General features: G+C 64.4%; 40 protein-coding genes and 1 riboswitch (1 of these 41 running past the window's edge). Of the genes, 9 read left to right on the top strand and 31 right to left on the bottom strand.

Annotation, left to right across the window (positions count from 1 at the left end; genetic code table 11):
- Positions 1 to 706: 706 nt before the first annotated feature.
- The 8 genes from thiH to J9893_RS08685 all read right to left on the bottom strand — a co-directional run bounded on the left by thiH (position 707) and on the right by J9893_RS08685 (position 8,824).
- A complete protein-coding gene (gene thiH, locus J9893_RS08720; RefSeq protein ID WP_210600127.1) occupies positions 707 to 1,978 on the bottom strand; it encodes a 2-iminoacetate synthase ThiH in 1,272 nt (423 codons plus the stop codon).
- Entirely contained in the window at positions 1,975 to 2,742 is a 768-nt protein-coding gene (locus J9893_RS08715) for a thiazole synthase (RefSeq protein WP_113978250.1), read from the bottom strand. Before J9893_RS08715 ends, thiH begins: the two co-directional genes overlap by 4 nt.
- 85 nt (positions 2,743 to 2,827) lie before the next feature.
- Positions 2,828 to 3,028 carry a sulfur carrier protein ThiS gene (gene thiS / locus J9893_RS08710; RefSeq protein WP_039040452.1) on the bottom strand — a complete coding sequence of 67 codons (201 nt, stop codon included), beginning with the start codon at positions 3,026 to 3,028 and terminating at the stop codon, positions 2,828 to 2,830.
- 2 nt (positions 3,029 to 3,030) lie between these two features.
- Positions 3,031 to 3,810 (bottom strand): HesA/MoeB/ThiF family protein, encoded by a 780-nt coding sequence (locus tag J9893_RS08705; protein WP_113978248.1) that lies wholly within the window; start codon positions 3,808 to 3,810, stop codon positions 3,031 to 3,033.
- On the bottom strand, positions 3,800 to 5,407 hold the full coding sequence (thiE, locus tag J9893_RS08700; RefSeq protein ID WP_143238161.1) for a thiamine phosphate synthase: 1,608 nt from the start codon (positions 5,405 to 5,407) through the stop codon (positions 3,800 to 3,802). The genes J9893_RS08705 and thiE overlap by 11 nt, the downstream gene beginning before the upstream one ends.
- Positions 5,404 to 7,395 (bottom strand): phosphomethylpyrimidine synthase ThiC, encoded by a 1,992-nt coding sequence (gene thiC, locus J9893_RS08695; RefSeq protein WP_279604289.1) that lies wholly within the window; start codon positions 7,393 to 7,395, stop codon positions 5,404 to 5,406. Before thiC ends, thiE begins: the two co-directional genes overlap by 4 nt.
- A 257-nt stretch (positions 7,396 to 7,652) precedes the next feature.
- Positions 7,653 to 7,766, bottom strand: a riboswitch (TPP riboswitch).
- 62 nt (positions 7,767 to 7,828) lie between these two features.
- Complete coding sequence (locus J9893_RS08690; RefSeq protein ID WP_103858552.1) at positions 7,829 to 8,317, bottom strand: hypothetical protein; 489 nt, start codon at positions 8,315 to 8,317, stop codon at positions 7,829 to 7,831.
- 78 nt (positions 8,318 to 8,395) lie between these two features.
- Positions 8,396 to 8,824, bottom strand: coding sequence for a hypothetical protein (locus tag J9893_RS08685; RefSeq protein ID WP_103858553.1), 429 nt, complete (start codon positions 8,822 to 8,824; stop codon positions 8,396 to 8,398).
- A gap of 90 nt (positions 8,825 to 8,914) precedes the next feature.
- Between J9893_RS08685 and J9893_RS08680 the strand changes: the two genes are divergently transcribed.
- Positions 8,915 to 9,583 carry a response regulator transcription factor gene (locus J9893_RS08680; protein WP_010672659.1) on the top strand — a complete coding sequence of 223 codons (669 nt, stop codon included), beginning with the start codon at positions 8,915 to 8,917 and terminating at the stop codon, positions 9,581 to 9,583.
- Positions 9,580 to 10,836, top strand: a complete 1,257-nt coding sequence (locus tag J9893_RS08675; protein WP_103858554.1) for a HAMP domain-containing sensor histidine kinase — start codon at positions 9,580 to 9,582, stop codon at positions 10,834 to 10,836. Before J9893_RS08680 ends, J9893_RS08675 begins: the two co-directional genes overlap by 4 nt.
- 151 nt (positions 10,837 to 10,987) lie before the next feature.
- Here the strand turns inward: J9893_RS08675 and rimK are convergent, their stop codons facing one another.
- From rimK to metH, 3 genes are all read right to left on the bottom strand, one after another.
- The gene (rimK, locus tag J9893_RS08670; RefSeq protein WP_010672657.1) at positions 10,988 to 11,884 is read right to left on the bottom strand and encodes a 30S ribosomal protein S6--L-glutamate ligase; all 897 of its coding nucleotides are present in this window, start codon (positions 11,882 to 11,884) and stop codon (positions 10,988 to 10,990) included.
- Between the two features lie 192 nt (positions 11,885 to 12,076).
- Positions 12,077 to 13,144, bottom strand: coding sequence for a Gfo/Idh/MocA family oxidoreductase (locus J9893_RS08665; RefSeq protein ID WP_103858555.1), 1,068 nt, complete (start codon positions 13,142 to 13,144; stop codon positions 12,077 to 12,079).
- A 67-nt stretch (positions 13,145 to 13,211) separates the two neighbouring features.
- Positions 13,212 to 16,907, bottom strand: coding sequence for a methionine synthase (metH, locus tag J9893_RS08660; RefSeq protein WP_103858556.1), 3,696 nt, complete (start codon positions 16,905 to 16,907; stop codon positions 13,212 to 13,214).
- Positions 16,908 to 17,111: 204 nt separating this feature from the next.
- On the opposite strand from metH, the gene J9893_RS08655 reads away from it, so the two are divergent.
- Both J9893_RS08655 and J9893_RS08650 read left to right on the top strand, forming a co-directional pair.
- On the top strand, positions 17,112 to 18,389 hold the full coding sequence (locus tag J9893_RS08655) for a sodium:proton antiporter (RefSeq protein ID WP_103858557.1): 1,278 nt from the start codon (positions 17,112 to 17,114) through the stop codon (positions 18,387 to 18,389).
- 471 nt (positions 18,390 to 18,860) lie between these two features.
- Positions 18,861 to 19,037, top strand: a complete 177-nt coding sequence (locus J9893_RS08650) for a hypothetical protein (RefSeq protein WP_010672653.1) — start codon at positions 18,861 to 18,863, stop codon at positions 19,035 to 19,037.
- Between the two features lie 103 nt (positions 19,038 to 19,140).
- Here the strand turns inward: J9893_RS08650 and J9893_RS08645 are convergent, their stop codons facing one another.
- Positions 19,141 to 19,662, bottom strand: a complete 522-nt coding sequence (locus J9893_RS08645) for a GNAT family N-acetyltransferase (protein WP_049637292.1) — start codon at positions 19,660 to 19,662, stop codon at positions 19,141 to 19,143.
- Positions 19,663 to 19,802: 140 nt separating this feature from the next.
- Between J9893_RS08645 and J9893_RS08640 the strand changes: the two genes are divergently transcribed.
- Both J9893_RS08640 and J9893_RS08635 read left to right on the top strand, forming a co-directional pair.
- Entirely contained in the window at positions 19,803 to 20,066 is a 264-nt protein-coding gene (locus J9893_RS08640; RefSeq protein ID WP_103858558.1) for a hypothetical protein, read from the top strand.
- 60 nt (positions 20,067 to 20,126) lie between these two features.
- Positions 20,127 to 20,981, top strand: coding sequence for a neutral zinc metallopeptidase (locus J9893_RS08635; RefSeq protein WP_103858559.1), 855 nt, complete (start codon positions 20,127 to 20,129; stop codon positions 20,979 to 20,981).
- 73 nt (positions 20,982 to 21,054) lie between these two features.
- Here J9893_RS08635 and J9893_RS08630 read toward each other — a convergent pair whose 3' ends face one another.
- Complete coding sequence (locus J9893_RS08630) at positions 21,055 to 21,732, bottom strand: ATP-binding protein (RefSeq protein WP_103858560.1); 678 nt, start codon at positions 21,730 to 21,732, stop codon at positions 21,055 to 21,057.
- Positions 21,733 to 21,886: 154 nt separating this feature from the next.
- On the opposite strand from J9893_RS08630, the gene J9893_RS08625 reads away from it, so the two are divergent.
- The 3 genes from J9893_RS08625 (at position 21,887) to J9893_RS08615 (ending at position 24,409) form a co-directional block, all read left to right on the top strand.
- The gene (locus tag J9893_RS08625) at positions 21,887 to 23,203 is read left to right on the top strand and encodes an MFS transporter (RefSeq protein WP_103858561.1); all 1,317 of its coding nucleotides are present in this window, start codon (positions 21,887 to 21,889) and stop codon (positions 23,201 to 23,203) included.
- A 120-nt stretch (positions 23,204 to 23,323) separates the two neighbouring features.
- Complete coding sequence (locus tag J9893_RS08620) at positions 23,324 to 24,046, top strand: MarC family NAAT transporter (protein WP_043154359.1); 723 nt, start codon at positions 23,324 to 23,326, stop codon at positions 24,044 to 24,046.
- 159 nt (positions 24,047 to 24,205) lie between these two features.
- The gene (locus J9893_RS08615) at positions 24,206 to 24,409 is read left to right on the top strand and encodes a hypothetical protein (protein WP_041212219.1); all 204 of its coding nucleotides are present in this window, start codon (positions 24,206 to 24,208) and stop codon (positions 24,407 to 24,409) included.
- A gap of 103 nt (positions 24,410 to 24,512) precedes the next feature.
- Here J9893_RS08615 and tldD read toward each other — a convergent pair whose 3' ends face one another.
- The 18 genes from tldD to mshE all read right to left on the bottom strand — a co-directional run.
- The gene (tldD, locus tag J9893_RS08610) at positions 24,513 to 25,961 is read right to left on the bottom strand and encodes a metalloprotease TldD (protein ID WP_069785497.1); all 1,449 of its coding nucleotides are present in this window, start codon (positions 25,959 to 25,961) and stop codon (positions 24,513 to 24,515) included.
- Between the two features lie 57 nt (positions 25,962 to 26,018).
- Positions 26,019 to 26,825, bottom strand: coding sequence for a carbon-nitrogen hydrolase family protein (locus tag J9893_RS08605; protein WP_010672639.1), 807 nt, complete (start codon positions 26,823 to 26,825; stop codon positions 26,019 to 26,021).
- Positions 26,826 to 27,076: 251 nt separating this feature from the next.
- Positions 27,077 to 30,976 carry a YhdP family protein gene (locus J9893_RS08600; RefSeq protein WP_210600128.1) on the bottom strand — a complete coding sequence of 1,300 codons (3,900 nt, stop codon included), beginning with the start codon at positions 30,974 to 30,976 and terminating at the stop codon, positions 27,077 to 27,079.
- Positions 30,977 to 32,446, bottom strand: coding sequence for a ribonuclease G (gene rng, locus J9893_RS08595; protein ID WP_039040432.1), 1,470 nt, complete (start codon positions 32,444 to 32,446; stop codon positions 30,977 to 30,979).
- Positions 32,447 to 32,525: 79 nt separating this feature from the next.
- Positions 32,526 to 33,113: a Maf family protein gene (locus J9893_RS08590; protein ID WP_010672636.1), complete on the bottom strand. Its 588-nt coding sequence runs from the start codon at positions 33,111 to 33,113 to the stop codon at positions 32,526 to 32,528.
- 52 nt (positions 33,114 to 33,165) lie between these two features.
- Positions 33,166 to 33,651 (bottom strand): rod shape-determining protein MreD, encoded by a 486-nt coding sequence (gene mreD / locus J9893_RS08585; RefSeq protein ID WP_010672635.1) that lies wholly within the window; start codon positions 33,649 to 33,651, stop codon positions 33,166 to 33,168.
- Positions 33,651 to 34,559 carry a rod shape-determining protein MreC gene (mreC, locus tag J9893_RS08580; protein WP_029313545.1) on the bottom strand — a complete coding sequence of 303 codons (909 nt, stop codon included), beginning with the start codon at positions 34,557 to 34,559 and terminating at the stop codon, positions 33,651 to 33,653. Before mreC ends, mreD begins: the two co-directional genes overlap by 1 nt.
- A 41-nt stretch (positions 34,560 to 34,600) precedes the next feature.
- Entirely contained in the window at positions 34,601 to 35,641 is a 1,041-nt protein-coding gene (locus tag J9893_RS08575) for a rod shape-determining protein (RefSeq protein WP_005308111.1), read from the bottom strand.
- Between the two features lie 216 nt (positions 35,642 to 35,857).
- The gene (locus tag J9893_RS08570) at positions 35,858 to 39,409 is read right to left on the bottom strand and encodes a DUF6701 domain-containing protein (RefSeq protein WP_210600129.1); all 3,552 of its coding nucleotides are present in this window, start codon (positions 39,407 to 39,409) and stop codon (positions 35,858 to 35,860) included.
- Positions 39,410 to 39,434: 25 nt separating this feature from the next.
- Positions 39,435 to 39,896 (bottom strand): MSHA biogenesis protein MshP, encoded by a 462-nt coding sequence (locus J9893_RS08565; RefSeq protein WP_234888187.1) that lies wholly within the window; start codon positions 39,894 to 39,896, stop codon positions 39,435 to 39,437.
- Complete coding sequence (locus tag J9893_RS08560; protein WP_124812795.1) at positions 39,886 to 40,794, bottom strand: prepilin-type N-terminal cleavage/methylation domain-containing protein; 909 nt, start codon at positions 40,792 to 40,794, stop codon at positions 39,886 to 39,888. The genes J9893_RS08565 and J9893_RS08560 overlap by 11 nt, the downstream gene beginning before the upstream one ends.
- Positions 40,794 to 41,366 (bottom strand): prepilin-type N-terminal cleavage/methylation domain-containing protein, encoded by a 573-nt coding sequence (locus J9893_RS08555; protein WP_124812797.1) that lies wholly within the window; start codon positions 41,364 to 41,366, stop codon positions 40,794 to 40,796. Before J9893_RS08555 ends, J9893_RS08560 begins: the two co-directional genes overlap by 1 nt.
- Positions 41,353 to 41,832 (bottom strand): prepilin-type N-terminal cleavage/methylation domain-containing protein, encoded by a 480-nt coding sequence (locus tag J9893_RS08550; RefSeq protein WP_202041734.1) that lies wholly within the window; start codon positions 41,830 to 41,832, stop codon positions 41,353 to 41,355. Before J9893_RS08550 ends, J9893_RS08555 begins: the two co-directional genes overlap by 14 nt.
- A gap of 60 nt (positions 41,833 to 41,892) precedes the next feature.
- Complete coding sequence (locus J9893_RS08545; RefSeq protein ID WP_210558293.1) at positions 41,893 to 42,372, bottom strand: prepilin-type N-terminal cleavage/methylation domain-containing protein; 480 nt, start codon at positions 42,370 to 42,372, stop codon at positions 41,893 to 41,895.
- A gap of 19 nt (positions 42,373 to 42,391) precedes the next feature.
- Positions 42,392 to 43,051: a prepilin-type N-terminal cleavage/methylation domain-containing protein gene (locus J9893_RS08540; protein ID WP_041212210.1), complete on the bottom strand. Its 660-nt coding sequence runs from the start codon at positions 43,049 to 43,051 to the stop codon at positions 42,392 to 42,394.
- A gap of 76 nt (positions 43,052 to 43,127) precedes the next feature.
- Positions 43,128 to 43,586, bottom strand: a complete 459-nt coding sequence (locus J9893_RS08535) for a hypothetical protein (protein ID WP_202041736.1) — start codon at positions 43,584 to 43,586, stop codon at positions 43,128 to 43,130.
- 54 nt (positions 43,587 to 43,640) lie between these two features.
- On the bottom strand, positions 43,641 to 44,861 hold the full coding sequence (locus J9893_RS08530) for a type II secretion system F family protein (protein ID WP_043154386.1): 1,221 nt from the start codon (positions 44,859 to 44,861) through the stop codon (positions 43,641 to 43,643).
- Positions 44,862 to 44,908: 47 nt separating this feature from the next.
- A protein-coding gene (gene mshE, locus J9893_RS08525) for an MSHA fimbrial ATPase MshE (RefSeq protein WP_128271412.1) crosses the window boundary here: on the bottom strand, positions 44,909 to 46,253 show its 3' portion. The gene runs 368 nt beyond the window's last position; only the last 1,345 of its 1,713 coding nucleotides appear in the window; its start codon lies beyond the right edge, outside the window; the stop codon is at positions 44,909 to 44,911.

Raw genomic sequence — 46,253 nt, 5'->3', positions numbered from 1 at the left:
CTGAGTTTACGACGTGCTACTTTCTCGTTGGTGGTCATACGGTGACTCCAGATAACACGGTAGGGGTACCGTTTTGTTATCCGGTTTGAAGCCGTATGACCACTCCCTTTTGTGGGCAACTGTCAGGTGAATACCATCTCCATACACACAGGGTGTATTACCGTAGGGTGCAATAAGCGAAGCGAATTGCACCCTACGACCACTCCCTGAGGTTATGGCGGGCACGGTTTTGGTTCCCCCTCTTATTCGCTGAGGCGAGCACGCTTGTCCAGGCCGCGAGACAGGATGTCGAGCGAGCGGCGCCGGGCCATGGATGGCCCGTCGCCGCGTGCCGTCGGACAAGCGGGTGAGCCGAAGGAACCCGACTAAGTCGGGCGAATAAGCGGGGGAGAAGACCTTTGGTGACTTTGGGTCTTTCCAAAGTCACTCGCCCCGGCCCGAAGGGCGGGCGAAACACCTTCGAGGCCAGCGGCCTCGCGTCCTGCACGGCGAAGCCGTGCCAGCCATCACACACACCACAAAGCGGACGATTACGCCTGACGGCTAATCGACCCTACGATGGCAATGAAATATCGCATCAAGACCCCTCCCCAGCCCTCCCCTTCGCAGGGGAGGGAGCCAAAGCGTCGCCACCAGCAAGGTGTGTGGCCGAACGGCGCCCAATCGTTATACCGGACGCCGCCGGTAAAGGGGGGCGTGGCCGCCCCTATCGGCCCAAGAAGGGTTCCCAGTCCTTGAACACCGGCTGCAACCCTGCCTGCCGCACGGCGGCGGCCACTTCCCCCACCGGGCGGTCGTCGTGGATGGCGAACTGCTCCAGCTCCTCTTTATCCCCCTCGGCATAGCCACCCGGCTGGGTGCGCGACTCGGCCGACATCTGGGTGATGCCAAGGCGCACCGCGCCGTTGCGAAAGGTGGCCGACTCGCGGGTGGAGAGCGACAAATCCAGCGTGGGCGAGAAGAGGCGCCAGGCGCAGATAAGCTGGGCCAGCTGGCGATCCGACATGACCACTTCAGGTTCCAGCCCACCGGTGCAGGGGCGCAGGCGCGGGAAGGAGAGGGAGTAGCGGCTCTGCCAGTGGTGGCGCTCAAGCCAGGCGAGGTGCTCGGCGACAAAGTAGCTGTCGGCACGCCAGTCCGAGGAGAGACCGATGAGCGCCCCCAGCCCTATCTTGTCGATACCGGCGCGGCCGAGCCGATCCGGCGTGGCGAGGCGCCATGCGATGTCCCGCTTGTTGCCGCGCAGGTGATGGCGGGCGTAGGTGGGGGCGTGGTAGGTCTCCTGATAGACCATGACCGAATCGAGGCCGAGGGTCTTCAGCTCGGCATATTCATCCTGCAAGAGGGGCTGCACCTCCATCCCCACCGTGCTGAAGTGACGGCGGATGATGGGCAACACCTGCCGAAAATAGGCGAGCCCCACCTTGTGCTCGTGCTCGCCGGTCACCAGCAGCACGCTGTCAAAACCGCGCGCCTTGATGGCCAGACACTCGCGCTCAATCTCCTCGCTATTCAAGGTCTTGCGCTTCAAGCGGTTGCTCATGGAGAAGCCGCAGTAGGTGCAGTCGTTGGCACAGAGGTTCGACAGATAGAGCGGCACATAGAAGCCGATGGTGTTGCCAAAGCGCTGGCGGGTCAGCCGCTCGGCCTCGGCCGCCATCTGCGGCAGATACGCCTCGGCGGCCGGGGAGATCAGCGCCATAAAGTCCGCCAGGGTGCGGCGGGAGGTAGTCAGCGCCCGCTCTACATCTGCCGCTGTTTTGGCGCGGATCTGCATGCCGATATCGTCCCACCCCAGCTCGAGCCATCTATCGAGAAAACTCTCCGACTTTCTCTCAACCCCCTCCCGGCCTCCCCCTTCACAAGGGGGAGGTGTTAATCCGCCCCCCCGATCTCCTACTTCACAAGAGGGCGGAGTCGACACTCCCTCCCCTGGCAAGGGGAGGGTCGGGGTGGGGTCATTGGCATGCTGACTCATAACGCCCCCAGAAAATCGGTAAGCGGGCTGGAGGCTTGGGCCTGCAGGGCGCGGGCGCCGAGACCGGCTTCATAGGCACTGCGCCCGGCAGTGCAGGCCAGTGAAAAGGCGCGGCCCATGGCGACCGGGTCGCCACTGACGGCAATGGCGGTGTTGACCAGCACGGCATCGGCCCCCAGCTCAAAGGCGGCGGCGGCATGGCTCGGCGCACCGATCCCCGCATCCACCACCACGGGCACATTGGCCTGCTCGACGATGATGGAGAGAAACTCCCGGGTCACCAGCCCTTGATTGGAACCGATGGGGGCGCCCAGCGGCATCACGGCGGCGCAACCCACCTCTTCGAGCCGCTTGCACAGCACGGGGTCGGCGCCGCAGTAGGGCAGCACCACAAAGCCCTCTTTCACCAGCTGCTCGGCGGCTTTGAGCGTCTCGATGGGATCGGGCAAGAGGTAGCGTGGATCGGGGTGGATCTCGAGCTTGAGCCAGTTCGTCCCCAGCGCCTCGCGGGCGAGGTGGGCGGCAAATACCGCCTCGGCGGCGGTCTTGGCCCCCGAGGTGTTGGGCAGCAGCTTGACCCCGAGTTGCCGAAGGGGCGTGAGGATATCGTCGTGGGCCTTGCCCGGTTCGAGCCGCTTGATGGCCATGGTGACCAGCTGGGAGCCACTCGCCTCGATGGCGGCGGCCATCAGTTCCGGGCGGGCAAACTTGCCGGTGCCGGTAAAGAGGCGCGAAGAGAAGGTGTGATCGGCAATCTTGAGCATGTCAGCCTCCCGCCACTGCGATAAGAAGAGATGAGGCCCCGCCGCAAGGCAGGGCGCGCGAAGATGGGACTGCGAGCATCATGGGTCAGCCTCCGGCAATGGCGGTGAAGAGGTGGAGTTCGTCCCCGTCATTGAGACGGGTCTCGGCCCAGCGGCCACGGGGCAGCACGGCGCCGTTGAGGGCCACCGCTACCCCCTGAGGGGGAATCTCCTGCACCGCCAGCAGCTCAGTCAGGCGCTGGCCGGTGGGCAGCGTCAGCTCGATATCGTTCAATCGGATCTTCATGGTTAATTCTCCAGGGCCGGGTGGGTGCTGCCGCAAACCGGGCAATCGGGGTCGGGAGCCAGCGTGAGGGTCTGCCACTGATGGGTCAGGGCATCAAACCGGCGCAATGTGCCCGCCACCGGGCTCGGCATCCCGAGCAGCAGTTTCAGCGCCTCCAGCGCCTGCAAAGAGCCCATCACCCCGACCAGCGGGCCGGTGACGCCGCTGGTCTCGCAGCTTTCCCTGATCTCGGTATCCAGCGGATAGAGGCAGGCGTAGCAGGCGTGATCGCTGCTGGTGCGCACCATCAGTTGCCCCTGCCAGCCCACTGCGGCGGCACAGACCCAGGGCTTGCCCTGGGCCACGCAGGCGGCGTTGATGGCCTGGCGGGTGGCGAGGTTGTCGCAGCAGTCGATCACCAGATCCACCTCGGCCACAAACTCCGGCAGGCTGGCGGCATCGAGTCGCTGGTTGATGGCGATCAGCTCCACCATAGGGTTGTGGGCGGCCAAGCGCTCGCGGGCCAGCTCCGCCTTGGAGTGGTTGACCGCCTCGCTATCGAACAGGATCTGGCGCGGCAGATTGCTGGAATCCACCGTGTCGCCATCGGCCAGCCACAAGGTGCCGACCCCGGCCCCGGCCAGATAGAGGGCGAGCGGCGAGCCGAGCCCGCCCAAGCCCACGATCAGCACGGATTTATCCTTGAGCCGCGCCTGACCGGCTTCCCCCACTTCCGCCAGCATCAGCTGGCGGCCGTATCTCAGATACTCTTTGTCACTGAGAGACGCGGCATCAGAGCGCATGTTCTGCCTCCCGTATCACGCTGGCCGAGCGCGGCTCATCCCCCGCCCCCACGGCAGCGAGCAGCCGCTCGGTCGCGCCCTGCCAGTCATCGCTCGCCGTGATGGCCGAGACCAGCGCAATGCTGCCGACCCCGCTTGCCTTGACCGCAGCCACCCGCTCCTCGCCGATGCCACCGATGGCCACCGTGGGCCAGTCGCCCATCAGGGCGCGGTAGTGGTGCAGCCGCGCCAGCCCCTGGGGGCGCGAAGGCATCGCTTTGGTGTTGGTCGGGAAGATATGGCCCAGCGCGATATAGGAGGGGGCAAGCTCGCGGGCCCGCATCAGCTCGAAGTAGCCGTGGGTGGAGATGCCAAGGCGCAGCCCGGCCGCCTGAATGGCGGCGAGATCGGCGGTCTCCATATCCTCCTGCCCCAGATGCACGCCCCAGGCACCCGCCTCGATGGCTTGCTGCCAGTAGTCGTTGATAAAGAGCCGTGCCCCATGGCGGCGACCGAGCGCGACCGCATCACGAATGGCCGGCGCCACCTCTGTGGCGGGCAGATTCTTGATCCGCAGCTGGATGGTCTTCACCCCGGCCCCCAGCAGGCGTTTGAGCCACTTGACCGAGTCCACCACCGGATAGAGGCCGAGGTTGTGTTCGGTCGGCGCGAAGGGGCCATCCGGCAGACGGGCGCTGCTCGCTTCATAAAGTCCGAAGCGGCGATCGAGCGGTGAACCCGCCAGCACGGCACGGGGGAAGTGGTCAAGGTCAGCGGGCCAGCCGAGATGGGCGATGGGCCCCGGGCCTGCCCCCACCCCCTGCGCCGCCGCCAAGCCCTGTTGCAGGTAGGCCCGCGCCAGGGTGATGGCGTCCTCCACCGGATAGTCCTGCGCCACCACGGCGGCGATGGCGCTGGCGTAAGCGCAACCGGTGCCGTGACCGTGGCGGGTATCGAGGCGCGGCGCGGCGAGCCAGAATTCGCGGCTCTCGTCCTGGTAGTAGTCGAGGCAGAGATCCCCGCCCCATTCAAGGTGGCCCCCCTTGACCAGCACGGCACGGGCGCCGAGTTCGCACAGCCGCCGGGCGGCGAGGCGCACCAGCTCGGGACTGGTGGCGGGCAGGCCGGTCAGGGCCTCCAGCTCGGGACCGTTGGGGGTGATGAGCGACAGACGTGGCAGCAGGTGCTCGCGCACCGCCACCAGCATGCCGGGCTCCGCCATGGGGGTGCCGGTGCTGGCGATGGCCACCGGGTCGTAGACCACGAAGGGAGCCTCGACGGTCGACAGGCGACGGGCCAGCACCTCTACGTGCAGCCGGGTCGGCAGCAGCCCGATCTTGATGGCGGCGGGTGGCAGATCCAGCCCCAGGGCATCGATCTGGGCGGCGAAGGTCTGCATCAGCACGGGGTCGACCATCTTCACCGCCACCGAGTTCTGGGCCGTGATGGCGGAGATGACGGAGCAGCCGTGCACGCCGAGGTCGTGCAATGTGTGCAGATCGGCCTGAATGCCGGCACCGCCGCCGGAGTCTGAACCGGCAATGGTCCAGACAACTGGGCGGGAGTCGGTCACGGGCGACAGATCGGCGGGGCTGACAGCCCCGCTTGCGCTGCTCACGCCTCCTCCCCTGCGGCCTGTTTCAGCGCCGCCGCCTGATGGTAGATCTCGCCGCCGGCCTCCTTGAAAGTTTCAGCCATGCGGGCCATGCCGCTCTCCACCTCGGCCACCACCCGCTCCTGCTGACCGTCCATGCCGACCAGCTTTATCTCTACGGCTTCCAGTTTCGCCGCATAATCGCGCACGTCCTGGGTGATCTTCATGGAGCAGAACTTGGGCCCGCACATGGAGCAGAAGTGGGCCACTTTGCCGGACTCCTGAGGCAGGGTCTCGTCGTGGTAGGCGCGGGCGGTGTCGGGATCCAGGGCCAGGTTGAACTGATCCTCCCAGCGGAACTCGAAGCGCGCCTTGGACATGGCATTGTCGCGGATCTGGGCGCCCGGGTGGCCCTTGGCAAGGTCAGCCGCGTGGGCGGCGATCTTGTAGGTAATGAGCCCCTGCTTCACGTCCTCCTTGTTGGGCAGGCCCAGGTGTTCCTTGGGGGTCACGTAGCAGAGCATGGCGCAGCCGTACCAGCCGATGAGCGCGGCGCCGATGCCGGAGGTGAAGTGATCGTACCCCGGGGCAATGTCGGTGGTGAGCGGGCCCAGGGTATAGAAGGGAGCCTCGTGGCAGTGCTCGAGCTGCTCGGTCATGTTGCGCTCGATCATGTGCATGGGCACGTGACCGGGGCCCTCGATCATCACCTGCACGTCGTATTCCCAGGCAATCTTGGTGAGCTCGCCCAGGGTGCGCAGCTCGGCGAACTGGGCCTCGTCGTTGGCGTCATAGACGGAGCCCGGACGCAGACCGTCACCCAGCGACAAGCTCACGTCGTAGGCGGCGCAGATCTCGCAGATCTCGCGGAAGTGCTCGTAGAGGAAGTTCTCCTTGTGGTGGGACAGGCACCACTTGGCCATGATGCTGCCACCGCGCGAAACGATGCCGGTGAGGCGCTTGGCGGTCATGGGCACGAAGCGCAGCAAGACGCCTGCGTGGATGGTGAAGTAGTCCACCCCCTGCTCGGCCTGCTCCAGCAGGGTGTCGCGGAACAGCTCCCAGGTGAGATCCTCGGCGATGCCGTTGGTCTTCTCCAGCGCCTGATAGATGGGCACGGTACCGATGGGCACCGGGCTGTTGCGCAGGATCCACTCGCGGGTCTCGTGGATGTAGCGGCCGGTGGAGAGATCCATCACGGTGTCGGCGCCCCAGCGGGTGGACCACACCAGCTTCTCCACTTCCTCTTCGATGCTGGAAGTGACCGCCGAGTTGCCGATATTGGCGTTGATCTTCACCAGGAAGTTGCGGCCGATGATCATGGGCTCCGCTTCCGGGTGGTTGATGTTGCTGGGGATGATGGCGCGACCGGCGGCCACCTCATCGCGCACGAACTCGGGGGTGATGTTCTGGGGCAGTCTGGCGCCAAAGCCCTGACCCGGGTGCTGGGTGCGCAGGAGCTCGGAGCGCACCCGCTCACGGCCCATGTTCTCGCGAATGGCGATAAATTCCATCTCGGGAGTGACGATGCCGGCGCGGGCGTAGTGCAGCTGGGTGACCCGGCGGCCCGGCTTGGCACGGCGCGGCTTTGGCAGATGCTCGAAGCGCAGGTGATCCAGCCCCTCGTCCGCCAGCCGCTCCTGAGTGAAAGTGGAGCTCAACCCCTCCAGCGCGTCGGTGTCAGCACGCTCCAGCACCCAGGCTTCGCGCAGGCGCGGCAGACCGCGGCGCACGTCGATGGGGGCAGCCTCTTCCCCATAGGGGCCCGAGGTATCGTAAACCGGCACCGGCTCGTTGGGCTCGAACTGGGGAGCGTCCTTGGTGCCGCCGACGAAGGTGTCGGCCAGCTGGATCTCCCGCAAAGGCACCCGGATGTCAGGGCGAGAACCCTGGATAAAGATGCGGCGGGAGTTGGGGTGAGCCATCCCCTTGAGGTTGTCGATAAAGGTCTGGGCGCTGGAGCGCTGCTCGCGGCGGCTGGATTTGGTGGTATCAGAAACATTGGTAGACATAGCAAAACTCACATTAACTGGTTGAAGTTATGGGTGTTTGCTTGTCTGGAGTTCGAGGAGAAGATGAACTTGCGGCGGGGTGTGCTCGGGGGAGTGAGCCGGGCATGGATCTTCCCTGCTCTGCCGTCCCTCTGCCCTGTGTGGCAGATCCGCAGGCCTGACGGCCCGGCGGGACAACCTCCCCCTGTGCGCCTGTGCCAGCCAGAGGCGGTCTGCCTCCAGCTGGCGGGAAGGTGTGCCTTCCCCGGCGCGGTAACCCGCAAGTTACCCTTGTTTCCCTTCGCAGGTCTTAACCTGATCAGGTTCCACGGATCCCGAATTAACGGTCTCAGCTTAGCGTCGTTCGACGGTCAGCACTCCGACAAGATGTGCGCCAGTATAAGTGGGGAAATTTAAAGTACAAGCCATTAACAAGGGGAAAGGGAGAGAGGTCTCACTCTTCGGCGTCGAGAGGATCCTCGGGGTCAGGAATGAGGATATCGGTGAGGCGGCCCTCTTCATCCCGGCTCAGCACCAGGCGGCGACCCGGTTGCAGATCGGCGGCGCTGCCGTTGATCCAGCGAGTGTCAGCATCAAACACCAGCACGCCGAGATCCTGTAGCAGCAATGCCTGTTGATTATGGGTGAGCAGTCGATCCTCCGCCCGCCGCCAACTGGCCCCGAGCGCCGGATCCGGCGCCCCGTCGAGCACCCGGATCGTCTCGGCGACGCCGTAGCGGCTCTGGATCGCGAGGTGCATGCCGGGCACGAGCCCGTCCGGCTGCGCCACGCCGTGCAGTTCGGCACTGCCGAGCTCCAGCTCAGCCCCCTGGAATTGCAGGCGCACCCCGTCGTTGTGCTCCAGCTCCACCAGCCAGAGCTCGGCGTCGTCGGCAAAGGTGCAGAAGGGCAACAGCAGCAGGCAGAGTGCGGTTCGGGTCATGGCAGGCGGTCCGGGGTCACGGGGTGAGGTTTAACTATGGCCCCGGACGGGCAATTTTTCCCGGTCCGCCCTGACCGGTCAGTCATCCTCCCGGCACTGGCTCAGGCGCATGCCGTCAAACTTGCACTCCAGCTCCAGCCAGCGTCCCTCGAACGGGGAGAGGCTCCCATCCGAGGTGACATAACCCCAGATCCGTCCCCCTTCCACCGGCCCTTCCAGTTCCATCTCGTCCTCCTCTTCCAGTGCCTCCACCTCGCGAACGAGCCGCCGCGCCCCTGCAGCCGTCTCCTGCACGACCCCTTCCAGATCGACCCAGGTCCCGCCGAGATCGTCCTCATCCAGGCCATCCTTGAAGCGGGTGCGCTCATCGAGCACGAAGGGAATGCCGTTGACCATCAACTGGCCAAGCTGCCAGGTGGTGCGGCCCGTGAGCTTGAACTCGGCCGCCTGCACCAGACCAAAAGGCAATAGAATCAATAACCAGAAGGCGCGGAGAGACTTCTTCATCGGGGATCCTCGGGGTTACACTGGCACACAGGATGTCCCATCCGGTGTGAAATGGCCGTGAAATAGCGGCACAGACCAGGAGATCAGAGCATGAAAATACTGGTGGTGGAAGACAGTCCCCAGGTGGCGGAGACCATCATGGACTATCTGGCGCTGGCCGGGCACAGGGTGGACTGCGCCTATCATGGCCAGGCCGCCCTGCAACTGCTGGCCCAGGAGCGCTTCGACGTCATCATCATGGACGTCATGATGCCGCGCCTCGACGGCCTGCGTACCGTGGAGCGGCTGCGTGCGGACGGCATCGCGACCCCGGTGCTCTTTCTCACCGCCCGTGACAGCCTGGAGGACAAGCTGGCAGGCTTTCGGGCGGGGGGCGACGACTATCTGGTCAAGCCGTTCGCCATGGAGGAGCTGGAGGTGCGCCTGGAGGCCCTCAGCCTGCGTGGCCCCAGAGGGGACATGGGCGTGCTCTGCTTTGGCGATCTGACGGTGGATCCCGCCAGCGGCCGCGCCACACGCGCCGGGGTGGAGCTCAAACTCGGCAAGATCCCGTTCCAGATCCTCACCCTGCTGGTGAAGCGCGCCCCCCAGCTGGTGACGCGCCAGGAGGTGCTCGACACCGTCTGGGGCGACGAGGAGCCCGACTCCGACGCCCTGCGCAGCCACATCTATGCCCTGCGCAGCGCCCTCGACAAGCCCTTCCCCACCCCCATGCTGGAGACCCTGCACGGCCAGGGCTACCGGCTGGTGACCCCATGACGAACCCGACGCCGCCCCTTGCCTCCGGCCTGCCGAGCCTGCGCCGGCGCCTGGTGCTGGCGCTGGGAGGGGCCGGTCTGCTGCTGCTGGTGATCCTGAGCCTGCTGATGGTGGTGGCCGAGAACAAGATGGAGGAGCTGAGCCTGCGCCACTGGCTGGAGGCGGAGGCAACCCGCTATGACGACGACTGGTTGCGCCTCGGAATGGCGGCCCCCGCCCCCAGCCCGCGCCAGTTCTCCAGCTACTGGACAGAGGCGGGCCGCCTGCCCGCCTGGCTCAAGGCCTACCAGAGCCCCGGCTTCTTCGAGCATCAGCTGGGCCGGGAGGACAAGCACTTCCTGGTACGCGCCCACCCCTCGGGTCAGGGGCTGCTCTATCTGGTGTTCAACGACGATGCGGACGACTACCTCGACCCTTACGAAGCCAAGCTGCATCTGGTGACCCGCCTCATCGGCCTGGCCCTGCTGCTGGGGAGCCTCGCATTCGGCATCTGGCTGGTGCGTCACATCACCAGGCCGCTGGAGCGGCTGCGCCAGCGGGTCGCCCACCTGACCCCGGATCAGGGGGACTTCGTGCCCGATGCCCCCTGGCAGGAGCTGCGAGAGATAGAGCAGGCGCTGCTGGCGGGCAAGCACGAGGTAGCCGCCGTGTTTGCCCGTGAACAGGAGTTCAGCCGCTTTGCCAGCCACGAGCTGCGCACCCCCAACATGGTGATCCAGGGATCCGCGGCCCTGCTCGGCAAGGTGAATGACCTGCCCGCCCCGGCAGCCCGCGCCGTCAGCCGCATCCGCGCCGCCGCCGACGAGATGGCCCTGCTCACCGAAACCTTCCTGCTGCTGGGACGCAAGGAGGCCGTGGAGCGCCCGCCCCAGCAGGTGGCGCCGCTCATTCGCCGGGAGCTGACCCGCCTCGCCCCCCTGCTGCAACGGGAGACACTGGACATTCGCCTGCAACTGGACGAGGAGAGCGAGGTGCATGCCCCCCTCTCCCTGCTCGCCATCGCCCTCGGCAACCTCTTGAAAAACGCCCTGAGCTACGCCGAGGGGCACATCGAGATCACCCTGCACGAGCAGGTGCTCACCATCAGCAACCCCACCGCCGCCGCGCCGGATCAGATCCTCGGCTACGGCTGCGGCCTCACCATCATCCAGCGCATCTGCGAGAAGCTGGGCTGGCAGATTGAGACCCGGCTGGAAGATGGCATCTTCTGCGCCCGGCTGGTGATGATCCCCGGCGCCCCCGGGGCGGCATAACCCCCTCATTCCCGGCCCTTCTTCCCGGCTGTTCAACACAGTGGGAGAAGGGAGACACTTCCCGGCAAGCCCGCTGCCTTCCAGCCCCCCCAGATAGCAACAAGGCGCCCGAGGGCGCCCTGTGTTTACCTGTCTGACACTCGTTTGGGACTCATTCCGCCGGCTTGTGCTTGCGGCTCGCCTTGAGCTCGAGGAACTCGATGATCTTGCCCGCCACGTCCTTGCCAGAAGCGGCTTCCACCCCCTGCAGGCCGGGGGAGGAGTTCACCTCCAGCACCAGCGGGCCGCGGGCGCTTCGCAGGATGTCCACCCCGGCCACGTCCAGCCCCATGATCTTGGCGGCCTGCACGGCGGTGGCACGCTCTTCCGGCGTGATCTTGATGGCTTCGGCGGTGCCGCCCCGGTGCAGGTTGGAGCGAAACTCCCCCGGCTGGGCCTGGCGGCGCATGGCGGCCACCACCTTGCCGTTGACCACCAGACAGCGGATATCGGCGCCGTTGGCCTCGCGGATGTACTCCTGCACCAGGATGTTGTTGTTGGTCTGGATAAAGGCCTCGATGACGCTCTCGGCGGCCTTCTGGGTTTCGCACAGCACCACGCCAATCCCCTGGGTGCCCTCCAGCAGTTTCACCACCAGGGGGGCGCCCCCCACCATGGTGATGAGATCCGGTACGTCGTGGGTGCTGTGGGCATAGCCGGTCACCGGCAGGCCGATGCCGTGACGGGAGAGCAGCTGCATGGCGCGCAGCTTGTCCCGGGAGCGGGAGATGGCCACCGAGCTGTTGAGAGCCATGGTGCTCATCATCTCGAACTGGCGCAGCACGGCGGTGCCATAGAAGGTGATGCTGGCACCGATGCGCGGGATCACGGCGTCATAGCTCTCCAGCTCCCGTCCTTCGTAATGGATGGAGGGGCTGTGGGAGGCGATGTTCATGTAGCAGCGCAGGGTGTCGAGCACCTCGACCTGATGCCCACGGGCCCGGGCCACCTCGACCAGACGGCGGGTGGAGTAGTTGTTGGGCTCACGGGATAAAATGGCAATATTCATGGAAATGGCAGACCTGATAATCGGACTGGAGAGTATAAGGTGCCATGAACGACTGGCAACGCCAATCCTTTCCCCTCACCATGCGCGGTTCTGCAAGAACGGGCAAAAACCGAGAGTGCCGCACTCAAGAACGGACCGTTCTGCAAGACGGCGCCAGCCACCAGCCCTCATGCCGGATGGCGCACAACGACGTCAATGGGGGCCGCGCAGCCCTTGCTGCAACTCAAGCAGCAGGGCGACCTCCTGCAAACGGCGCGCCGTGGTGCCGACCCAGCCTCCCAAAGGCACAGGGGCCAGCAGGGTCTGGGCGATGCAGTGGCGATAGAGAGGCCCCTCATGTTGCCAGCCTCGCATCCCGTCGACGTCGTGATGGTGCAGCCACTCCAGGTTGCCGCGGCGAAGCAGCTCGATGCGCCGCCCGTCTTTGAAGTGCAGGCAAAGCCCCTTCTTCTCCACCCCGGGACCGGCATACTTGTCGAGCCAGAGGGTCAGGGGCACCCCTGCCGCCTCGCCGCGCAGGCAGGCCCGCCCCTCGGCGGTCTCCAGATCCCCGCGCCGGATGGGCTGCCCCAGCCGGTCGCAGACGCCCTCCGCGATCAGGTGCAGGCGGTCGTCCCCACCCAGAGCCACCAGCAGTTCCCGGATCATCGCCAGCAGATGGGTACCAATGTCGAGGATCACCCCGTCTGGATGGCGCAGGACCCGCCGATCCGGCTCCCCGGTGGCGAAGTTGAGGGCATAGGGATGCCCCGTCTCGTCCAGGCCGCAGGGTTCCAGCAAAAAGCCCTCCACCGCGCTGATATCGGCGAGGGTGGCCAGCCCGCCCCCGGCGCCGTCTGATTCCCGAGGCTGCCAACCTTCATCCAGTTTGCCGCTAAGCAGCAACTGCTGGACGGCATTGCGGGCCATCCAGTGATCCAGCGCCAGCACCCTGGCTGCGACCTCGGGGTCCGCCAGCAGGGCGCGCAGGCGATCGTGCTGGGCCAGGGTGGCCACCACGGGTTTCTCCACCAGGATGAGGGGAATGGCGCTGGCCAGTGCCTGCTCCAGCACGGACAGATGCAGCAGGGAAGGGGTGGCGATCACCAGCCGATCCAGGGGTTCGGCCAGCAGGGCTTCCAGGGTCGGGGCAGACATGACGCCGGGCAGGGTGATGGCGGGATCAAAACCCCATATCTCGGTATTTTCCGCCAGGGCGGCGAGTGCAGGCAGATAGGCTGTCTGCACCACGGCCCCCAGACCGACAAATCCAATCTTCATGGCAACCTCGATATGGCGTGCGTACCCGGCGCCTGCCCCGCACCGCGTGAGGCGGGGCAGACGGGGCTCAATGCAGGTTGGGCCCCAGCCAGCGTTCGGCCTCTGCCAGGGTCATCCCCTTGCGCTGGGCGTAGTCTTCCACCTGATCGTGCTGGATCTGGGCCACGGCGAAGTATTTGCTCTCGGGGTGGGAGAAGTACCAGCCGGATACCGCCGCCCCCGGCCACATGGCGTAGGACTCGGTGAGCTGCATGCCGATGGCCTGTTCGACGTCCAGCAGCTCCCAGATGCTCCCCTTCTCGGTGTGCTCCGGGCAGGCCGGGTAGCCCGGCGCCGGACGTATCCCCTGGTAATTTTCGCGAATCAGTTCCTCGTTGCTGAGCGCCTCGTCCGGGGCATAGCCCCAGTGCACTTTGCGCACCTGCTCGTGGAGGTATTCGGCAAAGGCCTCGGCGAGGCGATCGCACACCGCCTGGATGAGGATGGCGTTGTAGTCGTCGTGGTCCGCCTTGTAGGCCTTGGCGATGGCCTCCTCGCCGATGCCGCCGGTCACCGCGAAGGCGCCGATCCAGTCGGGCTTGCCGCTCTCTTTCGGCGCCACATAATCCGCCAGACAGTAGTTGGGGAAGCCCTGCTTCTCGCTCTGCTGGCGCAGGTGGTGCAGCACCTTGCGCACCTGGGTGCGGGACTCGTCGGTGTAGACCTCGATGCTGTCCCCCACGGCGTTGGCGGGGAACAGGCCTATGATACCGGCGCAGCGCACGCTCTGATCCTTCTCCAGCTGGTCCAGCATGGCGTTGGCGTCGGCGTAGAGGCGCGTCGCTTCCTCCCCCACCACCTCATCTTCCAGGATGCGGGGGAACTTGCCCGCCAGCTCCCAGCTCAGGAAAAACGGCGTCCAGTCGATGTAGGGGCGCAGCACTGAAATGGGTATGTTTTCGAAGGTCTGCACGCCGGGCTCCCGGGGCGCCGGGGGCTCATAGCCCACCCAGTCCAGCTGATGGCGATTGGCCCGGGCATGGGCCAGGGAAACCGGCTTGGAGCGCGGCTGCTTGCGGGCATGCTGATCCCGGGCAATCTCGTACTCCTTGTCGATGCGGGCCACGAAGGCGGGCTTGAGCTCCGGGCTCAGCAGGCTCTGGGCCACCCCCACGGCGCGGGAGGCGTTGGAGACATAGACCACGGGCTCGGAGTAGTTCTGCTCTATCTTCACCGCGGTGTGGGCCTTGGAAGTGGTGGCTCCGCCGATGAGCAGCGGCAGCTTGAACCCCTGACGCTCCATCTCCTTTGCTACGTGCACCATCTCGTCCAGGGACGGAGTGATGAGGCCCGACAGGCCGATGATGTCGGCGTTCACTTCCCGGGCCGTCTTGAGGATGGTCTCGCAGGAGACCATGACCCCGAGATCCACGATCTCGAAGTTGTTGCACTGGAGCACCACCCCGACGATGTTCTTGCCGATGTCGTGTACATCGCCCTTGACGGTGGCCAGCACGATTTTGCCGTTGCTGGAACCGCCGGACTTCTCCGCCTCGATGTAGGGTTGCAGGTAGGCCACCGCCCGCTTCATCACCCGGGCCGACTTCACCACCTGGGGCAGGAACATCTTGCCGGCGCCGAACAGATCGCCCACCACGTTCATGCCGTCCATCAGCGGCCCCTCGATGACGTGCAGCGGCTTCTCGGCCTGGGCGCGCGCCTCCTCGGTATCCTCCTCGATGAAATCAGTGATCCCCTTGACCAGGGCGTGTTCGAGCCGCTTGCCCACCGGCCAGCTACGCCACTCCTGATCCCGCGGATCCTCCGCCTGGGCACCCGCGCCGCGATACTTCTCTGCGATGGCCAGCAGCGCCTCGGTGGCGTTGTCGTTGAGGTTCAGCACCACCGCCTCGACCTTCTCTTTGAGCTCGGCCGGGATGTCTTCGTAGATGGCAAGCTGGCCCGCGTTGACGATCCCCATGTCCATGCCGTTCCTGATGGCGTGGTAGAGGAAGACAGCGTGGATGGCTTCGCGCACCGGCTCGTTGCCACGGAAGGAGAAGGAGACGTTGGAGACGCCGCCGGAGATCATGGCGTGGGGCAGGTGCGTTTTGATGTCCTTCACCGCCTCGATGAAGTCCACCGCGTAGTTGTTGTGCTCGTCGATGCCGGTCGCCACCGCGAAGATGTTGGGGTCGAAGATGATGTCTTCCGGCGGGAAGCCGACGCGGTCCACCAGAATGCGGTAGGCGCGCTGGCAGATCTCGAACTTGCGGGCCCGGGTATCGGCCTGGCCCACCTCGTCGAACGCCATGACGATGACGGCGGCGCCGTAGCGGCGCAGCAGTTTCGCCTGCTCGATGAATTTGTCCTCCCCCTCCTTCATGGAGATGGAGTTGACCACCGGCTTGCCCTGCACGCACTTGAGGCCCGCCTCCAGCACCTCCCACTTGGAGGAGTCGATCATCACCGGCACCCGGGCGATGTCCGGTTCCCCGGCGATGAGGTTCAGGAAGCGCACCATGGCCGCCTCGGCATCCAGCATCCCCTCATCCATGTTGATGTCGATGATCTGGGCGCCGTTTTCCACCTGCTGCTTGGCCACATCCAGCGCCTCGTCGTAGAGCCCCTCTTTTATCAAGCGCTTGAACTTGGCCGAGCCGGTGACGTTGGTCCGCTCACCCACGTTCACGAACATGGAGTCCGCCGTGATGATGAGAGGCTCCAGGCCCGACAACCGGCAGGCCACCGGCAGATCCGGCAGGGCGCGGGGCTTGATGCCCGCCACGGCGTCAGCCATGGCGCGGATGTGGGTCGGGGTGGTGCCGCAGCAGCCGCCCACCAGGTTGAGGAAGCCGCTTTGGGCCCACTCGCGGATATGCTCCGCCATCTCGACCGCGTCCAGATCGTACTCGCCAAACGCATTGGGCAGACCGGCGTTGGGGTGGGCGCTGACATGGGTCTCGCTGATGCGGGACAGCTCCTCCACGTACTGGCGCAGCTCGTCCGGCCCCAGCGCACAGTTGAGGCCGAAGGAGACCGGTTTGACGTGGCGAAGGGAGTGGTAGAAGGCCTCGGTGGTCTGGCCCGAGAGGGTACGACCGGAGGCGTCCGTGATGGTGCCGGAGATCATCACCGGCAGGCTGTAACCCAGCTCCTCAAACACCAGGTCCACCGCGAAGGCGGCCGCCTTGGCGTTGAGGGTGTCGAAGATGGTCTCGATCAGGATGATGTCGGCACCGCCCTCGATCAGGGCGTGGGTCGATTCGGTGTAGGCGGCCACCAGCTCGTCATAGGTGACGTTGCGCTTGCCCGGGTCGTTCACGTCCGGCGAGATGGAGGCGGTACGGTTGGTGGGACCCAGAACCCCTGCCACAAAGCGCGGTTTCGCCGGGTCCTTGGCGGTCCACTCGTCCGCCACGGCGCGGGCCAGGCGGGCCGCCTCCCGGTTTATCTCGGCCGAGAGCGCTTCCATCTCGTAGTCCGCCATGGCGATGCGGGTGGCGTTGAAGGTGTTGGTCTCGAGGATGTCGGCCCCGGCGGCACAATACTGGTCGTGGATCTCGCGAATGACGGCGGGACGGCTCAACACCAGCAGGTCGTTGTTGCCCTTGATGTCGGTATGCCAGTCGGCAAACCGCTCCCCCCGATAGTCCGCCTCACCGAGTTTGTAACCCTGGATCATGGTGCCCATGGCCCCGTCGATGATCAGGATCCGCTCCTTGAGACAGGCTTCCAGCCTGGTTGTGACATCCGCTTTCTTGTTCGACTCTCTGCTCGACACCGCTCGTACCCCTTACATCCATGCAACTGCGTGATGCCCATCCTAGCAGCAATCAAATCAAATGGAAATCTAGCCGTCTATCTGTCCGTGATGACGATTAAATATAACCATAAATAGGTAATGAGCATGATCTAACCCGGGAGTACCCTATGCCCGTCCTCAAGAGGGATACGTGCTTGCTGTTTACCAAAGAGAAAAATAACTATGAGCGTCTACTACACACTCTGCTTCCTGGCAGCGTTGGCGATCTTCATCGCCTTTGCCAACCAGTATGTTGTGAAGATCCAGACCACCATCGCCATCACTGCGGGCTCCATGCTGATCTCCGCGCTGCTGGTGCTGTTTGGCAAACTGGGTTGGTTCAATCTGGAGCCTCTCGCCATCAAGACCATGGAGAGCATCGACTTCCAGAACTTCCTGTTGAAGGGGATCCTGGGCTTCCTGCTGTTCGCCGGCGGGCTTGGCATCAACCTCAAGGCGTTGCGTAGCCAGAAGTGGGAAATCACCATTCTGGCCATAGCCGCCACCCTGCTCTCCACCTTCCTCATCGGCTACGGCTTCTGGTTCATCGCCAAGCTGCTGGGCTGGGATGTGCCACTGGTCTACTGCATGTTGTTCGGTGCCCTGATCTCCCCCACCGACCCCATCGCCGTACTGGCCATCGTCAAAAAGATGAAGGCGCCACCCCAGATCGCCATCCAGATCGAGGGGGAATCCCTGTTCAACGACGGTGTCGGTCTGGTCATCTTCGCCACCGTGTTTGCCGTGGCCTTTGGCGGCGTGGAGCCCACCTTCGGCAGCGTGGCCGGTCTGTTCCTGCATGAGGCTCTCGGCGGCATCCTGTTCGGGGCCGTGCTGGGTCTCATCGCCCACGTGATGATCAGCGCCACCGACGACGGCTCCCTGGAGCTGCTGCTGACCCTCTGCATCCCGACCGCGGGCTTCGCCTTCGCCAACATGATCGGCGTCTCCGGCGCCCTGGCCATGGTGGTGACCGGCATCATGATCGGCAACTGGACCCGTCATTCCGGCTTCTCCGAGCAGAGCCAGCACCACCTGGATCACTTCTGGGAGTTGATGGATCAGTTCCTCAACGCCCTGCTGTTCCTGCTGATCGGTCTGGCACTGGTGCTGCTGGACCTCGACTGGCGCGACTGGATCCTGCTGGTCATCGCGGTGCCGCTCTGCCTGGCTGCACGCTTCATCAGCGTCTCCCTGCCCTATGTGGCGTTCCGCAAGTTCCGCAACTACAACACCTTCTCGGTGCGCATCCTCACCTGGGGCGGCCTGCGTGGCGGCCTGGCCATGGCTATGGCCCTGGCACTGCCATCCGGTGTCATGATGATCCCGGAACACAACGTCGATCTGCGCCAGGTGATCCTGGTGATGACCTACTCGGTGGTGATGTTCTCCATCGTGGTACAGGGTATGACCATTACCCCCATGATCACCGCCGCCAAGAAGGCCTGTGGCGACGCCTGAGCCCGTCCCTGACCGGCAATGAAAAGGGCTCCCTCGGGAGCCCTTTTGCCGTCCCCGTGGCCGTGAAAAACAGGGAATGACTGGGTGAACGCACAATTAGTGTTTGCTTTTTACACATTTCGAGGAGAGAATGCGCGCCGGCTAGTTAATCAGCCCTGATTATGTTCGCAATGCTTCACCTCACGATGAATCCTGCCAGTACCCGCATAACCTTCTTCTGATTTACTCGCCTTGAGAACCGTTCAGGCTGTCTGCCTGCGTTGCCCGGCTCTCACGGTGCAGACCCGATCTGCCCACTCCCAAGTAGCATCATGCATCCGCGTGGTCCTTGGCACCTTCCTTGAAAGTGCAGACGCCCCTGAACCGGGCTGGGTATTCCTGCGCGCTCGTCCGCCATCATGCTGACCGCGCCCATTGACCTGACATTTGCCAATACAAGGAGCAAACACTTAATTTATATAGAGAAATACCATGATGAAACACGTACAGATCCGCAAACCCCTGCGTCGCAGCAAACCCATCAACCTGCCCGTGCAAGAACACGACGACGATGCGTTCCTGATCCAGTTCAGCACCCGCTTCAGCGGCGGCTTCGCCATCTCCTGTGATGGCATCGCCGGCGAGTTCTCCATCGAAGAGCTCAACTGACTTTGCCTGCCCGCCGGCAGCGCCCGATGCAGACAGGCCGCAACTCACGGCGGCCTCCTTGCCAGACGTCATAGTCTGCATGACCCCGCTCCCAGAGCGGTGGCTAGACTCCGCAAGTCTCCTTGTCCGGCGCCTCCAGCAGCAGGCACTCCTCCTCGCCGGCTCCCAGCCTGACCCGTTTGCCCTGACTCAGCCCCAGCTTGGCGAGTAGCCGGACCGAGCGCTCATTGCCCGGGGTGACGATGGCGACCACCCGCTCGATGCCGAGCCGTTCGCGGCCATCTGCCATGGCCGCCCGCGCGGCTTCGATGGCATAACCCTGACCGCGCCAGGCGGGAAGGAAGGCATAGCCGATGTCTTCACAGGGCAGGGTATCGCGCTTGATCAGACCGCAGATGCCGAGCCTGGCCCCGTCTTCCCGCCGCACCACCAGATAGAGTCCGTGACCGTGGCGGGCATAACTGACCGCAGGCCCCTGCTGGATGTAGTTTTCGGCATCCGCCAGGGTACGCACCCCGCGATCGCCGATGTAGCGGTGAAAATCACCATCGTTGAGCAGTTCGAGAATGAAGGGGGCATCGACAACGGTCAGTTCGCGCAGTTCCAGGCGCTCGGAGAGGATCATGGCATGGGCTCGTTCGGCAGAGAGAGTGTCCAAGACTGCTCTCGCCCCGTCCCCTTGGCAAGACCCGGACGATATTTTCGCCCCCGGGAGCCGCGTCACCGCTATACTGCCCACCCCATGGAACAGGCAGGAGAACGGCCATGACCGATACCCCCGAATTTTTTGATGAAGAGACACTGCTGGAGATGGTGGAGAACCAGCTCGCCGACGGCCACCCCCTCCAGGTGAAAGCCACCCTGATGCGCCTGGTGATGAAGGGCACCCCGCGGGAAGAGGCGCTGCAATACATCGCCTGCGCCCTGGGCGCCGAACTCATGGCCATGGAAGCCGAACAGGGCCCCTTCAACCTCGTCCGTTACGGCGAGTTTCTCGACAGCCTGCCCGAGATGCCCTGGGCCGATTAGGCAAGCCCCGGCGCCAGCCATTATCATTACTGCCACCACCAATGACGGGAGTATGGGGATATGCGCTGGCAAGATCGCCGTGAGAGCAACAATGTGGAAGACCGGCGCCAGCAAGGCGGCGGCAACGGGGGTCGCGGCCTGCCCATCGGCGGCAAGGGGCGCCTGATCCTGCTGGTGGTGGTCATGGTGGCGGGGTACTACGGCGTGGACCTCGGCCCCCTGCTGCAGGATCCGGCCCCGCAGAGCCAGCCCCAGCGTCAGAACTCGTCCCAGGCTGCCAACGATCCCCTCGCCCGCTTCACCTCGGTGATGCTCGCCTCCACGGAGGACGCCTGGGGCGAGATGTTCCAGCAAAGCGGCAACCGCTATCAGGCCCCCAGACTGGTGCTCTATCGCGGTGCGACCCGCACCGACTGCGGCCAGGGGCAGTCGGTGATGGGGCCCTTCTACTGTCCGGCCGACAGCACCGTCTACATCGATCTCTCCTTCTATCAGGACATGCGCGACAAGCTGGGGGCCGACGGCGACTTCGCCCAGGGCTATGTGATCGCCCATGAGGTGGGCCACCACGTGCAGAACCTGCTCGGTATCTCCACCAAGGTGCGCCAGCAGCAACAGGGGCTGAGCCAGGTCGCCCAGAACCGGTTGTCGGTCAAGCTCGAACTGCAGGCGGACTGCTTCGCCGGGGTCTGGGGCCACTACATGGAAAAAGAGCAGGTGCTGGAGCGCGGCGATCTGGAAGAGGCGCTCAACGCCGCCCAGGCCATCGGCGACGACAGGTTGCAGCAGCAGGGTCAGGGCCGGGTCGTTCCCGACAGCTTCACCCACGGCACCTCGGCCCAGCGCCTCACCTGGTTCAAACGCGGTTTTGACAGCGGCAAGCCCGCCAGTTGCGACACCTTCGCCGCCCGCTGAAGGGGGCAAACGCAAAGGGGCCGATTCCTCACGGAGCCGGCCCCTTTCCTTTCTCACCCGAGGGGGTCTTCCCTCATTCGGGATCCTCCGCCAGCAGATCGGTGAAGACGAAGCCGTCTCGCAGCACCGTTTCCCCCACCCGGATGGGCAGGGGATGCAGGAACATGGGGCCGTCCCAGGCCAGGGTGTGAAATTCCCCGTTCTCGCCGCAGGGATCCACCCCGGCGGGCAGGGCAGCCAGCAAGGCCGGGCCGAATTCATGACCACCAAACCCGGCGTCCAGCTTGCCCGGATCCAGGGTGCAGACCCTGGCCTTGAGCCCGGCGTCGATCATCGCCTGCGCCAGCTCGGTCGTGTCGCTGCCCCAGAGCGGGAAGAGCGGCGTGATGCCGGTCCCCGCCAGTTGCCGCTCCCGATAGGCGCGCACATCCTCAAGAAAGAGATCCCCGAACGCCATGTGGTGAATGCCCTTGGCCTGCACATCGGCGATGAAGCCCGTCATGATGCGCCCATACTCCTCGTTGCTGCAGGGCCAGGGCAGGTCGATGGTGATCAGCGGCAAGCCCACGCACTCAGCCTGTGCCAGCAGCAACTGCTTGCGCACCCCGTGCATGGCCACCCGCTCGAACGCCTGGTTGAGGGTGGTGAACAGCCCCACCACCTTGATGGCCGGATCCTCGCGCAGGCGATGCAAGGCCCAGGCGCTGTCTTTTCCGCTGCTCCAGGAGAGCAGTATCTTTTTCTTCGTCATGACCTCTCCAGCTTCTTGCCGCACCGTGCTGCAAGACAGTGTTGCGAATTGTGCGATTTACATTGCGGGACACAAAAGCATACCCTCGTGGGTGAGCGTATCCCCGCAGCACACCGGGGAGAATAACTAAAAAAACGATGGGAAACATAAGGATATGAGTAAAGCCAGCACATCGCACGACCACGGTCGCCCCCTCAATCGACAGGATTACAAGACCCTGAGCCTGGCGGCGCTGGGCGGCGCCCTCGAATTCTACGACTTCATCATCTTCGTCTTCTTCGCCGTGGTCATCGGCGAGCTCTTCTTCCCGGCCGACATTCCCGAGTGGCTGCGCCAGTTCCAGACCTTCGGCATCTTCGCCGCCGGCTACCTGGCCCGCCCCCTGGGGGGCATCATCATGGCCCACTTTGGCGATCTCATCGGCCGCAAGCGGATGTTCACCCTCAGCATCATCCTGATGGCCTTGCCGACCTTGCTGATCGGCCTGCTGCCCACCTACGCCGTGCTCGGCATCGCCGCCCCCCTGCTGTTGCTGCTGCTGCGGATCCTGCAAGGGGCCGCCATCGGCGGGGAAGTCCCCGGTGCCTGGGTCTTCGTGGCCGAGCACGTGCCCGCCCGCCGGGTCGGTGTCGCCTGCGGCACCCTCACCGCGGGGTTGACGGCCGGCATCCTGCTCGGCTCCCTGGTGGCGACCGCCATCAACCGTGGCATGAGCCCGGGCGATGTGAGCGACTGGGGCTGGCGTCTGGCCTTCGTGCTCGGCGGCGTGTTCGGCATCGTCGCCATGTACCTGCGCCGCTGGCTGCACGAGACTCCGGTCTTCGCCGAGATGCAGGCCAACAAGTCCCTGGCCGAGGAGCTGCCCCTCAAGACGGTGCTGCGTGAACACAAGGGCAGCGTCGTCGTCTCCATGCTGCTGACCTGGCTGCTCTCCGCCGGCATAGTAGTGGTGATCCTGATGACCCCGACCTATCTGCAGAAGGTGCACGGCATCAGCCCGGCCGATGCCCTGACCGCCAACTCCCTGGCCATCGTCGCCCTCACCCTGGGCTGCATCGTCTATGGCCGGCTGATCGATGCCATCGGCAGCGGTCCTACCTTCATCCTGGGCTCCCTGCTGCTGGCCGGCGCCACTTATACCTTCTACCACAGCCTGGCAGCCGGCACGGATCAGCTGGTGCCCCTCTACATGCTGGCGGGCTTTGCGGTGGGGATCGTCGGCGCCGTGCCCTACGTCATGGTCAATGCCTTCCCGCCGGTGGTGCGCTTCTCCGGGCTGTCGTTCTCCTACAACGTGGCCTACGCCATCTTCGGCGGCCTCACCCCCATGCTGGTCACCCTCTGGATGAAGGAGGACGTGCTGGCCCCCTCCCACTATGTGGTCAGCCTGGCCGCCCTCGGTTTCGTACTCGGCATCTGGCTCTGGCTGCGCCAGCGCGGCCAACGCCAGGCCACCCCGCAGGCCGCCTGATCCTTCCCAAGCAAGCCCGGCACTGTCGGGGCTTCTTCTTTGCGGATATCATCGACCGGGTGGCGGTCCGCTGCGGACCTGCCAGCTCACCCCAATCCGTCCACCTGCCCGAGGTCCACTATGTTCTTCCAGGTCATCTTTCTCGCCTTGCTGGCCCTGCTGCCCATGGTCAACCCGCCCACCACGGCTACCCTGCTGCTGGGACTGAGCAAGGGCATGTCCCGCGAGCACATTCGCCGCCAGATCAACATGGCCGCCCTTTATCTGTTCGCCACCCTGTGCGTCAGCTTCTTCATCGGATCCTCCATCCTGGATCTGTTCGGGATCTCCATTCCCGGCCTGCGCCTGGCTGGTGGCCTCATCATCGCCTTCATCGGCTTTCGCATGCTGTTCCCCTCGCCAAACCAGTCTGCCGGGGTCGAGGCCAACCAGAATATCGCCTTCGTGCCCCTGACCATGCCCAGCATGTGCGGACCCGGCACCATGGCGCTGGTGATCAGCGGCGCGGCCCAGATCGCCGAGCTGCCGGCCGAGGCCGATCGCGTCGTCATCTATGCCGCCATGGTCACCGCCTTCGCCCTGATGAGCCTGATCAGCTGGGGTGTGCTCAAGCTGGCAGATCCCGTGTGCAAGATCCTGGGTGCCACCGGCATCGACGCCATGACACGCATCATGGGTTTCCTGCTGGTGTGCATGGGTATGCAGTTCTGCATCAACGGCGTCAAGGAGGTGGCGCAGGATCCCGTCTTCCATGGTCAGGTGATGGAACAACCCGCTGCCGCCTTGCCGTCCCATGCCGGATCTACCGCCCTCGATCATCTCGCCGTGCCGCGCCAGCCCTGATTGAAAACGGTGTCATTTTTCGTGCAAATCCCTCCTGATCTTGCGCCTGATCATATTGCCTTCATCTTGATGGGGTAGTCTGGTTTTTGTACAGGAAAGGTTCAGAAGGTTGCCGCTAGCGTGGCATGTGCTGACCCCATCACTTGAGGAGATATGCAAATGGAAAAGATGCTGACCGAGATTGGAAGCTACAGCCTGTTTCATGAGTATCTGAACGTGGTCGGTGCCGCCAGCCCCGCGCTGACCCGGATCAAGACAGGATGGGAGTTCAAGCGAAAGGATCGCCTGCTCGCCCAGATAAGGGTGGATGACCACGGCCACGCCCGCTTCTTCATCGACGCCCGCGCCATTTCGGTCAACTGACCCGACCCCTTTCCCAGCCCCGGCGCCTGCCGGGGCTTTTTATTGCTTGCGCCTTCCAATAAAAACCCCGGCGCCGGGCCGGGGTTTACAAAGGTGTATGACCTTACTGGGTACCGCCCACGGTGAGCTGATCCAGCTTGAGGGTGGGCTGGCCGACGCCGACCGGCACGCTCTGCCCCTCCTTGCCGCAGACCCCGACCCCGCGATCCAGCGCGAGATCACGGCCCACCATGGAAACCTGGCTCATCGCCTCAGGGCCGTTGCCGATCAGGGTCGCCCCCTTGATGGGCGCGGTGATCCTGCCATCCTCGATAAGGTAGGCCTCGGAGGCGGAGAAGACGAACTTGCCGGAGGTGATGTCCACCTGGCCGCCGCCGAAGTTGGGGGCATAGATCCCCTTCTTTACCGAGGCGATGATCTCCGCCGGATCGTACTGACCCGCCAGCATGTAAGTGTTGGTCATGCGCGGCATCGGCAGGGCGGCGTAGGATTCGCGGCGGCCGTTGCCGGTGAGCGGCACGCCCATCAGGCGGGCGTTCTGCTTGTCCTGCAGGTAACCCTTGAGAATGCCGTTCTCGATGAGCACGTTGTAGCCCCCCGGCGTCCCCTCGTCGTCGATGGAGACGGAGCCGCGCCGACCCGGCAGGGTGCCGTCATCGACGATGGTGCAGTGTTTGGAAGCCACCTGCTCGCCGATGCGCCCGGCAAAGGCGGAGGAGCCCTTGCGGTTGAAGTCCCCCTCCAGACCGTGACCCACCGCCTCGTGCAGCAGCACACCGGGCCAGCCGGCACCGAGCACCACCGGCATGGTGCCGGCCGGGGCGTCGATGGCCTCCAGGTTGACCAGCGCCTGGCGTACCGCTTCGCGCACATAGCCAAACGCCCGGCTCTCGAGCCCGTCCAGCTCGAGGAAATGGTCGTAACCGAAGCGGCCACCGCCCCCCGCGCTGCCGCGCTCACGGCGATCCCCCTTCTCGGCGATGACGGTCACCGAGAGGCGCACCAGCGGACGCACGTCGGCGGCCAGGGTGCCATCGGTGGCGGCCACCAGGATCTCTTCATAGACCCCGCTGATGGAGGCCATCACCTGATTGATGGCGGGATCCAGACTTCTGGCGAACTTGTCCATCTGCTCCAGCAGGGCAATTTTCTGCTGTTTGTCGAGGGTCTGCAGGGGATCCAGCGCCGGGTAGAGCAGGTTTGCTTCGGTGCGAGCCCACGCCTTTACCTTGCCGTGAGCACCGGCGGCGGCGATGCCGCGAGCGGCAGTCACCGACTGTTGCAGCGCCAGCAGGCTCAGCTCGTCCGAGTAGGCGAAACCGGTCTTCTCGCCGCTGACGGCGCGCACCCCCACCCCCTGATCGATGTTGTAGCTGCCATCCTTGACGATGCCGTCCTCCAGCATCCAGGACTCGTGCCAGCTGCGCTGGAAATAGAGGTCGCCGAACTCCACCTGATGGCTCATCAGGCTGCCGAGCAGCTGTTGCAGCCGCCCTTCGTCGAGATCGTTCGGGGCCAACAGGGAGGCACTAACCTGGCTCAATAGACTCAAATCTTTCTCTCCACTCTCATGCGAGATGTCGTAACGGTTAAATCCACGGCCGCGGGCTCACAGCAGGCGGGCGTGTTGCAGCACCGGCATGGTGCGTTTCAATTCATCGATCAGGGCCCCATCCAGCGGCGCCAGCACTGTTCCCTGCCCCGACGCCCGACAGGCCAGCACCCGGCCCCAGGGGTCGATCACCATGCTGTGGCCCCAGGTCTGGCGCCCCGTCTCGTGGGTGCCCCCCTGGTTGGCGGCCACCACGTAGCACTGGTTCTCGATGGCACGGGCCCGCAGCAGGGGCTCCCAGTGCGCCTCGCCGGTGACGGCGGTAAAGGCGGCAGGCACCAGCAGCACCCGGGCACCGGCCCGGGCCAACTGGCGGTACAGCTCGGGAAAGCGCAGATCATAACAGATAGAAAGGCCGAGGGGACCAAAGGGGGAGTCCACCAACACAGGCTGATCACCCGGGCTGAAGGTCTCCGACTCCCGGTAGCGGCCGTGATTGTCCGCCACGTCCACGTCGAACAGGTGGATCTTGTGGTAGTGCCCCTTGAGCTCGCCGTCGGGATCGAACACCAGGGTACTGGTGTGGATGTGGTCGGCACCGGCGATGGCGGTGGGCATGGCCCCGGCCACCAGCCAGATGCCGTGGGATTTGGCCCAATCAGAGAGTTGCTGCTGGATTGGGCCATTTCCCAATGGCTCTGCCCCGTCCAGATACCCCTGCCGCTCGCCAAAGAGGGCGAAGTTTTCCGGCAGCAGCACCAGCAAGGGGCGCTCCCCGGGCAGACTCGCCAGCTCGGCGGCGATCCGCTCCCGGTTATCCTGCCAGGTACGACCCGAAATCAACTGCATGGCGGCTAGCCACATGACGCGCTCCTTCTGTTGGGCGAGCCGGTGGCACAAGGCCTTCTCGGCTCGCAGGGCAATATCCGCACTCTTCTGTTGGGCGAGCCGGTGACCGGTGACAGAAGACCTCCTCGGCTCGCGGGCAATATCCGCACTCTTCTGTTGGGCGAGCCGGTGACCGGTGACACAAGGCCTTCTCGGCTCGCGGGGCAATATCTGCACTATGAGGGGTTTGGCGGCCGGGGGAAAGTCCCCCAGCCCGGCGCTGGCCCTCAGCGCTGACCCGAGCCCTGATGCTTGGGATCGAGCAGGAAGGGGGTGACCTCCTTGGTGGGCAGGCCGGGCGCCACCGCATCCACCGCCTCCTTCTGCTGCTGGTTGAGCTTGATGCGGGCGCGATCCCGCCCCGCCTCCACCAGCCTGGGGGCGTCCAGCGGGCCGGAGACCCGAAAATCGATACGGGTCACCACGTCCACCACGGGCTCCAGCAGCTTGGAGAGGGCCAGCACATAGAGCCCGGTGATGGGAGTCAGGGAGAAGGCCGCCACCACGGGCAGGGTGCCCCCCAGGTTCGGAGAGAAGCTCAGATCAAAGTCGAGCCGCCAGCGCACCAGATCCGCGATGCCCTTACCCCGCAGGTTGCCCGCAGCGCCCTTCATGTAGAAGTCGTTGTTCTCCACCATCCCCTGATTGACCTTGGCGGAGGCGGACATGGACTCGAAATAGAAGCCCTTGTCGAAGACGTCGCGAAAATCGAGGCGCAGCTTGCGCATCAGGGAGTCAAGGCTCAGCAGGGAGAGCAGTCGGGCCCCCTTGTCGTTGACCTCCCGCAGGGTCCCCCCCTCCAGCTGGTAGTCGGCGCTGCCCGCCAGCGTCGGCAGGCTCAGGCGGTAGGGCACGTCACGCCAGTTCAGATCCAGCGCCAGCTTGCCCGGGGCATCCCCGATGGGCGAGGTGTAGCCGAGCCGCTTGAGCAGCAGCTCGCTGTTGCGGGTCTCGAGGTTCACCCTGGCACGGGTCTGCATCTGGCTGCCACGGGCCAGCCACTCGGCGCTGCCGCGCAGGGTGCTGCCCGCCAGGCGCATCTCCAGCCCCTTGAGATCCAGCCGGTTGGCCCCGGGCAGCAGTTCCCCCTGCACCTCACCCAGGGGCAGCTCGCCGAAGCGGCAATCCACGCAACTGAAGGTGAGCCAGGGAATGGCGTCCATGATGGCCCTGTCCTGGCGCTCATCGGGATCCGGGCTGAGATCGGTCCCCTTGCCGGACCAGTAGATGCGGGCAAACTTGGCATCGATGGGACGTCCGTCGGCCACCGGCACCCGCACCACCCCCATCACGTCGGGGCTGTCGATCATCACCTCGGTGGCCTGGTTCACCGGCCCCAGGGTGAAGTGCACCGCCTTGAGGCTGGCACTGCCGATGTCGGCACGGGCCAGCTGGCCATCTACCCACCACTCCTGGGGCAAGAAAGAGGGGCCCACCACCGCATTGTCACTCGGCGCCGAACCGGCCGGCAGCCACTGCTTGAGACGAGCCAGCCAGCCGGCCACGTCCGCCTGCTGCTGGTTGATGGCGAGCAGCATGGGCTTGTCCTGCATCACCCGCGCCCCGGGCTGGCCGATGTTGACCCGCACCCGGCTGAGGTAGGGGACGCCGTCGCCGTACACCAGGCGGCTCTGCATGTCGATGTCCGCCCCCAGCACGGCGCGGATGTCGGCGCTGCCATCCCGCCCACGGGCCGTCACCTTGAGGGGCAGCCGGGTACCCGCCGCCTTGGTCAGGGGCACGGGCAGATCCAGCCCCATGCCCTGCAGGTTGGAGTCCAGCGCCAGCTGGAAGCTGAACGCCTTGTTCTCGGGCAGGGTCAGCCCCAGGGTACCGGACCAGTTGCTGCGCCCCTGGAGCATCTCGAGGGCCGGTATGTCCCGGCGCTGGCGGCGGCTGTCCCACTGCCCCTGGAACTTGAGGTCGGCCTGATAGCCGTGGGGCAGTTGCCGCCCCTGATAATCCAGGGTCAGCGGCTGGTTCCACAGGCTGGCCTTGAGGTTGTGAATGCGCGTCTGCTCGTTGTCATACTCGAGCGTCCCTGCGACCCCGTCGAGGGGCAGATCCAGGGAGGCGATCCTCACCTTGTTGTCCTTGAAGCTGGCTTCCCCGCTGGCCTTGACCTCCCCCTCGCCATCCAGCGGTATGTCGAGCTTCACCGTACCCTTCATGGGGCCGCGGATCTCCACCTCCCGCAGCGCCTGACCGACGGATCCCCCCAGCGGCGAGTCCTGCAAATAGTCGCTGATGGCCTTGCCCTCACCCTCAACCTTGGCATCCACGTAGAGGTGAGCCCCCGGATAGAGGTCCGGGATCCAGGCGTGCACCGAGTCGGAGCTGGCCTTGCCGAGCTGGGTGGCGCGGCTGTTCATGTCGAGGCTGGCGTTCTGGAACAGCAGATCGATCTGCAGGTCGGTCAGCGGCTGCCAGCCCGGGAAAAACTCGTAGGTGGCCTGTTGCAGCGGCACCGCCACCTGGAAGACGCCCTTGCCGTTGTCGTAGGGGAAGTCACGGAATTCGCCGTACCAGAGCAGGTCGGCCCCCTTGGCCTTGCCCCCCTTGATGGCGCCGCTCAGGTAGCTCACCAGCCCCTCATCCATCACCGCCAGGGGATAGTAGCGATCCGCATGGGCCGCGTTCTTGACGTCGATGCGCCCGGTCAGGGCGAGGAAGGGGTGCTCGAACAGCTCGAGGCGAAACCGGCTGGCGAGGCGCAGATCCGGGTTGTCCAGGGCAATGTCCTGACCATAGAGCACCCAGCCTTGCGGCGCCCGCCACCAGTCGAGGGCCGCACTCAGGCTGTCCACCGGGATGGGTTCCTTGAAGTGGCGGGCCGGATCCACCTTGCCTTTGCCCAGGGTCAGGCGGGCGCGTCCCCCGTTCGGGGTCAGCCAGAAGTCGCCGTTCAGCTTTTGCAGACCGGGCACATCGTGCCAGGCCCGGGTCTCGAAGCCGCGCAGTTGTCCCTGCAAAGAGAGCCCCTGCCAATCCCCGTCGGCCTGCAGGACCAGCTCCTGCAACTGGCCCCTTGGCCGGGTGCGCTTGAGGGTCTCGGTCAGCTCGGGATAGAGGCCGGAGACCAGCTGGCTCAGGTTGGCAATCTGGTCGAGATCGATGGCGGGCACATAGCCCTGGATGCGCGAGCCGATGCGCTCGAGCTGCAGGCGGCTGTGCAGCCAGGTGGCGCCATCGAGCTTGAAGATGACGTCGTGGCTGGCGAGCTGCCACGCCTCGCCGTCCCGACGCAGCTGGATCTTGCCCCCCTGCAGGTCGAGGCGATGCGGCTCCCCCTTGATCTCGTCCTTCCAGATCAGGTGGTTGTTGCCAAAGGCCAGCAGGGAGTTGCCGAGCCTGCCCTTCTCGAACTCGCTCCAGAGCTGGAAGTCGAGCTGGCCGCTCACCGGTGGCGCGCCGGCGTGGATCCGGGCCAGCATGGGGCTGATGTCCAGCTCTCTGGCCCCCAGATAGAGCTGGCCCTTGAGGCGGTCGAGCCGCACCTCGGGAGCATCCACATCGATGATGAGGTCCAGGGTGCTCTCCCCCACCCCGTTGATGAGATAGGCCTTGCCGACCCCCTGATGCCGCTTGCCGCGGTTCTGCCAGCGCAACTGGGCGATGTCGAGGGCGCGCACCTCCCCCAGTGCCGTGGTGAGGCTCAGGCGAGTGTCGTGAATGTCGAAGGTGGAGAGCTGGGTCAGCAGGAAGCGCAGCAGGGCCTCCTGCTGGTTCGCGCTCTTCCCGCTGACGGGGGTGGCGGGCTGGGTCATGTCCAGCGCGATGTTGCCGTCGCTCAGGATCAACTGGCCAAACACCGGTCTGAGTTCGTTGAGGGAGCGCCAGAAGTCGAGGTGGGCCCACACCTTGCCAAGGCGCAGGGAGAAACGCCCCGAATCGGGGGCGATGGCCAGTCCTTCCAGCCCGATGGCCGGACCGCGGGGAGTCCAGTCCAGCCCGACGTGATCCACGCTCACCTCGAGCTGACTCTCCCCGAGCAGGGTCCCTATCACGGCCGCCCGGTGCTGGTTGAGCAAAGGGCCGCCCAGTCGTACCACGCTGACCAGAACGGCCAGCAGCACGAAGAAGACTCCGAGGGCCAACCAGCCCCGACTCAGCCAGCGATAGACCAATTACATCATCACCACATCGAACTGTTCCTGCCCACAGAGCGGCTCGGAGACCACCCTGACCTGCTTGCCGATGAAGACTTCCAGCTCCGCCAGACTGTGGGACTCCTCCCCCCGCAGGTAATCGGCCACCGAAGGAGCCGCATAGACGGTGAACTGATCCGCGTCGTAGGCGCGGTTGACCCGGATGATCTCCCGCAGGATCTCGAAGCAGACCGACTCCACCGTCTTGACCCGGCCGCGCCCCTTGCACTCGGGGCACTCGGCGCAGAGCACGTGCTCCAGGCTCTCCCGGGTGCGCTTGCGGGTCATCTCCACCAGCCCGAGCTGGGAGAAACCGTTGACGTTGGTCTTGGCCCTGTCCTTGGCAAGCGCCAGCTCCAGGCTGTGCAGCACCCGGCGGCGGTGATCCTCGGACTGCATGTCGATGAAGTCGATGATGATGATGCCGCCGAGGTTGCGCAGGCGCAGGTGACGGGCGATGGCGGCGGTGGCCTCGACGTTGGTGTTGAAGATGGTCTCTTCCAGATTGCGATGGCCGACGAAGGCGCCGGTGTTGATGTCCACCGTGGTCATGGCTTCGGTCTGGTCGATGATGAGGTAGCCGCCGGATTTCAGCTCCACCTTGCGCTCCAGGGCGCGCTGGATCTCGTTCTCCACGTCGTAGAGATCGAAGATGGGCGACTCGCCGGAGTAGTACTCCAGCTTGTTGGCGAGCTCGGGCACGTACTCCTCGGTGAAGCGCTTGAGCTGATCGAAGCTCTGGCGGGAGTCGACCCGGATCTTGTCGAGCTCGGCCCCGACGAAGTCACGCACCACCCTGAATGCCAGGCTGGGATCCTCATAGAGGATCTTGCAGGGGGGGTACTTCTGCTTGCGCTCGAGGATCTTGCGCCACAGGCGCTTCAAGAAGGCGGCGTCCTGTTCCAGCTCCTGCTCCCCCACCCCTTCGGCGGCGGTGCGGATGATGTAGCCGCCCAGTTCGTCCACATAGCCGGCCACGGTACGCTTGAGGCGCTCGCGCTCCGCCTCGGATTCGATGCGCTGGGAGACCCCCACGTGGGCACTCCCCGGCATGAAGACCAGATAACGGGATGGCAGGGTGATGTCGGTGGTGAGGCGGGCCCCCTTGGTACCGAGCGGGTCTTTGACCACCTGTACCATGATGTCCTGCCCCTGGCGCACCAGTTCGGCGATGTTGCCGGCCTGGAACTGCTCCTTCTCCTTGATCGCCACGCACTCGGTATGGGGGACGATGTCGGAGGCGTGCAGAAAGGCGGCCTTGTCCATGCCGATGTCGACGAAGGCGGCCTGCATGCCGGGCAGCACGCGGCTGATCTTGCCCTTGTAGATGTTGCCCACGATGCCGCGCTTGGCCTGACGCTCCACATGCACTTCCTGCAGCAGACCGTTCTCGACCAGGGCGACCCGGGTTTCGGAGGGGGTGACGTTTACCAGCAGTTCTACCGACATAAGTTACCTTGCCTTTCTAGTTTTGAATTCTGGCACGACGAACAACGGGTAACTCAGCAGCGCACTGCTGACGAGAGGATTACCGGGTCTGCTCGAGGTGCTGCTTGATCAACAGGTCCGTCTCCAGCAGGGGCAGGCCGACCACGGCACTGTAGCTCCCCTCGAGGCGACTGACGAATTTGCCGGCAATGCCCTGGATAGCATAGGCGCCCGCCTTGTCGCACGGCTCGCCGGTGCGCCAGTAGGCTTCGATCTCGGCCTCGTCCAGCTTGCGAAACGCCACGTTGGTGGTGACCAGCCGCACATCGCACCGCTCCGGGGTGGCCAGGGCCACCGCCGTCATCACCTGGTGTACCCGCCCGGAGAGGGCTTCCAGCATGTCCTTGGCGTCCAGCAGGTCGGAGGGTTTCTCCAGCACCCGCTCCCCCAGCACCACTATGGTGTCGGCCCCCAGCACAGGCAGCGCCGTCGGCGCCGCGGCCACACCGGCCATGGCCTTGTCGCGGGCCAGCCGGCAGACGTAATCCTGGGGCTTCTCACCGTCGTTGCGCAGCTCCGGCACATCCAGCTTGAGGACCTCGAAACGGTAGCCCAGGCGGGTCAGAAGCTCGTGCCGGCGGGGGGAGCCCGAGGCGAGATAGAGTTGCAGTTCGTTGTGCTTGTTCATACTTCACTCAATGAGACGATGCGCAGTTACAATGCGTTGTTTTTATTCACATTCACTTGATATTGAAGCGACGCCGCACCTTGCGCAAGACCATAAAAATCCAGGGCCATATTAACATCGTCGTCAACGTCGACCAAAAGTAGGCGAAGTTGAGGCTGGCCCGGCTGAACAGATGCTCCGCCCAGAACACGGTGATCTTCCCCACCAGGGAGAGCAGACCGATGATCAGCGCCTGCTGCCAGAGGGAGAAGTTGCGGATCTTCTGGAACTGGAAGGCCGCCAGGTAGGTGGTGATGGCCATGGCCATGGCCCGCACGCCGAGGGTGCTGCCGAGCAGCACGTCCAGCAGCAGGCCCGCCACCCAGGCGGTGCCGACGTTGGTCCGGTGCGGCAGCGCCAGCGCCCAGTAGATGAGCACCATGGCGAGCCAGTCCGGACGGAAGGGTTCGAATTGAAAGGGAAGCGGCAGGATGGAGAGGCACAGGGCCAGCAGGATCGAACACCAGATCCAGATCCTGCCGCTGGCGGGTTGCAGCATCAGCGCGTCGCCCCCGCCGCCGAGGTTGCCGTGGCCGCCGAGGCGCTCGCCGCAGGCTCAAGGGCATCCTTGTCGTGTACTTCCGGTTTCTTGTCGGTCCACAGCAGCAGCAGGTAGCGCAGACGGTCCAGCGCCACCAGCGGCTTGGCCTCGATCTGGGCGAAGGGCTTGCCCTCCACGTAGTCGGAGCGGGTCACGGTCGCCACCGGATAACCTTCCGGGAAGCGGCCGCCCAGGCCCGAGGTGACCAGCAGATCGCCGACCTGGACGTCGGTGTTGCGGGGCAGGTTGCGCAGCTCCAGCTTGTCCAGCTCGCCGCTGCCGGAGGCGATGGCGCGCAAGTCGTTGCGCAGCACCCGCACCGGGATACCGTGGCTGGAGTCGGTGATGAGCAGGACGCGACTGGTGGTGGAGCCCACGTGGAGCACCTGACCGACCACCCCCTGATCGTTGATCACCGGCTGGCCGTTGTAGACGCCATCCAGCGCCCCCTTATTGATCAGCACCTGATGGCTGAAGGGGTCGGAATCCACCGACAGCAGCTCGGCCACCATCTTGCGGGACTCCTTGTGTACCGGCGACCCCAGCAGCTCGCGCAGACGCTGGTTCTCGTGCTCCAGCTGATCCATCTTGAGCAGGCGCGAGCGCAGGGTGAACAGTTGCTGCTCCTGCTGCTTGGTCTGCTCGATGAGATCGGCGCGGGTCTGCACCTGGGTCGACATGGTGTCGAGCAGGGTGCCGGGGGCGTTGGCGATGTATTGCAGCGGGCTCACCAGGGAGCTCAGATAAACGCGGACATGGCTGAACACACCGAAGCGGGAATCCGCGACGATGGCAGCGACGGAGATGATGACGGCGAGAAACAACCGTAACTGAAGCGAAGGGCCTCTACCGAAGATGGGTTTCATGAGTCGTCAAAAAAGAGCCGGCGCTCGGCCGGCTTTGGGTCTTATTCGTAGTGGAACAGATCGCCACCGTGCATATCGATCAGCTCCAGCGCCTTGCCACCGCCACGGGCGACACAGGTGAGGGGATCTTCAGCCACGACGACCGGGATGCCGGTCTCTTCCATCAGCAGACGGTCGATGTCCTTGAGCAGGGCACCACCACCGGTCAGCACCATGCCGCGCTCGGAGATGTCGGACGCCAGCTCGGGCGGGGATTGCTCCAGGGCCACCATGACGGCGGAGACGATGCCGGAGAGCGGCTCTTGCAGCGCTTCCAGGATCTCGTTGGAGTTCAGGGTGAAGCTGCGGGGCACACCCTCGGCCAGGTTGCGACCGCGCACTTCGATCTCGCGCACCTCTTCGCCCGGATAGGCGGAGCCGATCTCGTGCTTGATGCGCTCGGCGGTGGCTTCCCCGATCAGGCTGCCGTAGTTGCGACGGACGTAGCTGATGATGGCTTCGTCGAACTTGTCGCCACCGATACGGACGGACTGGGAGTAGACCACGCCGTTCAGGGAGATGATGGCCACTTCGGTGGTACCGCCACCGATGTCCACCACCATGGAACCGGTCGCTTCGGAGACCGGCAGGCCGGCACCGATGGCGGCAGCCATGGGTTCATCGATCAGGTAAACCTCGCGGGCGCCGGCGCCCAGAGCGGATTCCTTGATGGCGCGACGTTCCACCTGGGTGGAGCCGCAGGGCACGCACACCAGCACGCGCGGGCTGGGGCGGAAATAGTTGTTGTCGTGAACCTGTTTGATGAAGTGCTGCAGCATCTTCTCGGTCACGTAGAAATCGGCGATCACGCCGTCTTTCATCGGGCGAATGGCGGAGATGTTACCCGGGGTACGACCCAGCATCTGCTTGGCGGCATGACCGACAGCAGCGACCGATTTGGCGTTCCCGCGCTCTTGGCGAATGGCGACAACTGAGGGTTCGTTAAGGACGATCCCTTGATCTTTTACATAGATCAGGGTGTTGGCAGTTCCCAAGTCGATCGACAGATCGTTGGAAAAGACGCCTCTGAGCTTTTTGAACATGGCTACGGGAAATCCTAAGAATTTGGAGGTGCAGAAAACCGGCTAACTTTACCAATGCCCACCCCAATGGGCAAGCGCTCAAACTGTCGCCAATCAATCAGGCGCGACAAAAATGCGAGTCATCACTCACCCGCTCAGGCCGACAAACACTACGAAACAAGGAGATAAGACGCCACTGTACAGCAATGCGTCTATCTCCCCGTGTCAGCCCGGGTGTCAGGGCATCACTTCGCGGCGATAAATAATTCTGTCATTACCCCGATCCCGGCCGAAAATGGCCTCTCCCAGCAGGTGATCCGCCGTGGCCGGATCCGCCAACCAGACGGGTTGGGATGGCTGTTGCTCCAGCACGATCCGATAGGGAATGCGCACCGCCTGATTGGGTGGCGCGAAGTGGAACCGGGTCTCGCCTGCGTCGAAACCGACCTGAGTACCGCCCGGAGCCACATTGCCGAGACCAAGGCGAATGCGGGTACCGTCTTTGAGGATCAGATCCCCCGTCGCGGAGTCATAGCGTTGCTCCGCATCGGTAAAGACGATACCACCTCCCGCCAGGGAGATCTGGGTACAGATATCTTGCGAATTGGCTCGCCACAGGCCCCCTTCGAAATATTGCACCTGAAGCGGCAGCGCCAGCGGGGCGCTGGCCGCCCCCTGACGAGTGCTGGCCAGCAGGCGGCCGTAATAGGCGATCATGGTGTCGTTCTCCCCTTGCAAAATAGAGAGCTGCCTGGCGGTGCAGTTCACCCCGCTCTGGCAGTTGCCGCTGACGGCCGGATTCATGTTCCGACCGCTGAGGAAGCTGGTCTCAGGAGTCTCACCGTCCGTCACTCTGAGCCCTAGTCGCAGGAGCGGCAAGGGCTCTTCCGGTGCGGTCAGGCTAGGGGTCAGTTCGCGCAGCCGCATAAAGCGGGTTTGACCTGATTGCTTGCCTGTTCCTTCGGTCCAGCTGGCGGCCAGAGGTGCCAGCCGATTGGATCTGTCCACCCCGTCCTGATTGTTGGCGGCCACCAGGGTGAGGGCCCCTCTGGCAAAGGCATCACGGTAGTTCCTCGTGACACTCCCTTCCTTGTTGCGCGCCTCCACCACCGTCTGTATCCCGAATGGCTGGCTCATATAGCTGAAACCGCCGCAGGCCGGGGTGACGGTACCGCTCGTCATGTTGAAGTCCCAGGGTACGAAGCGCCCCAACGGTACGCTGGTGGCGGGAGGGATGGTGTAACCGAAATAGCCCGTTGATACTGTGCTTCCCTCTGGCAACGTAGCCGCTGGTGGCGTCGCCTTGATCCTGAAGACCCCGACCTCGTTGAGGCTGAGGGCGGGTGTATTGAGGCTGGCACTGGCTGCAACGTGGCTGTACCTGGTCGGGGTGACCTGGGCGACCACGCCCCCCTGAGGGGCCACCAGCTCGCTGGTCAGGGCGATGTCGGACAACACGAAGTTGGGGGTGGTGCCATTGCCGGTGCAGATATCCCCATCGCTGTCGCTCTGCCACGCCATGGCCTGGATATTGAGCGAGAAGCTGTCTCCCGTCCTCTTGAACACAGGGCAGGTGATATCACCTGCCGCGCAGGTCCCCTGGGTGGGCGTGATGCAGAGCCCCACCGGGCGGGAGACAAACTGATCCGCCCCCGTCATCACCAACCCGGCGCTGTCGCCGCTGCCCTCGTGGCGGGCGTTGAGCTGCATCTTGCCCGCATCCGGGTAGTTGACCGTCAGGGTCACCTCCCCCTGGGCATCGAAGGCCAGTTCCGTGCTGGCGGCCGCCGCCTGGCTAGTGGCGACGGCACTGCCATTGACCGTCACCTTGCTGCCAAATGCATTGCCAGTCGGATCTATGTAGTCGCTCCAGAAGCTGACGGGCTTGCTCACATCGGCAAAGCCCGGCACGCACTGCTGGCTGGCGTCATCTTTCTTGACCGCCTTCATCAGCACCTGCTGCGGCTTGTTGGCATAGGTATCTTGCACCTCGAACAGGAAGCCGCTGTCGGCAAAGTCCAGGGTGCAGTCCTCGGCACTCGGCTCGCCACCCGCGGCCCGACACAGGGTGGCAGACCCGGCCTGAGGGGTAGCGCTTGCCACACCGATCGTCAGCACTCCGGGCTTGTTGCCCCGCAAGGAGACGGACGCGGCACCGCCGGAAAGGGAGATATTGCCCCCACCGACCCAGAGCCCGTTGCTCTCAGGGGTAACCGAGAGCTGAACCTCCACAGGGTCCGTCACCAGGGCCGTACACGCCAGGTCGGCACAGGCTCTGACCGTGACCGATTCTGGGTTGCAGGTGAGGCCTGATCCCGTATGGTCGAGTTCGAAGTGGTGCAGGGTGACGCCTTCCGGTTGGCATACGTCGGGCCAGTCGCCGGTAAAGGGCTCATGGATGATCTTGCTGCCCCAGCCTGACATGGTCACGTTGACGGCGGACACTGCCCCGGTCAGCACAGCCTGGTCACTCATGGTCAGATTGCCTGCTTTCACATAGAGAATGGCGTTGAGCTTGGCATTACCGCTCAGGGTGGCCTTGCCAAACCCGTAGAACAGGAAGTTGTTTGCCGAGCCCTCTGCGTTGACATTCATCTGACCACGCAGGGAAATGTCGCCATTCACATAGAGCCGAGCCGTGCTGTCATCATCCACCACCACATCCAGATTGGTGTTGCTGATGCTGAGCTTGTCGATCCAATGTTCCCCGCCGGAGAGATAGAACACGACCTCGTGGGTGCCGCTGAGGCTGAGCTGGTCGAGATAGTGAGCATGCACATAGCCCTTCACGGCAGACCCATCCTGCATGCTCAGGCTCTGATAGAGCTTGATCAGTAAGTTGTCTGGAGGGGAGCCTGTCCCGCTTGAGTAGATCTTGGACTCGCTCATCATGGCCAGGGTGTAGATGTCCATGTGGGCCTTGGTCGTACTACCGCTATCAACGAAGTTGATCCGGCTGTTGTTTTTCATCGTCAGCGTACGGATCGCCCACTGCCCATTCGCCAGGGTGATGACGCTCTGCGCCCCCAGAGTCAGGCTGTTCAATGAGTGAGGCTGAAAGCGGGCGGCCGCGACCTGGTCTGCCTGGTTGACCGCCACCGCCAGGGTGTCATGGACCCTGATGGCAAGACCGGAGAGGGTCGCACCTTCATTGAGGGTGACACTGTTCGCGTTCAGCGTGCCCGTCCCCTGCAGCTTGCTCGAGTCTTGCATGGTCAGGGTCTTGACGAACACATTGGCGCCATTGACATTCAGTGCCGCCCCTCCGGAGAGGGAGAGGCTCTGGAAGTAGTAATTCTTGCCGCTCTCCAGCGTGGCCTGACAATTCCAGCCAGACCAGTTTCCTGCCCCATAGTTGCCAGGGCTCAGGTTTATCGCGCCGTTACAAGACACATTGCTGCCGCCGCTATAACTGGGGAAATCCTGGGTGGCGGCGGGGAAATCCTTGGGGTCGGCCTTGAAGGTCTGGTCCGCAAGTGGTGTGGCCAACGCTCCCGTGATCCCGCAATAGGATTGCCAGGCACTGCCCACATACTGACCCCCGGCGTTCCCCGTACTGGTCGAACAGCCGGACTGGCCGCCGAGAGAGGCACTCAGAAACGGATAGTTGGCCGGCTGGCTGGCCCCCACGATCGAGGAACCATCTGTCATGGAGAGCTTTCCCGGAGAGGCATGGCTCTGGACCGGGTAATCAAACACCCCCATGCACTGATCGGCCGCCTGTACCGAGGCCGCACCCAGCAGCATGGTGAACAGCATGGGACCCCAAAGAGGCTGTTTTGACGTCATGAATGCGGGCTCCTTGCAAGGGGTCTCACGGCGTGGTGCCATCGAAGGCCTCCGCCATCACGCTGCGGCTGACCGCAAAATCGGGGGAGGCGCCGCCGCTGTCATCCCCGCACTGACCGATACCCGTCAGTCGCCACCCCTTGGTGGTACGAGCGTTATGGTCGACGATCACCTCTGTACAACCCAGGCTGGCTCGGCAACCCGCCAATCCCAGCGCATCGGCGGGGAGGTCCAGGCTGAGATCGCTGCAGCTCTGCCCCTGCCAGTGGCCGTTGGGGTAGAGGCGATAGAGCCCGATTTCGACGGCGCTCTGGGCCGCCATCAGGGCCCGCACGCCGCGCACCTCCACCGTATTCTTCTCGCTGCTGTCGAGCAGGAAGCGTCCCATGGCGGCGGCGAGCAGCCCCATGATGACGATGACAAACAGGGCGACCATGATGGCACTGCCGCCCTGGGGCGCCATGACGCGCGGGGATCTAGGGGACATTGAGCTGCTCCAGCGTGTGGTTGAAGAGCACCCGCTCACCGCCGCGCTCCACCTCCAGTCGCAGCCCCACCTCGCTCTCGTTGAAGGCCCCCTCCTCCCGATAGAAGTAATAGGAGTGAGGACGGAGATGCTCCGCCATCAATACGCCTTCACCCGGGTCGGGCAGCGACCCGCCGATGATGGTGCTGGCCCGGGTCAGGGTGGTGCCCGTCACGCAGTAGCGCACCTGCTCACGGGCAAAATAGACGCGGCTGGCGGGGGAGAAGCCATCCAGTCCCGGGCCGTCGTAGTGGATGGTCTGCGCGCCGGATACGGGGGGGGTCATCACCTGCGTCACCTGCACGACACAGCGGCCATAGTCGCACCCCGCCAGCAAGGGCTCAGCCGTGTTGGACACAGGCACAGGAAACACCACCAACTTGTCCCCTGCCTTGACGGCATTCTCATCGACGCCCAGTGGGTTGGCCGCCGAGGCCGGCGTCGCCATCACCAGGGCCAGCGTCGATGCGCTGTCTGACACGGCGAGGTTAAGGGCAAGATAACGACTGGCGGTGGCGATGGGCCAGAAGCGCAGACAGCTGCCCTGATCCAGGGCGTTATATGCCTCGTCCTCGATACGCAGCGAGCCGGGGACCGCGTCGCGCACCTCGCGGTTGAGCCGCTCCAGGGCGAAACGGGCATCGCTCATCAGCTGCTCGCGGCGGCTGGCATCTCCGTAAATCTGGGTGCCGATGCCGATAAACTGGCTGGAAAATGTCGCCATCACCCCGAGCAGCAGGATCACCATCACCAGCTCCACCAGGGTGAAGCCCCCCTCACGCCCGAGTCGGACGCGGTCACGGGCGAGTCTGGCACATGGGTGTTCCCACGCGGCATCACGGGAATGTGGCTTGCCCATCAGTAGTTCCCCCGATAGAGGCCGAAGACCAGCTCGCTCCCGTCCGGCAGGCGCACGGTCAGGGTGATGCGCTTGCCGATGGACTCGGCCCCCTCCCCCGCGCTGCCAAAGAGGGTATCCGGCACCACCGCGATCTTCACCTGGTAGCGCCGATACTCCTCTTCGCTGCTCGCGGCCGAGGCCTGGGTAAAGTAGCTGGCGTCCACCCAGCGGCCTGCCGTGTCGAAATCGTCCACGTCGTTGAACGTGTAGGGGCGGGTCTCGCCACCATCGGGGCCATAGTCGGCGCTCGCCGTGCAGGGGGGATAGGTGAAGACGGGCACACCGGCCGTCTCGCCACAGCGAAAACGGCCGCCGTTGTGATCGGAATGCTCGTCGAAAGACTTCTCCAGCATCTCGCCGAGGATGCGCTGGGCGAGCTGGGCGGCGCGTACCTGCTGCACCGGATCCACCGCCTGGGGTGCCTGATTGATGAGAAGCCCCAGGACGCCGGTCAGGGCGATGGCCAGCAGCACAATACCGACCACGAACTCGATCAGGGTGAAGCCGCACCGGGCCTTAAGGGAGGGCATGGATATAACCTTCCGGCTCGATGCGCAGCCGGGCGCTCTCCTGCCCGCTGCTCACCGCCAGATTGCAGCCATTGACGCAGGTTGAGGGTGAGAGCGGACGGCCGCTGCGCTTGTCGAAAGAAAAGCTCCCTTGAGGCAGGGAGAGGCCGCCGGAGGCGGTGATGACTCGCCCCCGGCTCTGCTCGTCCGCACTCCAGCCGGAGATGGGCTTGGGGGTACAGCTGCCAAGCAGGGTCAGATGACCGAAGCGGCTCGGCTCCACCACCAGCTGGGTGCAGCGCGCGTCCCCTTCCTGCATGTTCATGGTCTGCACCAGCCGCAGGCGGGTCAGCAGCTCGTCACGCACGGTTTGAGTTTCAAAGCCGCCTTTGCCCAGCCATTTGGGCACGGCAAAGGCGGCCAGAATCCCGAGTAACAGGATCACGATCACCAGCTCAATCAGGGTAAAGCCCTTGGTTGCAGGCATGGGACTTCTCATCAGGGAAAAGAGAAAGCGAGGCCGAAGCCTCGCTCATCATTCAAAGTCTTAGGGCTGCACACACGTACCATTATCAGCACTCAACTTGCCAACGATGGTAGTTGCAGTTGCGGTACTTGTAGCCTGAGTATAAAGAACACACTTTGCATCTTTTTTCAGGTCGCTATCAGCTTTGAACTGATACGAGCTACCTGTTGTAGCCTCACTCCCCTTCCAGGAGCCATCGATCGTTACTGCATTTCTGATCCCAGCATCACTCGCCTTTGGATAACCATAGGCAGTATCAATCGATGTACCATCAGAACCAGTCACCGCAGCACTACTAACGCGCTCTTCGCCTTCCAATGCTGATTTGCTATAAACCAGCTGTGCAGAACTGCTAACAGCCGCCTGCACACCTTGAGCGGCAGACTTCTTGGCATTCTCCTGCAGATTCAGGAACTTGGGTGCGGCGGTGACCGCCAGAATGCCCAGAATGATGATCACGATGACCAGTTCGATCAGGGTAAAGCCCGATTGCTTTTTCATTACGTCTTTCCTCGGTTTATCAATTGATATGGGTGGTCACCTGGCCGGAGGCCGGGCGATAACTGAAACTCATGAACGCATCCGTGCTCCCTTGCGGGTCCTGATAACGTCCATCACTTCCCTTGCTCAGGCTGTTGACCAGATAGTAACGGCAGACCGAATCCAGTCCATTGTTGCTCACCGTGGCATAGAACTTCAGGTCATTGCCGCTACCGCGCACCTCGTCAAAGCGGGCAGTAGCCTTGGGAGGATTCTGCAACAACCCCTCCCAAATATTGAGGCAGCGGGCCGCCGTCAGGCTGGCCGGATCCACATCGGGCGTGCCACTTGCTGCCGTGTCCATGGGATACCCGGGAGAGAGCTCGCCATTGCTGACCTGGCTGTCGGTCGGCGTGGTCAGATAGAAACGCGAGCCGTCATAGAGCACGGTGTTGAGCCCATCCTGCCTGGCACGCCCTTCGGCCTCCCACTGGGCCCGCACCAGGGACACTCCGGTGGCGAAACCGCCGGACACCCCTTCCACGCTCGCCTTCTTCGCCTCGTCGGTCACATCGAGAAAACGGGGCAAGGCGGTGACGGCCAGGATCCCCAGGATCACGATGACGATCACCAGCTCAATCAGGGAAAAACCGGCCATCCGGCCAAGCGCCCTAACGGGTCTCACTCTCTTTGCTGCCATGCTGCCTCCGTAATGGTCCGCATTATTTCATGCGGATAGAAAAAAATCATGTCAATGAAATACTTGAAGCACCCAATCAGGGGCGGGCCACCACCCGGCCATCGGTTAAGCTGTAGTGCAGCCAGTGTCCTTCCTGGCCGAATTCACACCCGTCGCCCCCTTCGCTGGCAAGGGCCTGCCAGGATGAAAGCCCCTCATCGTGCCCCAGCAGGGCGAGCCAGAGCTGACGGCAATCGGCCGATGGCGACTGGCGCGGCAACACCGCCAGAGGCCAGCCCCGCTCATCGAACAGCCAGGCGGTGCCCTCGGCATGGAGCACCGACGGACGCCGCTCGTCGAGCCAGCGTCCGTGCAGGCGCTGGGCCCGCTGTGCGAACTGCTCACCGAGCAGGCTGGCGCTGATGGCCAGCGCCTCTTCCCTGTGATTGCGATAGCTCATGACCAGGGTCGTGACGATGACTGCCAGCAGGATAAAGACGACGACCCGCCGATATCCCCCCAGCCAGTGCTCATCCTGCTCGGACTCTCTGCTCATGCTCTTTTATACCTTGTTCTCTGTGCCCGGCACGGGCGGCATCGAAGATACTGCCTACTGACCGCGAACAGCTCTCATCATGTCCCACATGGGAGTGAAGATACCCAGCGCCAGCACCAGTACCATGACCGCCACTATGCCGATGAGGATGGGTTCGATGCGGGCGGTGAGGCTCTTGAGGTCATAATCCACCTCACGCTCGTAATACTCGGCCGCTTCGTGCAGCAGCTCGTCCACCTGGCCGGTCTCCTCCCCCACCGCGATCATCTGCATCACCAGAGGGGTGAACAGACCGCTGGCCCCGGCGGTGCGCAGCAGGCTCTCCCCCCGCTCGATGCCGCCCCGCATGTCGCGGATCTGCCCCGCCATCCAGGCGTTGTCCACCGCATCGGCCACCAGGGTCAGCGCCGTGTTGAGCGGCACGCCGGCCTTGAGCATCATGGAGAAGCTGCGGGCAAAACGGGCAAGCAGGGAGCGCTCTATGATGGAGCCGACGATGGGCAGCCGCAGCTGCCATCTGTGCCAGGTCAGCCTGCCTTTGGTGGTGGCAACCCAGCGTCGCCAGCCGACGACGGCGCCCACCAGGATGGCGAGCAGCAGCCACCAGTAGTGAACGAAGAAGTGGGAGGTGGCCAGCAGGATACGGGTCGCCAGCGGCAGCTCCACCCCGAACTTGGCAAACATCCCGGCAAAGACGGGGATCACCATGATGTTGAGGATCACCATGGCGACGGCGATGGCAATCAGCACGAAGGTGGGGTAGCGCATGGCGGTCTTGATCCGCTTGCGGGTCTCCAGCTCCAGATCGAAATAGTTGGCGAGCTGCAGGAAGGCCTCCTCCAGCTGACCCGTGTTCTCCCCCACGTGGATGATGGCCACGAAGAGGCTGCTGAACACCTTCGGGTGCGACTGCATCGCGCTCGACAGCGGCCGGCCGTTGGCCAGATCCTCCCCCAGGGCGTGAAGCGCCCGCTTGAGGGGCTTGCTGTGGGCGCTCTCCTCCAGCCCCGCGATGGCGCGCAGGATAGGGATGCCTGCACGGGTCAGGGCATACATCTGGCGGCTGAAGACCACCAGCTCCTCCAGCTTGACGCTCCCTTCCAGCAGCAGCGACCAGTCGATGCTGGCAGACCTGGCCTTGCCGGCCTTCAGCTCGGTGGGCATCACCCCGCGGCGCATCAGCTGCTCGGCGGCGGCCAGCTCGCTGACCGCTTCCACCACGCCGCTGACGGCCTGGCCCTGGCTGTCACGCCCCTTGTAAGCAAAACGGTTCATGGGCGACCCCGGCAGAGTGATTCAGTACGATCCAGATGCCTCATGCGTTACCCCAGGTCCTCGGCCAGCCGGAGCACCTCGTCCACCGAGGTGATCCCCTCGCGGGCATAGTCGAGCGCCGTCAGGGCCAGGGGACGGTAGTGCTCGTGCGCCCGTGCCGCCCGGGCAAACCCCTCGGCATCGTTGCGGCGCAGGGCATCCATCATGGGTTGATCCAGCTCCAGCAGCTCGTACACCCCGATCCGGCCCGCGTAGCCGGTGAAGTTGCAGCTCTGGCAACCCCGCCCCTTGCGATAGCGATGCTGCCCCGGCGCTTCACCGGAAAGCACGGAGAGCCAGGTAGCCTGCCCCTCGTCCGGCGCCGTCTCGCAGGCGCAGTGTTCACACACCCGCCGCACCAGGCGCTGGGCCACCACGGCCCGCAGGGCGCTCGCCACCAGATAGCCGGGCGCCCCCATGTCGATGAGACGCAGGGCGCTGGTCACGGCGTCGTTGGTGTGCAAGGTGGTCAGCACCAGGTGACCCGTGATGGCGCCGCGCAGGCCGATCTCCACCGTCTCGTTGTCCCGCATCTCCCCCACCAGCAGGATGTCCGGATCCTGGCGCAGGGTGGAGCGCAGCACCTGGGAGAATGTGAGCCCTATCTTGGGATTGACCTGCACCTGGCTGATGCGGGGCAGACGGTACTCCACCGGGTCTTCCACCGTGATGATCTTGTGGCTGGCCTGGTTGAGCTCGGAGAGGGCGCCGTAGAGCGTCGTGGTCTTGCCGCTGCCGGTCGGGCCCGTCACCAGGATCATGCCGTGAGGGCGTTTGAGCTGACGGCGGAAGCGGGTCAGGATGGCGGGTGGCATCCCGGTCTCGGCGAGCGACAAGATGCCGGAGGATTGATCCAGCAGCCGCATCACCACGGACTCGCCATACTGCACCGGCATGGTGGACATCCGCACATCCACATCGCGGCCGCGCACCTTCATGTTGAAGCGGCCATCCTGGGGCAGACGCTTCTCGGAGATGTCGAGCCCGGCCACCAGCTTGAGGCGCAGCACCAGCGCCTGGGCGATGCGCACCTCGTTGAGGATGTTCTCGTGCAGCACGCCGTCGATACGCTGGCGAATGCGCAGCACCTTCTCGTCCGGTTCGATATGGATGTCGGAGGCCCCCACCTGTACCGCGTCCTCGAACAGGGAGCGCAGCAGCTTGGCCACCGTCGCCTCCCCCTCGTCGGCTGCGGCATTGAGGCTGCCGGCCCCCAGCTCGAAGCCGGTCTCCTGGTGCTCTTCGTGCAGTTGCACCGCGAAGTTCTCTATCTCCCGGGTGCGGCGATAGAGGCGGTCGAAATACTCCAGCAGCTGGCCTTCACGGGCCACGGCCAGCACCAGCTCCCGCGGG

This window comes from Aeromonas sp. MaB10011B, from assembly GCF_017939325.1.
In the GTDB taxonomy this organism is placed as follows: domain Bacteria; phylum Pseudomonadota; class Gammaproteobacteria; order Enterobacterales; family Aeromonadaceae; genus Aeromonas; species Aeromonas caviae.
This window is presented reverse-complemented; position numbering and strand designations above follow the sequence as displayed.

Excerpts from the sequence above, each read along its gene's own strand:
- J9893_RS08555 (WP_124812797.1), bottom strand. The coding sequence starts at position 41,366 with ATGCCCTCCCTTAAGGCCCGGTGCGGCTTCACCCTGATCGAGTTCGTG.
- J9893_RS08680 (WP_010672659.1), top strand. The coding sequence starts at position 8,915 with ATGAAAATACTGGTGGTGGAAGACAGTCCCCAGGTGGCGGAGACCATC.
- J9893_RS08690 (WP_103858552.1), bottom strand. The coding sequence starts at position 8,317 with ATGACCCGAACCGCACTCTGCCTGCTGCTGTTGCCCTTCTGCACCTTT.
- mreD (WP_010672635.1), bottom strand. The coding sequence starts at position 33,651 with ATGCTGCAACCCGCCAGCGGCAGGATCTGGATCTGGTGTTCGATCCTG.
- J9893_RS08645 (WP_049637292.1), bottom strand. The coding sequence starts at position 19,662 with ATGATCCTCTCCGAGCGCCTGGAACTGCGCGAACTGACCGTTGTCGAT.
- J9893_RS08705 (WP_113978248.1), bottom strand. The coding sequence starts at position 3,810 with ATGCGCTCTGATGCCGCGTCTCTCAGTGACAAAGAGTATCTGAGATAC.
- J9893_RS08625 (WP_103858561.1), top strand. The coding sequence starts at position 21,887 with ATGAGTAAAGCCAGCACATCGCACGACCACGGTCGCCCCCTCAATCGA.
- J9893_RS08545 (WP_210558293.1), bottom strand. The coding sequence starts at position 42,372 with ATGAAAAAGCAATCGGGCTTTACCCTGATCGAACTGGTCATCGTGATC.
- J9893_RS08620 (WP_043154359.1), top strand. The coding sequence starts at position 23,324 with ATGTTCTTCCAGGTCATCTTTCTCGCCTTGCTGGCCCTGCTGCCCATG.
- J9893_RS08565 (WP_234888187.1), bottom strand. The coding sequence starts at position 39,896 with ATGTCCCCTAGATCCCCGCGCGTCATGGCGCCCCAGGGCGGCAGTGCC.
- J9893_RS08665 (WP_103858555.1), bottom strand. The coding sequence starts at position 13,144 with ATGAAGATTGGATTTGTCGGTCTGGGGGCCGTGGTGCAGACAGCCTAT.
- thiS (WP_039040452.1), bottom strand. The coding sequence starts at position 3,028 with ATGAAGATCCGATTGAACGATATCGAGCTGACGCTGCCCACCGGCCAG.
- J9893_RS08655 (WP_103858557.1), top strand. The coding sequence starts at position 17,112 with ATGAGCGTCTACTACACACTCTGCTTCCTGGCAGCGTTGGCGATCTTC.
- thiC (WP_279604289.1), bottom strand. The coding sequence starts at position 7,395 with ATGTCTACCAATGTTTCTGATACCACCAAATCCAGCCGCCGCGAGCAG.
- rng (WP_039040432.1), bottom strand. The coding sequence starts at position 32,446 with ATGTCGGTAGAACTGCTGGTAAACGTCACCCCCTCCGAAACCCGGGTC.
- J9893_RS08715 (WP_113978250.1), bottom strand. The coding sequence starts at position 2,742 with ATGCTCAAGATTGCCGATCACACCTTCTCTTCGCGCCTCTTTACCGGC.
- J9893_RS08530 (WP_043154386.1), bottom strand. The coding sequence starts at position 44,861 with ATGAACCGTTTTGCTTACAAGGGGCGTGACAGCCAGGGCCAGGCCGTC.
- J9893_RS08535 (WP_202041736.1), bottom strand. The coding sequence starts at position 43,586 with ATGAGCAGAGAGTCCGAGCAGGATGAGCACTGGCTGGGGGGATATCGG.
- J9893_RS08615 (WP_041212219.1), top strand. The coding sequence starts at position 24,206 with ATGGAAAAGATGCTGACCGAGATTGGAAGCTACAGCCTGTTTCATGAG.
- thiH (WP_210600127.1), bottom strand. The coding sequence starts at position 1,978 with ATGAGTCAGCATGCCAATGACCCCACCCCGACCCTCCCCTTGCCAGGG.
- J9893_RS08650 (WP_010672653.1), top strand. The coding sequence starts at position 18,861 with ATGATGAAACACGTACAGATCCGCAAACCCCTGCGTCGCAGCAAACCC.
- J9893_RS08685 (WP_103858553.1), bottom strand. The coding sequence starts at position 8,824 with ATGAAGAAGTCTCTCCGCGCCTTCTGGTTATTGATTCTATTGCCTTTT.
- J9893_RS08575 (WP_005308111.1), bottom strand. The coding sequence starts at position 35,641 with ATGTTCAAAAAGCTCAGAGGCGTCTTTTCCAACGATCTGTCGATCGAC.
- rimK (WP_010672657.1), bottom strand. The coding sequence starts at position 11,884 with ATGAATATTGCCATTTTATCCCGTGAGCCCAACAACTACTCCACCCGC.
- J9893_RS08640 (WP_103858558.1), top strand. The coding sequence starts at position 19,803 with ATGACCGATACCCCCGAATTTTTTGATGAAGAGACACTGCTGGAGATG.
- J9893_RS08570 (WP_210600129.1), bottom strand. The coding sequence starts at position 39,409 with ATGACGTCAAAACAGCCTCTTTGGGGTCCCATGCTGTTCACCATGCTG.
- J9893_RS08675 (WP_103858554.1), top strand. The coding sequence starts at position 9,580 with ATGACGAACCCGACGCCGCCCCTTGCCTCCGGCCTGCCGAGCCTGCGC.
- J9893_RS08540 (WP_041212210.1), bottom strand. The coding sequence starts at position 43,051 with ATGGCAGCAAAGAGAGTGAGACCCGTTAGGGCGCTTGGCCGGATGGCC.
- J9893_RS08590 (WP_010672636.1), bottom strand. The coding sequence starts at position 33,113 with ATGAACAAGCACAACGAACTGCAACTCTATCTCGCCTCGGGCTCCCCC.
- J9893_RS08550 (WP_202041734.1), bottom strand. The coding sequence starts at position 41,832 with ATGCCTGCAACCAAGGGCTTTACCCTGATTGAGCTGGTGATCGTGATC.
- mreC (WP_029313545.1), bottom strand. The coding sequence starts at position 34,559 with ATGAAACCCATCTTCGGTAGAGGCCCTTCGCTTCAGTTACGGTTGTTT.
- J9893_RS08605 (WP_010672639.1), bottom strand. The coding sequence starts at position 26,825 with ATGTGGCTAGCCGCCATGCAGTTGATTTCGGGTCGTACCTGGCAGGAT.
- J9893_RS08630 (WP_103858560.1), bottom strand. The coding sequence starts at position 21,732 with ATGACGAAGAAAAAGATACTGCTCTCCTGGAGCAGCGGAAAAGACAGC.
- J9893_RS08635 (WP_103858559.1), top strand. The coding sequence starts at position 20,127 with ATGCGCTGGCAAGATCGCCGTGAGAGCAACAATGTGGAAGACCGGCGC.
- J9893_RS08560 (WP_124812795.1), bottom strand. The coding sequence starts at position 40,794 with ATGGGCAAGCCACATTCCCGTGATGCCGCGTGGGAACACCCATGTGCC.